43 protein-coding genes and 1 pseudogene (1 of these 44 running past the window's edge) are annotated in these 57,671 nt (G+C 72.2%); 20 read left to right on the top strand and 24 right to left on the bottom strand.

Features of this window, described 5'->3' with window-relative positions; genetic code table 11:
- The 4 genes from IEJ02_RS39425 to IEJ02_RS39440 form a co-directional block, all read left to right on the top strand.
- On the top strand, nucleotides 1–4,410 hold a 4,410-nt coding region (locus IEJ02_RS39425), incomplete at its 5' end, for an SDR family NAD(P)-dependent oxidoreductase (protein WP_191069188.1).
- A gap of 123 nt (nucleotides 4,411–4,533) precedes the next feature.
- A complete protein-coding gene (locus IEJ02_RS39430) occupies nucleotides 4,534–5,382 on the top strand; it encodes an SAM-dependent methyltransferase (protein ID WP_191069189.1) in 849 nt (282 codons plus the stop codon).
- Nucleotides 5,383–5,566: 184 nt separating this feature from the next.
- Nucleotides 5,567–6,409: an aldo/keto reductase gene (locus IEJ02_RS39435; protein WP_191069190.1), complete on the top strand. Its 843-nt coding sequence runs from the start codon at nucleotides 5,567–5,569 to the stop codon at nucleotides 6,407–6,409.
- A 34-nt stretch (nucleotides 6,410–6,443) separates the two neighbouring features.
- The gene (locus tag IEJ02_RS39440; protein ID WP_191069191.1) at nucleotides 6,444–7,145 is read left to right on the top strand and encodes an alpha/beta fold hydrolase; all 702 of its coding nucleotides are present in this window, start codon (nucleotides 6,444–6,446) and stop codon (nucleotides 7,143–7,145) included.
- 72 nt (nucleotides 7,146–7,217) lie between these two features.
- Here the strand turns inward: IEJ02_RS39440 and IEJ02_RS39445 are convergent, their stop codons facing one another.
- The gene (locus IEJ02_RS39445) at nucleotides 7,218–7,913 is read right to left on the bottom strand and encodes a hypothetical protein (protein ID WP_191069192.1); all 696 of its coding nucleotides are present in this window, start codon (nucleotides 7,911–7,913) and stop codon (nucleotides 7,218–7,220) included.
- Nucleotides 7,914–8,441: 528 nt separating this feature from the next.
- Here IEJ02_RS39445 and IEJ02_RS51205 point away from each other — a divergent pair.
- The 9 genes and pseudogenes from IEJ02_RS51205 to IEJ02_RS39485 form a co-directional block, all read left to right on the top strand.
- Nucleotides 8,442–8,984 (top strand): annotated as a pseudogene (locus IEJ02_RS51205) (ATP-binding cassette domain-containing protein); the annotation flags it as partial.
- Nucleotides 8,985–9,203: 219 nt separating this feature from the next.
- On the top strand, nucleotides 9,204–10,055 hold the full coding sequence (locus IEJ02_RS51210) for an ATP-binding cassette domain-containing protein (RefSeq protein ID WP_498067124.1): 852 nt from the start codon (nucleotides 9,204–9,206) through the stop codon (nucleotides 10,053–10,055).
- 429 nt (nucleotides 10,056–10,484) lie between these two features.
- The gene (locus IEJ02_RS39455; RefSeq protein ID WP_191069194.1) at nucleotides 10,485–17,870 is read left to right on the top strand and encodes a type I polyketide synthase; all 7,386 of its coding nucleotides are present in this window, start codon (nucleotides 10,485–10,487) and stop codon (nucleotides 17,868–17,870) included.
- On the top strand, nucleotides 17,867–22,447 hold the full coding sequence (locus IEJ02_RS39460; protein WP_191069195.1) for a type I polyketide synthase: 4,581 nt from the start codon (nucleotides 17,867–17,869) through the stop codon (nucleotides 22,445–22,447). Before IEJ02_RS39455 ends, IEJ02_RS39460 begins: the two co-directional genes overlap by 4 nt.
- On the top strand, nucleotides 22,444–22,818 hold the full coding sequence (locus tag IEJ02_RS39465; protein WP_370467191.1) for an acyl carrier protein: 375 nt from the start codon (nucleotides 22,444–22,446) through the stop codon (nucleotides 22,816–22,818). Before IEJ02_RS39460 ends, IEJ02_RS39465 begins: the two co-directional genes overlap by 4 nt.
- A gap of 3 nt (nucleotides 22,819–22,821) precedes the next feature.
- The gene (locus IEJ02_RS39470) at nucleotides 22,822–23,718 is read left to right on the top strand and encodes an alpha/beta fold hydrolase (RefSeq protein ID WP_370467192.1); all 897 of its coding nucleotides are present in this window, start codon (nucleotides 22,822–22,824) and stop codon (nucleotides 23,716–23,718) included.
- Nucleotides 23,718–25,070 (top strand): glycosyltransferase, encoded by a 1,353-nt coding sequence (locus IEJ02_RS39475; RefSeq protein WP_191069196.1) that lies wholly within the window; start codon nucleotides 23,718–23,720, stop codon nucleotides 25,068–25,070. The genes IEJ02_RS39470 and IEJ02_RS39475 overlap by 1 nt, the downstream gene beginning before the upstream one ends.
- Nucleotides 25,067–26,188 (top strand): class I SAM-dependent methyltransferase, encoded by a 1,122-nt coding sequence (locus IEJ02_RS39480; RefSeq protein WP_191069197.1) that lies wholly within the window; start codon nucleotides 25,067–25,069, stop codon nucleotides 26,186–26,188. The genes IEJ02_RS39475 and IEJ02_RS39480 overlap by 4 nt, the downstream gene beginning before the upstream one ends.
- Before the next feature lie 42 nt (nucleotides 26,189–26,230).
- Nucleotides 26,231–26,590, top strand: coding sequence for a TIGR03943 family putative permease subunit (locus IEJ02_RS39485; RefSeq protein WP_370467193.1), 360 nt, complete (start codon nucleotides 26,231–26,233; stop codon nucleotides 26,588–26,590).
- Between the two features lie 22 nt (nucleotides 26,591–26,612).
- On the opposite strand, the gene IEJ02_RS39490 is transcribed toward IEJ02_RS39485, so the two are convergent.
- From IEJ02_RS39490 to IEJ02_RS39565, 16 genes are all read right to left on the bottom strand, one after another.
- The gene (locus tag IEJ02_RS39490) at nucleotides 26,613–26,810 is read right to left on the bottom strand and encodes a hypothetical protein (RefSeq protein ID WP_191069198.1); all 198 of its coding nucleotides are present in this window, start codon (nucleotides 26,808–26,810) and stop codon (nucleotides 26,613–26,615) included.
- Nucleotides 26,810–27,898 (bottom strand): hypothetical protein, encoded by a 1,089-nt coding sequence (locus IEJ02_RS39495; protein WP_191069199.1) that lies wholly within the window; start codon nucleotides 27,896–27,898, stop codon nucleotides 26,810–26,812. The genes IEJ02_RS39490 and IEJ02_RS39495 overlap by 1 nt, the downstream gene beginning before the upstream one ends.
- A gap of 6 nt (nucleotides 27,899–27,904) precedes the next feature.
- Nucleotides 27,905–28,945: a hypothetical protein gene (locus IEJ02_RS39500; RefSeq protein ID WP_191069200.1), complete on the bottom strand. Its 1,041-nt coding sequence runs from the start codon at nucleotides 28,943–28,945 to the stop codon at nucleotides 27,905–27,907.
- A 58-nt stretch (nucleotides 28,946–29,003) separates the two neighbouring features.
- The gene (locus IEJ02_RS39505) at nucleotides 29,004–29,915 is read right to left on the bottom strand and encodes a phage distal tail protein (protein ID WP_191069201.1); all 912 of its coding nucleotides are present in this window, start codon (nucleotides 29,913–29,915) and stop codon (nucleotides 29,004–29,006) included.
- Between the two features lies 1 nt (nucleotide 29,916).
- Entirely contained in the window at nucleotides 29,917–31,074 is a 1,158-nt protein-coding gene (locus IEJ02_RS39510; RefSeq protein ID WP_191069202.1) for a phage tail family protein, read from the bottom strand.
- A 14-nt stretch (nucleotides 31,075–31,088) separates the two neighbouring features.
- Nucleotides 31,089–31,697, bottom strand: a complete 609-nt coding sequence (locus IEJ02_RS39515; protein WP_191069203.1) for a hypothetical protein — start codon at nucleotides 31,695–31,697, stop codon at nucleotides 31,089–31,091.
- Between the two features lie 15 nt (nucleotides 31,698–31,712).
- Complete coding sequence (locus tag IEJ02_RS39520) at nucleotides 31,713–32,102, bottom strand: hypothetical protein (protein WP_191069204.1); 390 nt, start codon at nucleotides 32,100–32,102, stop codon at nucleotides 31,713–31,715.
- Between the two features lie 14 nt (nucleotides 32,103–32,116).
- Nucleotides 32,117–32,407 carry a hypothetical protein gene (locus tag IEJ02_RS39525; protein WP_137976392.1) on the bottom strand — a complete coding sequence of 97 codons (291 nt, stop codon included), beginning with the start codon at nucleotides 32,405–32,407 and terminating at the stop codon, nucleotides 32,117–32,119.
- 39 nt (nucleotides 32,408–32,446) lie between these two features.
- Nucleotides 32,447–33,022: a phage tail tube protein gene (locus IEJ02_RS39530; protein WP_137976391.1), complete on the bottom strand. Its 576-nt coding sequence runs from the start codon at nucleotides 33,020–33,022 to the stop codon at nucleotides 32,447–32,449.
- A gap of 54 nt (nucleotides 33,023–33,076) precedes the next feature.
- Entirely contained in the window at nucleotides 33,077–33,484 is a 408-nt protein-coding gene (locus IEJ02_RS39535) for a hypothetical protein (RefSeq protein WP_137976390.1), read from the bottom strand.
- Nucleotides 33,485–33,648: 164 nt separating this feature from the next.
- Nucleotides 33,649–33,846: a helix-turn-helix domain-containing protein gene (locus IEJ02_RS39540; protein ID WP_037953897.1), complete on the bottom strand. Its 198-nt coding sequence runs from the start codon at nucleotides 33,844–33,846 to the stop codon at nucleotides 33,649–33,651.
- A complete protein-coding gene (locus tag IEJ02_RS39545; RefSeq protein ID WP_223865205.1) occupies nucleotides 33,843–34,511 on the bottom strand; it encodes a hypothetical protein in 669 nt (222 codons plus the stop codon). The genes IEJ02_RS39540 and IEJ02_RS39545 overlap by 4 nt, the downstream gene beginning before the upstream one ends.
- 159 nt (nucleotides 34,512–34,670) lie before the next feature.
- Nucleotides 34,671–35,465 carry an SDR family NAD(P)-dependent oxidoreductase gene (locus IEJ02_RS39550; RefSeq protein ID WP_191069205.1) on the bottom strand — a complete coding sequence of 265 codons (795 nt, stop codon included), beginning with the start codon at nucleotides 35,463–35,465 and terminating at the stop codon, nucleotides 34,671–34,673.
- 113 nt (nucleotides 35,466–35,578) lie between these two features.
- Complete coding sequence (locus tag IEJ02_RS39555) at nucleotides 35,579–38,098, bottom strand: beta-glucosidase family protein (protein WP_191069206.1); 2,520 nt, start codon at nucleotides 38,096–38,098, stop codon at nucleotides 35,579–35,581.
- Between the two features lie 257 nt (nucleotides 38,099–38,355).
- Nucleotides 38,356–39,498 (bottom strand): amidase domain-containing protein, encoded by a 1,143-nt coding sequence (locus tag IEJ02_RS39560; RefSeq protein WP_191069207.1) that lies wholly within the window; start codon nucleotides 39,496–39,498, stop codon nucleotides 38,356–38,358.
- Between the two features lie 131 nt (nucleotides 39,499–39,629).
- Nucleotides 39,630–40,853 (bottom strand): cytochrome P450, encoded by a 1,224-nt coding sequence (locus IEJ02_RS39565; RefSeq protein WP_191069208.1) that lies wholly within the window; start codon nucleotides 40,851–40,853, stop codon nucleotides 39,630–39,632.
- 173 nt (nucleotides 40,854–41,026) lie between these two features.
- On the opposite strand from IEJ02_RS39565, the gene IEJ02_RS39570 reads away from it, so the two are divergent.
- Entirely contained in the window at nucleotides 41,027–41,635 is a 609-nt protein-coding gene (locus IEJ02_RS39570; protein WP_191069209.1) for a TetR/AcrR family transcriptional regulator, read from the top strand.
- A 72-nt stretch (nucleotides 41,636–41,707) separates the two neighbouring features.
- Here the strand turns inward: IEJ02_RS39570 and IEJ02_RS39575 are convergent, their stop codons facing one another.
- Complete coding sequence (locus IEJ02_RS39575) at nucleotides 41,708–42,181, bottom strand: hypothetical protein (RefSeq protein ID WP_191069210.1); 474 nt, start codon at nucleotides 42,179–42,181, stop codon at nucleotides 41,708–41,710.
- A 245-nt stretch (nucleotides 42,182–42,426) separates the two neighbouring features.
- Here IEJ02_RS39575 and IEJ02_RS39580 point away from each other — a divergent pair, with 245 nt between their 5' ends.
- Complete coding sequence (locus IEJ02_RS39580; protein ID WP_191069211.1) at nucleotides 42,427–44,112, top strand: helix-turn-helix domain-containing protein; 1,686 nt, start codon at nucleotides 42,427–42,429, stop codon at nucleotides 44,110–44,112.
- A gap of 178 nt (nucleotides 44,113–44,290) precedes the next feature.
- Here the strand turns inward: IEJ02_RS39580 and IEJ02_RS39585 are convergent, their stop codons facing one another.
- A complete protein-coding gene (locus tag IEJ02_RS39585; protein ID WP_191069212.1) occupies nucleotides 44,291–45,286 on the bottom strand; it encodes a DMT family transporter in 996 nt (331 codons plus the stop codon).
- A 222-nt stretch (nucleotides 45,287–45,508) separates the two neighbouring features.
- On the opposite strand from IEJ02_RS39585, the gene IEJ02_RS39590 reads away from it, so the two are divergent.
- From IEJ02_RS39590 to IEJ02_RS39610, 5 genes are all read left to right on the top strand, one after another.
- Complete coding sequence (locus IEJ02_RS39590; protein ID WP_137976383.1) at nucleotides 45,509–46,528, top strand: glutathione S-transferase family protein; 1,020 nt, start codon at nucleotides 45,509–45,511, stop codon at nucleotides 46,526–46,528.
- Between the two features lie 462 nt (nucleotides 46,529–46,990).
- A complete protein-coding gene (locus IEJ02_RS39595) occupies nucleotides 46,991–47,209 on the top strand; it encodes a type A2 lantipeptide (protein WP_137976382.1) in 219 nt (72 codons plus the stop codon).
- Between the two features lie 107 nt (nucleotides 47,210–47,316).
- Nucleotides 47,317–48,123: an HlyD family efflux transporter periplasmic adaptor subunit gene (locus tag IEJ02_RS39600; RefSeq protein WP_191069213.1), complete on the top strand. Its 807-nt coding sequence runs from the start codon at nucleotides 47,317–47,319 to the stop codon at nucleotides 48,121–48,123.
- The gene (locus tag IEJ02_RS39605) at nucleotides 48,120–50,402 is read left to right on the top strand and encodes an NHLP family bacteriocin export ABC transporter peptidase/permease/ATPase subunit (RefSeq protein WP_317986033.1); all 2,283 of its coding nucleotides are present in this window, start codon (nucleotides 48,120–48,122) and stop codon (nucleotides 50,400–50,402) included. Before IEJ02_RS39600 ends, IEJ02_RS39605 begins: the two co-directional genes overlap by 4 nt.
- A 1-nt stretch (nucleotide 50,403) precedes the next feature.
- Complete coding sequence (locus IEJ02_RS39610) at nucleotides 50,404–53,277, top strand: NHLP bacteriocin export ABC transporter permease/ATPase subunit (protein ID WP_191069214.1); 2,874 nt, start codon at nucleotides 50,404–50,406, stop codon at nucleotides 53,275–53,277.
- A gap of 27 nt (nucleotides 53,278–53,304) precedes the next feature.
- On the opposite strand, the gene add is transcribed toward IEJ02_RS39610, so the two are convergent.
- The 5 genes from add to IEJ02_RS39635 form a co-directional block, all read right to left on the bottom strand.
- On the bottom strand, nucleotides 53,305–54,312 hold the full coding sequence (add, locus tag IEJ02_RS39615) for an adenosine deaminase (RefSeq protein ID WP_191069215.1): 1,008 nt from the start codon (nucleotides 54,310–54,312) through the stop codon (nucleotides 53,305–53,307).
- Nucleotides 54,312–55,154 carry an ABC transporter permease gene (locus tag IEJ02_RS39620; protein WP_191069216.1) on the bottom strand — a complete coding sequence of 281 codons (843 nt, stop codon included), beginning with the start codon at nucleotides 55,152–55,154 and terminating at the stop codon, nucleotides 54,312–54,314. The genes add and IEJ02_RS39620 overlap by 1 nt, the downstream gene beginning before the upstream one ends.
- Entirely contained in the window at nucleotides 55,154–56,026 is an 873-nt protein-coding gene (locus tag IEJ02_RS39625) for an ABC transporter ATP-binding protein (protein WP_317986034.1), read from the bottom strand. Before IEJ02_RS39625 ends, IEJ02_RS39620 begins: the two co-directional genes overlap by 1 nt.
- A 23-nt stretch (nucleotides 56,027–56,049) precedes the next feature.
- Nucleotides 56,050–57,069, bottom strand: a complete 1,020-nt coding sequence (locus IEJ02_RS39630) for an ABC transporter substrate-binding protein (RefSeq protein ID WP_191069217.1) — start codon at nucleotides 57,067–57,069, stop codon at nucleotides 56,050–56,052.
- 134 nt (nucleotides 57,070–57,203) lie between these two features.
- Nucleotides 57,204–57,671, bottom strand: partial view of an aldehyde dehydrogenase family protein gene (locus IEJ02_RS39635; RefSeq protein ID WP_191069218.1) — the end only. It continues 972 nt past the right edge of the window; the window shows 468 of its 1,440 coding nt (coding positions 973–1,440); the start codon falls outside the window, past its right edge; the stop codon is at nucleotides 57,204–57,206.

Below are 57,671 nucleotides of genomic sequence, written 5' to 3' on the forward strand. Positions count from 1 at the left end.
GAGCGGCTGTCGGTGGCGGCGGTGAACGGGCCCTCGGTGGTCGTGGTCTCCGGCGACGCGGACGCGCTGGACGAGCTGCTGGCGGCGTGCGAGGCGGACGGGATCCGGGCGCGTCGTATCCCCGTGGACTACGCCTCGCACTGCGCCCATGTGGAGGACATCGAGGAGGAGTTGTCGCGGGAGCTGGCGGATATCGCTCCCCGGGCTTCCTCGGTTCCGTTCTACTCCACGGTCACCGCGGGTGTGCTGGACACCACGGGGCTGGACGCGGGGTACTGGTACCGGAATCTGCGTCAGACGGTCCGTTTCGAGGAGACCGTCCGCGCCCTGCTGGCCGACGGTTTCCAGGTGTTCATCGAGGCCAGCGCCCATCCGGTGCTCACCATGGGCGTGGAACAGACTGCCGAGGACCACGGCACCCGTGTCACCGCCGTCGGTTCGCTGCGCCGCGACGAAAGTGGTCTCGACCGATTCGCCACCTCCCTCGCCGAGGCATACGTCGGCGGCGCGTCCGTCGACTGGGCGGGGATGTTCGCGGGAACGGGCGCGCGGCGCGTCGATCTGCCGACCTATGCCTTCCAGCGCACCCACTTCTGGCTGGAGTCCGAGGCCATCGACGCCGCCGGTGATGTGGCATCGGTGGGGCTGGACGCGGCCGGACATCCGTTGCTGGGCGCCGCCCTGCCACTGCCCGACTCGGATGGTTTCCTGCTCACCGGTCGGCTCTCGCTCCGCACCCACCCCTGGCTCGCCGACCACGCGGTGGCGGATGTCACGCTGCTGCCCGGCACGGCCTTCGTGGAGTTGCTGATGCGGGCGGGTGACGCGGTCGGCTGCGACCAGGTGGACGAACTGACCCTGGGAGCACCGCTGGTGCTGCCCGAGCAGGGCACGGTCCGGCTGCAGGTCGCCGTCGGCGGTCCCGACGAGGCGGGTCGGCGCTCGGTCGGTGTGTACGCACAGACGGAGGACAGCCCCTGGACGCAGCACGCCACCGGCGTCCTCGGCAGCGGCACCTCGGCGGCTGCCGGTCACCCCACCGGCCCGGAGGCATGGCCACCGGCCGGTGCGGAGGCGGTGGATGTCGGCGGGCTCTACGAACGGTTCGCACGGACCGGGCTCGGCTACGGGCCGTCCTTCCAGGGGCTGCGCGCCGTCTGGCGCAAGGGCGACGAGGTCTTCGCGGAGGTCCGCCTGGCCGAGGAGGCGCGGCAGGACGCCGAGCGCTTCGGCCTCCACCCGGCCCTGCTGGACGCCGCGTTGCACGCGATGGCGTTCGGCGGCTTCGTCCGCCTCCCCGAGCCCGATGGCGACGTCCGCCGGGACGAGGGGTCCGGCACCGGACGGGTCCGGCTTCCCTTCGCCTGGAGCGGAGTGGCGCTGCATGCCACCGGCGCGTCCGCGCTGCGGGTGCGGCTGGCCCCGGCAGGGGCGGACGCGGTGTCGCTGACCGCGCTCGACGAGTCGGGGCAGCCGGTGGCCTCGGTGGCTTCCCTCGTCACCCGCGCGGTCGCCCGCGACCAGCTCGGTGCGGCGCATGGTGCCTTCCACGAATCGCTTTTCCACCTGGAGTGGACGGCACCCGGGGTGGTGTCCCCATCGTCCGGCTCCGCCGGCCGCTGGGCCGTGCTCGCCGAAGGCGACACGGGGCTGTCGGCGGCGCTGAAGTCGGCGGGCACGGCCGGTGCCCTCGCCGAGACGCATGCGGATCTGTCCGCTCTGGGAGAGGCCATCGAGGCGGGGCGAACGGCGCCGGATCTGGTGTTCGCCTCCCTGTCCTCCCTCTCTCCGGTCCCGTCCCCCACGCCCCACACACTCGCCACGCGCGACGAAACGGACCCGGCGGCACGCGAATTGCCGTCTGCCGAGACGGTCCGCGCCACGGCGCACCGGGCGCTCGCGCTGGTGCAGTCGTGGCTGGCCGATGAGCGGTTCGGACGGTCCCGGCTGGTGCTGGTCACCCGTAGGGCGGTCGGTGTCCGGCCCGGGGAGCCGCTCGCCGATCCGGCCTGCGCCGCAGTGTGGGGGCTGGTGAGGTCGGCGCAGTCGGAGAACCCCGACCGGTTCCTGCTGCTCGACCTGGACGACCAGGAGGCGTCCTTCGCCGCCCTGCCGCAGGCCCTGTCCGGCGACGAGCCGCAGCTGGCGGTGCGCGGCGGCGCGGTGCTGGTGCCACGGCTCGCCCGGGTCCCGGCGGCCCGCGGGACCTCGTCCTCGTCCTCGTCCTCGTCCACGTCCACGTCCGCGTCGGCAGGGGAGCGGGACGGCGAGGCCGGTGCCACCTCACTGTGGGACCCGGAGGGAACGGTCCTCATCACCGGTGCCACGGGGGTACTGGGGTCCCTGGTGGCCCGTCACCTGGTGGCCGAGCACGGCGTACGCCATCTGCTGCTGACCAGCCGCCGGGGCCGGGAGGCGACCGGCGCCGCCGGGCTGGTGGACGAGCTGACCGCGTCGGGGGCCTCGGTGTCCCTGGCCGCCTGCGACACGGCCGACCGCGCCGCGCTGGCGCGGCTGCTGGCCTCCGTACCGGCCGAGCATCCGCTGACCGGGGTGGTGCACGCGGCCGGTGTCCTCGATGACGGGGTGATCGGGTCGCTGACCGCGGAGCGCGTCGATACGGTGTTGCGGCCCAAGGCCGATGCCGCCCTCAACCTCCATGAGCTGACGGAGGACCTGCCGCTGTCCGCGTTCGTGCTGTTCTCCTCGGCGGCGGGCGTGTTCGGTGGCAGTGGCCAGGCCAACTACGCCGCGGCCAACGCGTTCCTGGACGCGCTGGCGCAGCTGCGCAGGGCGCGGGGGCTGCCGGCGGTCTCCCTGGCCTGGGGGCTGTGGGCCGAACGCAGCGCCATGACGGGGCACATGGACGACAGCGACGTCGAACGGCTCAACCGGGCGGGAGTGACCGCACTGTCGTCAGAGGAGGGCCTGGCGCTCTTCGAGGCGGCGACGGCGCGAGCGCAGGCCCCGGCCGGGGACTACGGGCCGGGCGAGGGCACCGATGCGAGCGGCGGCCCGCGGTCGGAAAGCACCAACGGCGCACACCCGCTCCTCGTACCCATGCGGCTCGACATCGCCGCCCTACGAGTGCAGGCCGCCTCCCTCGGCGTCCCGCATCTGCTGCGCGGGCTGGTCCGGGTCCCGGCCCGCCGTACCGCCCGCAACGCCGCATCCGGCTCCGCCACCGGCGCCGGGGGAGTGGAGCCGATCGGGCAGCGTCTGCAGGGGCTGTCGGCCAGGGAGCAGACCCAGGTCCTGACCGAGCTGGTGCGCACACATGCCGCCACCGTGCTCGGCCATGACTCACCGGACCTGGTGGAGGACGACCACGCCTTCCTCGAGCTGGGCATCACCTCGCTCACCGCGGTGGAGATCCGCAACCGGCTCAACCTCGCCACCGGTCTCAACCTGCCCGCCACGCTGCTCTTCGACCACACCACACCTGCGGCGCTGGCCGCCCATCTGCGGGCCCACTTGGTCCCCGGCGCCTCGGACTCCGCGCCCCGAGGCGAGGCGCCCGCCGCCGGAGCGCCGCATCAGGCCACGACCGCCGGTGCGGCCACGACCGCCGGTGCGGCCAAAGCCGCGACCGGCTCGACGATCGAGGCGCTGTACCGGCAGGCATGCGCCGATGAACAGTACGTGGCGGGCACCCAGTTGCTCATGGCCGCGGCCCGGCTGCGCCCGTCGTTCCGTACGGCGGCGGAGCTGACCACCCCGCCCAAGCTGGTGCGGCTCTCCAAGGGCAGTACGGCGCCGGGGCTGGTGTGCTTCCCGTCGCTGGTCGCCATCTCCGGACCCCGTGAGTACGCCCGCTTCGCGGCCGGGTTCCGGGGCCGCCGCGATGTCTCCGTGCTGCCCGAGCCCGGCTTCGGCAAGGGGGAACTGCTTCCGGCGAGCGTCGACGCCGTCGTGGAGATGCAGGCGGAGGCGGTGCTGCGCTGTGTCGGGGAGAAGCCGTTCGTGCTCGTCGGACGCTCGTCCGGCGGCTGGATCGCCCAGGCGGTCGCCGGGTGGCTGGAGGCACGTGGCAACGCGCCCGCGGCGGTCGTTCTGCTGGACACCTATCTGCCGCGCAGCGAGGCGCTGCCGTGGATCCAGACGAATCTGTCCGGCAAGATGTTCGACCGGGAAAAGATGTTCGGCGTGGTGGACGAGGGCAGGCTGACCGCGATGGGGGGCTATCTGCGCCTCTTCTCCGACTGGGGGCCGACGCCGATCGACGCGCCGATTCTCACGGTGAAAGCGGAGGAATCCTTTCCGGGATCCGGGGAGGGGAACGACGAAGAATCGGCATGGGGCGCCACGCTCACCCGTATCGACGTTCCCGGCGACCACTTCACCATGATGGAGGATTTCGCCGGCGTGGCCGCCGAAGCGGTTCTCAACTGGCTTGCGGAGAACGTGTGATTCGCATTGCCTGACATCCTGATAGGCTCGCGTTCATTCGAAGCGCGGAAGAAAAAACGGGGAAGGCGCTCGCGGATTTCTGATGTCGCCGAAGACCTTTCCATTACTGCGGGAGGAAACATCATGACGTCGTCCAATGTCAGCGCGGTCGGTGAGCGGGTCGGTGAGTTCTACGACCAGCTGGTGGGCATGTTCGACGCCTCGCTGTACGGCCCGAACATCCACGTCGGCTACTGGAACAGCCAGGAGGACAGCACCACCCTGGAGGACGCCGCCGACCGGCTCACCGACATGATGATCGCGCGGCTGCGCATCGGCGCCGGCTCCCGGGTCCTGGACATCGGCTGCGGCTTCGGCGGGCCCGCGATCAGGCTCGCGCAGAAGACGGGTGCCGAGGTGGTGGGCATCAGCGTCAGCCGTAAGCAGGTCGAGAAGGCCAATGAGCTGGCCGAGGCCGCCGGGGTGAGCGGCAAGGTCACCTTCCAGTACGGCGACGCGATGGACCTGGCCTTCGACGACGGCTCCTTCGACGCCGTCTGGATGCTGGAATCCGTGATGCAGATGCCCGACCGGACGGCGGCGCTCACGGAGGCCGCCCGCGTACTGCGCCCGGGCGGGCGGCTGGCGCTCACCGACAACTACGAGCGCGAGGAGATATCCGAGGAGCGGCGGCCGGTCATCGAGAACATTCTCCAGCGGTACCTCACCCAGCCGCCCGCGTCTTTCGAGACGTACCCGGCGATGCTGCGCCGGGCCGGGCTGCGCTGTACGGAGCTGCTCGACGTCAGCGAAAGCACCACCAAGCAGTCGGTCCGGCGGCTCGGTGAGGCCATGGCCCAGAACATGGAGCAGCTGGCGTCCAAGGTCGATCCGGAGGTCTTCAACAAGTTGAAGCCCGCGGAGGGCGAGAACATGGAAATGCCCGAGCTGGGTTATCTGATCGCCACCGCGCGGCGCCCCGAAACCGCGTAAGTTCTCGGCGCCGGAATTTCCCGGTGCTCTTCAGGGAGTCATTCAGGGGCGGGCCGGCACATTCGGCCCGCCCCTCGGCGTGGAGGGGCCCGACCGACCGCCGGGGCCAGGCGGTGCGGGCATCGCATCGCGCGTGGCGTCGCCTACCGTGGGAGGCAGCCGGAGAACCAGGGAGGCGGGCAAGATGACCAGCGCACCGGACACCGTCCCGCTGCCCTCGGGGGAGCGGATCCCGCTGCTCGGCCAGGGCACCTGGCGCATCGGTGACCACCCACGGCGCCGCGCCGATGAGATCGCGGCGCTGCGGCGTGGGCTCGACCTCGGCATGACCGTCGTGGACACGGCCGAGATGTACGGCAACGGCGCCTCCGAGGAACGTGTCGGAGAGGCGATCGCCGGTCGCCGCGACGAGGTGTTCCTGGTCAGCAAGGTGCTCCCCGGCCACGCCGACCGCAGTGGCACCATCGCGGCCTGCGAGGCCAGCCTGCGGCGGCTCGGCACGGACCGGCTGGACCTGTATCTGCTGCACTGGCGGGGGCGGATCCCACTGGAGGAGACCCTCGAAGCCTTCAGCGAACTCACCGAGAGCGGCAAGATCCGGCACTGGGGTGTGAGCAACTTCGATGCCTCTGACATGACGGACCTCGTCTCCATCCCCGGTGGCGACGGTGTCGCCACCAACCAGGTGCTCTACAACCTCACCCGGCGCGGTGTCGAGTACGACCTCATGCCCTGGTGCCACCGGCGCGACATCCCGCTGATGGCCTATTCGCCCATCGAGCAGGGACGCCTGCCGCGCACCGGCGCGCTGCGGGAGGTCGCAGGGGCCCATGGCGCGACGCCCGCGCAGGTCATGCTGGCGTGGGTGCTGAGGCAGGGGGTGATGGCGATCCCCAAGGCCGGGCGGGTCGAGCATGTCGAGGAGAACCGCGCCGCGCTGGACCTCGAGCTCACCCCGGAGGACCTGGCCACGCTGGACCGCGCCTTCCCACCGCCCACGGGGCCCGTACCCCTCGACGTCCTGTGAGCCCGTTGTCAGACCCCCGCGCTACCTTGCCACCATGACGGAATTCGTACTGGTGGCGGGTGCGTGGCTGGGGTCGTGGGCATGGGACGAGGTGGTGCCGGAGCTACGGGCGGCCGGACACGGCGCCCATGCCCTCACGCTGTCCGGACTCGCCGATCAGCAGGGTGTGGCGGCCGGGCAGCAGACCCACGTCCAGGACATCGTCGGCGAGATCGAGCGCCTCGATCTGCGCGATGTGGTCCTGGTGGGGCACAGCTATGCGGGCATCCCGGTCGGCCAGGCCGCCGAGCGCATCGGCGACCGGCTGGCCCATGCGGTGTTCGTGGACTCCAACGTCCCGGTGGATGGTGAGTCGTTCCTGTCGGCCTGGCCGAGCGGCCGGGCCATGGTGGAGGCGTCGATGGCCGCGAACGACGGCTTCTGGGCGCCCCTGACCGAGGCCGACTACGAGGGCCAGGGGCTCACCGACGAGCAGATCGCGCGGATCGTGGCCGGTGCCACGCCGCATCCGGGCGCCACACTGTCCGAGCCTGCCGTGCTGGCGCGCCCGCTGGGTGGGCTTCCGGCCACGTACATCAAGTGTCTGCTCGACGGCGATGAGCCGATGGACGATGTGGCCGAGCTGCTGAAGAGCGAGCACTGGCGGCTGGTCGAGATGGACACCGGCCACTGGCCGATGTTCTCCCAGCCGCGTGAGCTCGCCCGGATACTGCTCGGGTGCGCTGGGGCGCCGTGACCCCGCACCACGCTTGACGCGTGATGGCACACGGCGGTGGCCACGCCGTGTGCCATCGCACCGCCGGTGCGGTCACTCGCAGCCGTACCGCCAGTTCCACCCCACGAAGGTGTGCCGCAGCTCCACATCGAAGCGGCAGCTCGCCGTCCCGTCCGCCTTCAAGTGCACGTACGAGTGGTGGGTGTTGTCGTACCAGCCGCCGGTCGGGTCGAAGACACCCTTGTACGCGAAGTCGGCGTGCGCCTCGGAATTGACCTCGGCGCAATCCGCGACGCAGTCGTCCTTCGCGGTCTGCGAGGTGAGCGACCAACCGGCGTCCCACGGCTCGCGGTTCCACTCCTGGGTGGCCGTGGTGCCGCCCGTGGTGATGCGCCCGTTGGCCGTGTCCCATGAGGAGGCGGTGTACAGGCCCGTCATCCGGATGTTGCAGCAGTCGTACATCTCGTTCCAGCCACGTAGTTGATGGCCGGCGGCGGTGGCCGTGGCGCTGCTGCCCGCAGCGGTCGAGGCGGTCGCGGCGCCGGCCGAGCGGGCCGACGCCGGGCCGCGCTGGACGGAGACCCGCTCCGGCTTGCAGTCCGCGCCAATGGTGATCTGCCCCGAAACGGCCTGGCCGGGCGCCGGAGCGGGGAGCTCGCCGGTCAGCCGGACACCGTCACAGGACTTCGGCGCCGGGTCGGACTCCTGCGCCGTCGCCACCGTCGTGCCGCCCAGGAGCGCCACCAGGGAGACGGCCGACACGGCCGCGATGCTTAACCGGCTGTTCACTTCTCACGCCCCTTGATCCGATGATCCGATGCGACCCGAAACGGGCGGCGCACCTCGGTGCGGGTGCGCCGCCAGGTCACGCGGTGATCGTAACGGCGGTCGTACGCGGTAGCGGGGGAGTGGGAAAGGTTGGCAGGAAGGTGGCAGCGCGGCCCCCGCCCGGCCGCGGCCACGACATCACACCCCACGGCTGGGGTACACTGCCCGGGTCCTGTTGTCTCCGATAGAGGTGGACGTTGCGTATCTGAGGTTCGCGATCATCGCGCGGTACGGCACAAGCCGTAACCCGTCACGCCGTAGCCGGCCTTCTTGCCGCCCGTGACCCCGCGTGGATGCGACCTCGGTGCATACGCCGTCCCTCACCCTTCGGAGGGCCGCACCCGATTTCCCGGCTTGGTCGCCGCGTGGTGCTCGCATACGTAGCCCCTTGTTCACAGCGCTTACGAATGCGAGAACACCATGGCAGCATCCCCCACCCCCAGCGCCTCCGTGACCTGCTCGGCCGTGTCCTTCCAGTGGCCGGACGGCATGCCCGTCTTCGACGGGCTCTCGCTCGGCATCGGACGCGGCCGCACCGGCCTCGTGGGCACCAACGGCAGTGGCAAGTCCACGTTGCTGCGGCTGGTCGCCGGCCGGTTGCGCCCCACCCAGGGGTCGGTGACCGTCGGCGGCAGCCTCGCCTACCTTCCGCAGGACATCACGCTCGACACCACCCTCCGCGTGGACCAGGCCCTGGGCATCGCCGAGCGGCGCGCCGCCCTGCGCGCCATCGAGGCCGGGGACGTCGACGAGGCCCACTTCGAGACGATCGGCGACGACTGGGACGTCGAGGAGCGGGCCCTGGCGACACTGGGCCAACTCGGGCTCGGCGATGTCGAACTGGACCGCACCGTCGGCCATCTGTCCGGCGGGGAGACCGTACTGCTGCGCCTGGCCGCCCTGCTCCTGGAGCGTCCCGACGTCCTGCTGCTCGACGAACCCACCAACAACCTCGACCTGTTCGCGCGGCGCCGGCTCTACGACGCCGTGGACTCCTGGCGCTCCGGTGTGCTGGTCGTGGTCAGCCACGACCGTGAGCTGCTGGAGCGGGTGGACCGCATCGCCGAACTGCGGGCCGGGGCGGTGACCTGGTACGGCGGCGGCTGGTCCGCCTACCAGGAGGCGCTGGCCACCCAGCAGGAGGCGGCAGCGCGCATGCTGCGGGCCGCCGAGGCGGATGTGCGGCGGCAAAAGCGCGAACTGGAGGAGACCCACATCAAACTGGCACGCCGTCAGCGGAACAGCAAGAAGATGGACATCGAGCGGCGGGCCCCGAGAATCGTCGCCGGTGCCCGCAAGCGGGCCGCGCAGGAGTCGGCCGGCAAGCTCCGCGATCTGCACGAGGACCGCCTCCACGAGGCGCGCGAGCGGCGTGAGGAGGCCGCGGACGCGGTCCGCGACGACGCCGAGATCCGGGTGAGCCTGCCGCACACCGCCGTACCCGCGGGCCGCACCGTGCTCAGCCTGAGTGAACTGCGCCCCCGGTACGGCGCGTTGCGCGATGCCACCCTCCATGTGCACGGGCCCGAACGCATCGCGCTGGTCGGGCGCAACGGGGCCGGTAAGACCACACTGCTGCGCACCCTCACCGGCGGGCTCGCCCCGCTGTCCGGCGAGGCCAGGACGTACGTACCGCTGCGGTTCCTCCCCCAGCGGCTGGACGTGCTGGACGACGAGCTGAGCGTGGCGGCCAACGTGGCGCGCCGGGCGCCCGGTGTCACCGACAACCACATCCGCGCCCAGCTCGCGCGCTTCCTCTTCAAGGGCGCGCGTGCGGAGCAGCCGGCGGGCACCCTCTCCGGTGGCGAACGCTTCCGGGCCGCCCTCGCGGCCACCATGCTCGCCGCACCGGCCCCGCAGTTGCTGCTGCTCGACGAGCCGACCAACAACCTCGACCTGGCCAGTGCGCGACAGCTGACGAGCGCGCTGGACTCCTACCAGGGCGCACTCGTGGTCGCCAGCCACGATCTGCCGTTCCTGGAGTCGATCGGCATCACCCGGTGGCTGCTGGTCGGCGAGGAGTTGCGGGACATCGCCGCCGACGAGGTCCGGGAGGTGCTCGAGACGACATCCGGGGCAAGGGAAGTGACGGAAACGGGCTGAGACCGAGCCCGTCGGCGCTCTCCCCGAGGGCGGGGTGCACCCGCTTGGCCTCCAGGCCGGGCACCCCGCCGCTCCGTTCCGGATTCGAAATTCGCGACAGCGAAATGAAGATCCAGCGTTCGCGCACGTTAAGGCGCATTCAAGGTTGGCTCATGCGTCCTGGCCTACCTTCGAAAACGATCTCGTTCACATGAAATATATGAATGTTTAACAGGGGGAGAGAAGGTGGCGGCGCGGCCCGTGTCCTCGCGTCTGGCGAGATTCAGCCCGTCGCGGCGAGAGCGTGAACGACTGCTTGTTGACTCTTCAGTAATGACGTGGCTAATTTCAGTCGGCGCCGTTTCGTGAGATTGCCACGCCATATGTTCGACGTGAGTTGCCCGAATTATCTCCATTTCCTGCCGCGCTAGCGATTTTTTTGGAGAAAACATGTCAACCGCCGTGGACGCAGGCGATCTTGTCATCGGCATCACTCCGTTCGGGGAACCGGACGCGAGACTCGCCGCGGCGGTCGGCCGCGCGGGCGGTCTCGGCGTCCTCGACCTGGGAACGGCGGGCCGCGAAGCCCTCCAGGCGTGGGAGGACATCCGCGAGTGGGCGGCCGGTGGCCGGTACGGCGTGCGGGTCGCGGCGGGTTGCCGCCTCACCCCCGCGGACCTACTGGACGCCCGGTCCACCGGCACCCCCACGGGCGGCTCGCACGGTGACGCGCCCGGTCCGCATGCGGTGGTGCTCGGCGCGGACTCGCCCTGGCCGGTGGAGGCCGTTGCCGACCGCTGCCGCGTGCTGGTCGAGGTGACAGACCTTGACGGGGCCCTCGATGCCATCCGCGCCGGTGCGCACGGGCTGATCGCCCGGGGGAGCGAGAGCGGCGGCCGCATCGGTCCGCTGGGCACCTTCGTCCTGCTCCAGCGGCTCCTCGCCGACCCCCGGGTGCCCATACCGGTGTGGGCCTGCGGCGGCATCGGCCCGCGTACCGCCGCCGCGTCCGTGCTCGGCGGCGCGGCCGGGGTCGTCCTCGACACCCAGCTGGCCCTGCTCGCCGAATCCCGGCTCCCGGAGGACCGTGCCGCGGCCATCCGCTCCATGGACGGCTCCGAGACCACCGTCCTCGACGGACACCGGATCCTGCGGCGCCGGGGGCGCGCCCCGCACATCGGGCCAGACCTGACGGTTGGTCAGGAGGGCTTCCTGGCCGCGCGGTTCGCCGAGCGGTGGCGGGACGCCGGCCGGACGGTCCGGGGCATCGCGGACGCCGTCCGGGAGGCCGCACACGAGGCCGTACGGACCGGCTCCGCCATCGTATCGGCGCTGCGCCCCGGCGCCCCGCTGAGCACCCGCCTCGGCACCCGGCTGCCGCTCGCACAGGGCCCGATGACCCGGGTCAGCGACCAGGGCGCGTTCGCCTCCGCCGTCGCCGCCGGGGGAGCGCTGCCGTTCATCGCGCTCGCCCTGGCCGGACGCGAGCAGGCGCGCACCATGCTGGAGGAGGCCGCGGCGGCGCTGGAGGGACGCCCCTGGGGCGTCGGTGTCCTCGGCTTCGCACCCGAGGAGATCAGGAACGCCCAGCTCGAGGCCGTACGGGAGATCCGTCCCAGCCACGCGATCATCGCGGGCGGACGGCCGTCCCAGGCCAAGGCGCTGGAGCGGGACGGCATCGCCACCTATCTGCACGTGCCCTCGCCGGGGCTGCTGCGCCAGTTCCTCCAGGCCGGTGCCCGGCGGTTCGTCTTCGAGGGCTCCGAATGCGGCGGCCACGTGGGGCCGCGCAACAGCTTCCCGCTGTGGGAGGCCCAGATCGCCGTCATCGAGGACTTCCTCGACGAGGCCGCACACCACCCGCGTCACACGGCGGGTACGGACGGCGCCGACGCGACCGATGGCCTCGACCGCACCGATGGCACCGACGGCGGGGGCATCGAGATCTTCTTCGCCGGGGGAGTGCACGACGAACGCTCCGCCGCGATGGTGGCCGCGCTCGCCGCCCCGCTCACCCGGCGCGGCGTCGCCGTCGGATCGCTGATGGGCACCGCGTACCTGTTCACCGAGGAGGCGGTGGCACACGGCGCCGTACAGCCGCTCTTCCAGCGCCAGGTGGTGGCCGCCGTGCACACCGTGCTGCTGGAGACCGCCCCCGGCCATGCCACACGCTGCGTGCCCAGCCCCTTCACCGAGAGCTTCGACACCGTGAAGGAGCGGCTGCGCCACGAGGGCCTGCCGGACCGGGAGGTCTGGGAGCGGCTGGAGCGGCTGAACGTGGGACGGCTGAGGATCGCCAGCAAGGGCGTGGACCGCGGACCCGACGGCGCGTTGACCCCGGTGGACGAGGAAGGCCAGCTCAGCGGCGGGATGTTCATGGCCGGGCAGGTGGCCGTGATGCGCTCGGCCACCACCACGATCGCCACACTGCACCATGCGGTGGGCCCCGGCGCCGCCGACTTCCTCACCGCACGCGCGGAGGCCGTGTGCGAGCACCTGGGCGTGGCCACGGCCCCGGCAGCGGCCGAGGCACCCGAGCCGCTGGACGTGGCCGTCGTCGGCATGGCGTGCATGTTTCCGCAGGCACCCGACCTCGCCTCGTACTGGGCCAATGTGGTGGGCGGTGTGGACACCGTCACCGAGGTGCCCGCCGAGCGCTGGGATCCCGCAGTCCACTACACCGGCGGCAAGGACGGCGCCTCCGCCTCCCAATGGGGCGGCTTTCTGCCCCCCATCCCCTTCGACCCGCTGCGCTACGGCATCCCCCCGGCCTCGCTCGGCAGCATCGAACCCGTACAGCTGCTGGCCCTGGAGGCCGCCCGCCGGGCCCTGGACGACGCCGGATACGGCGACCCGTGTGACGGCGGCCGGACCTTCGACCGCTCCCGCACCTCCGTGGTGTTCGGCGCCGAGGCGGGCAGTGATCTGTCCAACGCCCAGACGCTGCGCGCCGTCCTGCCGTCCTACGTCCACGAGGTGCCGCAGGCCCTGGCGGACCAGCTGCCCCGGCTCACCGAGGACTCCTTCCCCGGCATGCTCGCCAACGTCATCTCCGGGCGGATCGCCAACCGGCTCGACCTCGGCGGCGCCAACTACACCGTGGACGCGGCCTGCGCGTCATCGCTGGCCGCCGTGGACGTGGCCTGCAAGGAGCTGACCGCGGGCACCAGCGACCTCGTGCTGTGCGGCGGCGCCGACCTGCACAACGGCATCAACGACTACGTGCTCTTCTCCTCCGTGCACGCCCTCTCGCCGACGGGCCGCTCCCGGACCTTCGACAGCTCGGCCGACGGGATCGCGCTCGGCGAGGGTGTCGCGTGTGTCGTCCTCAAACGGCTGGCCGACGCCGAACGGGACGGCGACCGCGTCTACGCCGTCGTCAAGGGCGTCGGCTCCTCCAGCGACGGCCGCTCGCTCGGGCTGACCGCCCCGCGCCCCGAGGGCCAGCGGGCCGCGCTGGAGCGCGCCTACGCCAATGCCCGCGTCTCGCCCGCCGACGTCGGCCTGATCGAGGCGCACGGCACCGGTACGGCCGTCGGCGACCGCACCGAACTCACCGTCCTGGGCGAGGTGTTCACCGAGGCCGGGGCCGAACCCGGGGCGTGTGCGCTGGGCTCGGTGAAGTCGCAGATCGGGCACACCAAATGCGCCGCGGGTCTCGCCGGGCTGGTGAAGGCCGCGATGGCGCTGCACACGGGAATCACACCGCCGACCCTGCATCTGACCCGGCCCAACGAGGCATGGGACGCGGACCGCAGCCCCTTCGCCTTCCACACCCGGGCCCGGCCATGGGCCGCCGCGCCGGCCGAGCGGGTGGCCGGGGTCAGCGCGTTCGGCTTCGGCGGGACCAACTTCCACGTGGTGCTCGCCGCACACGGCCGCGGGGCGCCACCCGCGCAGGGGCTGGACGCCTGGCCCGCCGAGCTGTTCCTCTTCCGCGGAGCCGACCGGGCGGCGGCGCTGCGGGTGGTCCAGGAGACACTCGACCAGCTCATGGCCAATGACGCGGCGGGTCGGCCGTGGCGGCTGCGCGACCTGGCGCTGACCGCCTCCCGGCGCGCCGACGCCGGCCGGGAACCGGTCCGGGTGGCCGTCGTGGCCTCGGACCTGGACGACCTGGCCGCACGATTACGCCAGGTGCTCGCGGGCGATCCGCCGGGCCAGGGCCCGCGCGGACCGGATGGGCTGTATACGGCCCCGGACGCGCCCGAGAAGAGGGAGGAGAGCGGGGAGGCCGAGCAGAACGGGGACAGTGGGGAGGCCGAGGGCGGGGCGGGGCGCGGCAAGGTCGCGTTTCTCTTCCCCGGGCAGGGCAGCCAGCGACCCGGGATGTTCGCCGACGCCTTCATCACCTTCCCCGAGCTCCAGCGCCATCTGCGCCACGGACGCGACTACGCCGACGCGCTGTATCCCCCCGCCGCCTTCGACGGGGCCGGGGAGTCGGCGCGGCGCACCGCGATCACCGACACCCGGGTGGCCCAGCCCGCACTGGGCATCGTCGGGCTCGCCGCGTACACCCTGCTGACCTCGGCCGGGGTACGGCCCGACATGGCGGCCGGACACAGCTACGGCGAGCTGGTCGCGCTGTGCGCCGCGGGCGCGCTCGACCCCCGTACGCTGCCGCAGCTGAGCGCCGAGCGGGCGGCCGCCATCCTCGGCGCCGCCGAGGCCGACGGGGAGGAGCCCGGCACGATGGCGGCCGTGACCGCCGCCCCCGACGAGATCGAGCCGGTGCTGCGCGCGGCCGGGCTCGACGGGCGTGTGGTGGCCGCCAACCACAACGCGCCACGGCAGACCGCGATCTCCGGGCCCCAGCGGGACGTCGAGGAGGCGGTGCGGCTGCTGCGGGAGGCCGGGCACTCGGTCAAACGGATCCCGGTGGCCTGCGCCTTCCACAGCCCGCTGGTGGCCGGGGCCGGTGCGCGATTCGCGGAGGCGCTGGCCCGACATCCGGTACGGGCGGCCGAGTTCCCCGTCTGGGCGAACCGCACCGCTGCCCCGCACGGCGCGGAACCGGATGCCATCCGCGCCGAACTCGCCGCCCAGATCGGCGCGCCGGTCCGCTTCGTGGCGCAGATCGAGGCCATGTACGAGGCGGGCGCACGGATCTTCGTGGAGGCCGGTCCGGGGACGGTGCTCACCCGGCTGGTGGGGGAGATCCTCGATGGCCGTCCGCATCTCGCCCTCGCCTGCGAGGGACGGCGGTCCGGCGCCGCCGGGCCGCGTGGGTTTCTCGACACCCTCGCCCGGCTGGCCGTCGCGGGCGTTCCGGTGCGCACGGCCTGGCTGTTCCACGGCCGGGACGCGGTGGCGGCGGGATCCGCCCCGCCACCGAAGCGGCCCGGCTGGACGGTCGACGGACACCTCATCCGCACCACGGACGGTGAGCTCCTGCCCGGTGCGCTGGCACCGGCCCGACGTGTCATGGAGGCTACGGTGAGCCAGACGGATAGGACGGGGGGCGGCGAGTACGGCGACAGAGACGCCCTGATCTCGGAGTTCCTGAGAACCAGCCGGGAGATGATCGCCGCCCAGCGCGATGTGCTCCTTACGTACTTCGGTGGCGCGCCGGGCGAACGGCGCGCGGCGCCACCGTCCCCGGTGGCCCCGGCCACGGCCCTGCCCTCCGAACTCGTCCCGGTGGCCACCGCGTCGGAGGCACCGACCCCGGAGGCACCGTCCCCGGTCGCCGACGTGGCTCCTGCCCCGCCCGCGCCCGCCACCGGGCCCGATGTGCTGCGTGCGGTCTCCGAGATCATCAGCGAACGCACCGGCTACCCGGTCGACATGATCGAACCGGACCTCGACCTCGAGGCAGATCTCAGCATCGACTCCATCAAACGCGCCGAGATCGCGGGCGAGTTGGCGCGGCGCCTCGGTGTCGCGGGCGCGGACACCGCCACCCTGGGCGATGAGGAGCTGGAGGAGCTGGCCAAGGCCCGCACCACGGCCGCCGTCACCGACTGGCTCACCGCCCGTCTCGCGCCCGCCCCCGCGGGCATCGCGACCGCCGGGCCGCCCGACGAACCGAGGCCGGCGCCCGTGCGGGTGGCGGAGCCCATGCCTGTGGCCGTGCCCGGCGTGGCGCCCAAGCGGATGCGGCTGGTGCCCGTGCCCCTCGGCGCACCGGACGAGGGCGCCGCCGCGCCGCCCGCCCTGACCGGTCGGCGCTTCGCCCTGCTCGGCGGGGACGGCGACGGGGTGGCCGAGGCGGTGGCCTCCCGTCTCGGCGAGCGCGGTGCCGAGGCCGTCATCCTCCCCGCCGGTCATCAGCTCACCGAGGACGACGGCCGGGTGGACGGTGTGCTGCTGCTCGATCCGCTGGCGGCCTCCGGCGCGCCGGTGCTGCCCGAGGCGTTCACGGTCCTCCAGTCGGCGCTGCGGCGCGCCCCGCAGTGGCTGCTGGCGCTCCGCCGCACCGACCCGCTCGCCGCGCGCACGGCGGGGCTGCGTGGCGTGTTCCGCACGGTGGCCAGGGAGTACCCGGACACGGTCACCCGACTGGTGGAGTTCCCCGCCGAGCCGACCGGACTGACCGACGCGGTCGGCTCCGCCGATGTGGCCGGGTCCGTTGACGTGGGCACGTCCGCCGAGGCGGTCGGGTCCGTTGACGTGGTCGGGTCCGCTGAGGTGGTCGGGTCCGCTGAGGTGGTCGGGTCCGCTGAGGTGGTCGGGTCCGTTGATGTGGTCGGGTCTGCCAACGTGGCCAGGTCTGCCGATGTGGTCGGGTCTGCCGAGGCGACCGGGTCCGCCGACGCGGGCGGATCCACTCGCGCGGCCGGCTCCGCCCGCGCGGCCATGTCCGCCCACGCCCTGGCCGACGGGCTGCTCGATGAGCTGCTTGCCCCGGACCGTACGCCCGTCGTTCTGCGCACCGCGGAAGGTCGGCGTCACCGGCTGGACCTCGTGGAGGCCCCGTTGGGCGCGCTCGCCGGTTCGGGGGCCGGGCCCGCCGGGGACGGCGCTGCGGAGGCCGCCGCGCTCGGGCTGGATCGGGACGCGGTGGTGGTCCTGGTCGGTGGGGCGCGGGGCATCACCGCGCGGTTCGCCGCCACCCTCGCGTCCGCCGCCCGCTGCCGGATCGAGCTGCTCGCCCGTACGCCGGAGCCCGTCGGCTCCGAGGATCCGGCCACCGCCGGGGCCCGCGACGAGACCGCCCTGCGCGCGGCGCTCGCGGCCCGTGGCGGGCTCGGGCCCGCCGAGATCCAGCGGGAGGTCGCCCGGATCCTGGCGCGGCGCGAAGTCGCCTCCACCGTCGAGGAGTTGACCGCGCTCGGCGCCCGTGTCCGCTATCGCTCGGTGGATGTCCGCGACGCCGAGGCGGTGCTCCAGGCGGTGAAGCAGATCCACGCCGACCACGGACGGCTGGACGGTGTGGTCTACGGGGCCGGTGTGATCGAGGACCGGCTGATCGCGGAGAAGTCCGCCGAGTCCTTCCAGCGGGTGTACGGCACCAAGGTGGAGGGGGCCCGGACGCTGCTGGACGCGCTGGCCGAACTGCCCGAACCCCCGGCGTTCGCCGTGTTGTTCGGCAGTATCGCCGCCGTCCTCGGCAACCGTGGCCAGGTGGATTACGCGGCGGCCAACGACGCGCTGGAAACCCTCGGCGCGCGGTGGCGGGATCGCACCGGCCGCCGGGCGCTGACCGTGCACTGGGGTCCCTGGGCACCGGCCGGAGCCCACGGCGGGATGGTCACACCCGAACTCGGCCGCGAATACGCCCGGCGCGGCATCTCGCTCATCGACCCCGAGGAGGGCACGCTGGCGCTGCTGCGCGAGCTGGCCTGGGGCGAGGAGTCCACGGGGTCCGTCGTCTACACCGCCTCGGGCTGGTGAGCGTGACGGACGAGCAGCCGCACCGGCAGCCGCCGGTGGCCATCGTCGGGATGTCCGTGCTGCTGCCCGGCTCGCCCGACCTGGACACGTACTGGCGCAACCTGGTCGATGGCGTGGACGCGATCAGCGAGGTCCCGGCCGGGCGGTGGGACGCCGGTTTCTACGCCCCGGACGGCGGTGGCGACACGCCGGGGGCGCCCGACCGGGTGTACTGCCGCCGGGGCGGGTTCGTCGACGAGTTCGCCCGGGTCGAGGCCGCCCGGTTCGGGATCATGCCGAACTCGGTGTCCGGCACCGAACCCGACCAGCTGATCGCCCTGGGTGTCGCGGCGGCGGCCATCGCCGACGCGGGCGGCGAGGACCGGCTGCCCGACCGGCAGCGGGTGGGCGTGGTGCTGGGCCGGGGTGGCTACCTCACCCCCGGGCTGGTCCGGCTCGACCAGCGGGTGCGCACCGCCCACCAGCTCGTACGGACCCTCGGCGAGCTGCTGCCCGACCTCGGGCCCGGCCAACTCGACCGGGTACGGGAGGCGTTCACCGAACGGCTCGGCCCCGACCGGCCCGAGGCGGCCATCGGCCTGGTGCCCAACCTCGCCGCCTCGCGCATCGCCAACCGGCTCGATCTGCGCGGCCCCGCGTACACCGTGGACGCGGCCTGCGCCTCCTCGCTCGTCGCCGTCGACCAGGCGGTGGGGGAGCTGGCCTCGGGCCGGTGCGATGTGATGCTCGCGGGCGGGGTGCACCACTGCCACGACATCACCCTGTGGAGCGTCTTCTCCCAGCTGCGCGCGCTGTCGCCGAGCCAGCGCATCCGGCCCTTCCACCGCGCGGCCGACGGCCTGCTGATCGGCGAGGGCACCGGTGTGGTCGTCCTCAAACGGCTCGCCGACGCACTCCGCGACGGCGACCGCGTCTACGCGGTGATCCGCGGCACCGGCGTGGCCTCCGACGGCCGCGCCACCGGCCTGGTCAACCCCGACCCGGGCGGGCAGACCCGCGCCGTACGGCAGGCGTGGCGGGCCGCGGGCCTCGATCCGCGCGAGCCGGGCGCCCTCGGGCTGCTGGAGGCACACGGCACTGCGACGCCCGCCGGGGACGCGGCCGAACTCGCCACGCTGGCCGAGGTGTTCGGCCCCGGTGACATGCCGGGGGAGAAGGCCGCCATCGGCTCGGTGAAGTCGATGATCGGCCACACCATGCCCGCCGCCGGTGTCGCGGGCCTGGTGAAGGCCGCCCTCGCGGTCCACCACGGCCGGCTGCTGCCCACCCTGCACTGCGACGACCCCCACCCGGCGCTCGCGGCCACCCGCTTCTCGGTGCTCGACGCGGCCGAGCCCTGGGACGCTCACGTACGGCGCGCCGCCGTCAACGCCTTCGGCTTCGGCGGGATCAACGCCCATGTGGTGCTGGAGCAGCCCCCGCCGGTGCCGGGGACGCGGCGCGCCACGACCCTCGTCATCGAACCGGAGCGGGTGCTGGCGCTGGCGGCGGACACCCCGGAGCGGTTGGCCGAGCTGCTGTCGGCGGACGATACGACCGTCCGGACGACGGTGACGGGGCGGGACGCCCGTACCGCCCGTACCCGGCTGGGCATCGTCGACCCCACCGCCAAACGGCTCGCGCTCGCCCGGCGCATGGTGGCCAAGGGCCGCCCGTGGCGGGGCCGTAACGACATCTGGTTCACGTCCGCGCCACTGCTCGGCGCGGGCGCGGCGCCGAGGGGGAAGCTCGCCTTCGTCTTCCCCGGTCTCGAAGCCGAGTTCGTCCCCCGTGTGGACGGTGTCGCGGAGTACTTCGGGCTCTCCCGGCCCGCCGGGGACCGCTTCGGCGAGGCGGCGCGCGTGGGCGACATCGGTCGCCATGGCGTCGGTGTGTTCGGCGTCGGTCGGCTGCTGGACGCGGCGCTGCGGCGGATGGGGGTCGTGCCGGACGCGGTGGCCGGGCACAGCGTGGGGGAGTGGACCGCGCTGGTCGTGGGGGGCCTCTACGCGGGCCAGGAGGTCGACGCCTTCCTCGACTCCTTCGACCCGGACGCGCTGCGGGTGCCCGGCCTGGCCTTCGCCGTCCTCGGCGCGGGTGCGCGGCGGGTGTCCGACGCGCTCACCGAGCGGGCGGACGGCCGGATCGTGCTCTCGCACGACAACGCGCCCAGCCAGTCGATGGTGTGCGGGCCGCGTGGCGACGTCGAGGAGTTCGTCCGGGCCATGCGCGCCGAGGGCGTGATCGCGCAGCTCCTGCCCTTCCAGTCCGGCTTCCACACCCCGATGCTGGCGCCCTACCTCGATCCCATCCGAGCCGTGACGGAACGCTTCGAGCTGCTCCTGCCACCCAGGACCCCCGTCTGGTCCGGGACGACCGCCGCACCGTATCCGGCGACCGAGGCGGAGGTGCGCGCACTGTTCATCCGCCATCTGCTGGAGCCGGTGCGCTTCCGGCTGCTGACGGAAGCCCTGTACGAGGCGGGGTTCCGCGCGTTCGTCCAGGTCGGTACGGGGCAGTTGGGGTCGCTCATCGGGGACACGCTGCAGGGGCGTGACCACCTGGTGGTGGCCGCCAACTCGCCCCACCGGGACGGGGTGTCCCAACTTCGGCGGGTGGCCACGGCGCTGTGGGCGGAGGGGGTGGAGGTGGATCCCGCGCTGCGGAGCGAGGCTGAAGCCTCGCGGGCGAAACCAGCGCTTCCCGCGGTGCGGCTGGACCTGAGCGGTTCGCTGATCTCGCTCGGCGCGGCGAGGTTGAGCGAGCTGCGCACGGTGGTGGGCAAGCGTTCCTCCCCCGGCTACCGCCGGGAGGTGCCCCCCGGGCGGAACGGGTGGGCACCACCCCACCCGCACCCGGCAACGGCGAGCACACCCCAGGGCGCGTCCCCGCACCCGCGCGCCCTTTGGGCTGCCGAACTCGACGCCCTGCTCAGCGAGACCGCCGCCACCGCGACAGCGGTCATCGCGGCAAGCCGCCCACCGACCCCGCACACCCATGAGCTACAGGTCTCCACCGAGACCATGCCCTACCTCCGCGACCACTGCTTCTTCCCCCAACGCCCCGACTGGCCGGATGAGTTGGACCGCTGGCCCGTGGTCCCGGCCACCACGATCGTCCAGCACCTCATGGACACGGCGGAACGCACGGCGGGCAACAACCCCGTGGCCGTCGCCGTACACGGCGCCCGCTTCGACCAGTGGGTGACGGCGTCGCCACCCACCACCGTCCAGGTCACCGCGACCCCCGCCTCGGCGACTCACCACACCGTCGCCTTCGGCCGCAGCGCCCGCGCCACCGTGGAAGTGGCCGCCCGCCACCCCGGCACCCGCCCCACGCCCTGGAGCGTCGACCCCGCCACCGAGCGCACACCCGACCACACCGCACGGCTCATCTACACCGAGCGCTGGATGTTCCACGGACCGGCCTTCCAAGGGCTCACCGAACTCAGCGCGATCGGCGCATCGCACATTCGCGGCACGATCACCACACCCCCCGCGCCCGGGGCCCTGCTGGACAACGTCGGACAGCTCCTCGGCTACTGGATCATGGCGACCCGCACCGAACGGACCGTGGTGTTCCCGGTCGGCATGCGTCTGATGCGCTTCTTCGGCCCGCATCCGGCCCCCGGCACACCGGTGGAGTGCCTGATCAGGATCACCTCGCTGACCGATACCACGCTCGAGGCCGACGCACAGCTGCTGATCGACGGCGAGGTGTGGGCGGAGCTGTCCGGCTGGCGGGACCGCCGGTTCGACAACCACCCCGAAACCCGGCCCGTGGAGCGCTTCCCGCAGCGCAACACGCTGTCCCGGCCCCAGCCGGGCGGCTGGGTGCTGCTCCATGAGCGCTGGCCCGATCTGGCCTCCCGCGACCTGATCATGCGTAACCACCTGGGCAGCGACGAGCGCACCGCCTATGAACGCCAGCCGCCACGCGGCCGCAGACAGTGGCTGCTGGGCAGGATCGCGGCCAAGGACGCCGTGCGCCGGTGGCTCTGGGACCAGGGCGAAGGGCCGGTCTTCCCCGCCGAGATCGGGATCCGCGAGGACGCCCAGGGGCGCCCGTACGCCGTCGGCGTGCACGGCCGGATCCTGCCCGAACTGGCGCTCTCGCTGGCGCACCGGGCCGAGACCGGGGTCGCCCTGGTGGTGCCGCGCCACGCGAACGGCGCCGCGGGCCCCGGTATCGCCCTCGAAGAGGTCGCCGACCACGATGACGTGGCCGTCGCCCTCGCCCGTCCGGAGCGGGAACTCCTCGCGGCGGTGACGTCCCGGAGCGGGGGATCACACGCCCGCTGGGCCAGCGCCTTCCGGGCCGCGAAGGAGGCGGTCGCCACGGCGGAGGGGACCGGGCTCCGCGACCGGCCACGGGACCTGACCATCGCCGAGGTACGGCCCGGTGCGGACCACCCCGACGCGCCACCGGCCCGGCTCATCGTGGACGTGGCGGCCACCGTCCCCGGGCAGCCCCCGCGCCGCTACGAAGTCCACACCATCACCATCGCCAACCCACCCGGACTGCCGGACCGGGACTACGCCGTGGCCTGGACGACCGGCCCGGACCACCTTGAACAGGACGAGGAGAGCGATCAGTGACCACCGTCAATCAGACCGCCCCGTCACCTGCCGCCGACGCACCGGCCGAGGCACCGGCCGAGGCATCGGTCAGCGCACCGGCCGACGCACCGGCCGTGCTCGCGGAGATATCCGGGATGCTCCGGACGATGCTCGACGAATACGGCCTCGACGATATCGAGGTGACCATGGAGACCCGCTTCACCGAGGATCTGGAGCTGGAGAGCATCGACCTGGTGACGCTGGCCGGCAGCCTGGAGGCGCGGTACGGCAGACAGGTCAACTTCGCCGAGTTCGTGGCCGACCTCGAGCTCGACGAGATCATCGACCTCACCGTGGGGCAGCTCGTCGAGTATGTCGTCCGGTGCCTCAGAGCCGCCCGGGAGCGCTGACCCATGGCGATGATCGACACCGAACACGCCACCGACCACGACGGCCCGCATACCGGGACGGACGGCGTCCGACTGCATGTCCAGCGGCTGTCCCCGCCCGACGGCCGTCCGCCCATCGCCACCGCCGTACTCATCCACGGTCTGCTCACCGACTCCCTCGCCAGCTGGTACTTCACGGTGGCCCCGGACCTCGCAGCCGCCGGACTGGAGGTGGTGATGTACGACCAGCGGGGACACGGCCGCAGCGAGCGCCCCGGCTCCGGCTACCGGCTGGACACCTTCGTCACCGATCTGGCGCGGCTGCTCGACCGGCTGGACATCACCGGTCCGGTCCATCTCGTGGGCAACTGCTTCGGCGGCACGGTGGCGTTCGCCTACGCCATGCGCCATCCGGAGCGGGTGGCCGGTATCGCGGTGATCGAGGCGAAACCCGCCACCGAGAGCTGGCTGACCGAGATCAGTGGGATCCTGCGGCGTGTCGAGGAGGAGCTGGTCGTCCATGAGGCCGAGTCGCTGGCCTGGGTGAGCGCCCACCGGGGCGCCCACACCGCGCGGCTCGCCAAGTCGGCCGCCCGCCTGGTCCGTACGACCACCATCGCCGAGGACGTACCGGCGAGCCGGGTGGTGAGCGAGGAGCAGGTCCGCGCGATGCGCTGCCCGGTGCTGGCCGTCTACGGCGCCGATTCCGAACTCGCGGGGCAGCAGCGGTGGTTGGAGGCGGTGCTGCCCGGCACCCGGACCGTCGTCCTGCCGGGGCAGGGCCACTCGGTCCTCGCCGAGGCGCCCACCCGCGTCCGCGAACTGCTGCTGTCCTGGATCGACGAGCGCGAACCTGAACACGGGCGCCATGCGGCCACCGGCGCCCCGGCGGCGGGGGCGCCCCTGGAGGCCGATGCCTGATGAGTGAACCGAGCAGGGATCCGGAAGCCTCACCCCGCACACCCCGCCGCTTTCTCTTCGTCGTGCCGCCGCTCGTCGGCCACGTCAACCCCACCGTCGGCGTCGCGGCCGAACTCACCGCCCGGGGGCACCGAGTGGCCTGGGCCGGGATGCCCGAGGTCGTCGAGCGGCTGACCGGGCGGGGGACGACGGTCTACCGCTGCGCCGGGCCGGTGCTCGGCGAGGGCGGGGCGGGCCGGCCACCGGACGTACGCGGTCCGGCGGCGCTGAAGTTCCTGTGGGAGCGGTTCCTGGTGCCGCTCGCCGAGGCCATGGCTCCGGGCGTGGCCAAGGCCATCGAGGCGTTCCGCCCCGATGTGGTGATCGCCGACCAGCAGACCGTGGCGGGCGCGTTGGTGGCCGAACGGCTGGGGGTGCGCTGGGCCACATCCGCCACCACCTCGGCGGAGTTCACCGGCGCGCTGGACGGGATGCCCAAGATCGACGCCTGGCTGGATGGGCTGTTGCACGAGGTGCGGGGCCGGATCGGCGACCCGGAGGGCACGGCCGACCCCCGGTTCGCACCGGATCTCGTCCTCGCCTTCACCACCGAGGAACTGGCCGGACGACCGGCCCGGGCGGGCGACCGCATCCACTATGTGGGGCCGTCGATCGCCGAGCGACCGGCCACGACGGACTTCCCCTGGGAGTGGCTGGACCCCGCGCGCCCCGCGGTCCTCATCACGCTCGGCACCGCGAACACCGACGCCGGGGCGCGCTTCCTCACCGAGTGCCTGGAGGCCGTACGGGCCCGGGCCGGCCGCCTCCAGACGGTCGTCGTCGACCCCGACGACGTACTCGCTCGGGCCGCCCGGGCCACCCGGAGCAGGCCCGCGACCCCGGACGGCAACGACGTCCTGGTGTGCCGCTACGTCCCCCAACTCCCCCTGCTGCGACGGGTGAACGCGGTCGTGTGCCACGCCGGTCACAACACGGTCTGCGAAACCCTCTGGCACGGCGTACCGCTCGTCGTGGCGCCCATCCGGGACGACCAGCCGGTGGTGGCCGCCCAGGTGGTGGACGCGGGCGCGGGCATCCGGGTGCGCTTCGGCAGGGCGCGGGCGGCTGCCATCGGCGAGGCGCTCGACGCCGTACTGCACGAACCGCGCTACCGCGCCGCGGCCGAGCGCGTGGGCGCGTCCTTCCGCGCGGCGGGCGGCGCCACCGCGGCCGCCGCCCACCTGGAGCGGCTGGCCACAACGGGCGCCACCCACGCCCCCGCGAGCGCCGCCACCCCTGCCACAGCGGGCGCCACCCGTCCCACCGCGAGCGCCGCCACCCACGCCACCGCGAACCCGGAAGGGGACCGATGAGCCGCGAGAGTGCCGTACCCCGCACACCGGAGAAGCCGTCCCGCGCCGAGACCGTCGCCGCGCTGCGCCCCCGCTACCAGGCCGATCTGGCGCGGGGCACCGAGCGGTTCTTCGAACCCCGCCGCACGGACTGCCCGTGGTGCGGCTCCACGCGGCTGGCGCGGCGGCTGCGCACCAAGGACCGGTACCAGAGCAAACCCGGCCACTTCCGGCTCGACAGATGCCGGGACTGCCGCCATGTCTTCCAGAATCCACGGCTGAACGACGACGGCCTGGAGTTCTACTACCGCGACTTCTACGACGGGATGGGGGAGATCGAACTCGGGAACGTCTTCTCCGGGCGGGACAAGGTGTACCGGCGGCGCGCAATGTTCCAGGAGCTCTCCGCCGAGCCGCCGAAGACCTGGCTCGATGTCGGCACCGGACACGGCCACTTCCCCGAGGTGGCCCGTACCGTCTTCCCCGGCACCCGCTTCGACGGACTGGACTTCACCGCCGGTGTCGAACTGGCCGAGCGTACGGGCCGCATCGACCGGGCCATCCGCGGCAGCTTCCCCGAGCTGGCCGAGGAGCGGCTGGCCGGGAGCTACGACGTGGTGAGCATGTTCCACTACCTGGAACACAGCACGGACCCCCGCGCCGAACTCCGCGCCGCCCGCCGGGCCCTGCGGCCCGGCGGCCATCTGCTGATCGAGGTGCCCGACCCGGAGTGCTGGTTCGGCCGGCTCCTCGGCCGGTTCTGGCTCCCCTGGCTCCAGCCCCAGCATCTGCACTTCGTTCCGGTGGCCAACCTCCGCGAGGAACTGTCGGCACTGGGCTTCACCGTGACCGACGAACAGCACCGCGGGCCGTCGGACACCGTCGACCTGCTCGGCGCCGTCTGGCTGGCGCTCAACGCGATCGCCCCGCCCGATGACGCCCCCTCCCTGGCCAGGCCGCCCGGCCGGCTCCGATGGCTGCTGCGCTGCGCGATCCTGCTGGCGGGCGTGCCCGCCCTCGTGGTCGCGACCACCCTCGACCGCGTGCTGCTCAAACCGCTGGCGGGGCTCGGCAAGATGTCCAACGCCTATCGGGTGGTGGCCCGGTGTGATGCCCCCGCCCGTCCCGGCCCCCGTTAAGGTGGCCCCCGGGTCCCGCTCCGGGGCCCGGGGGGAGGGGTGATGCACGGCGATGTCGAGGCCGAGGGGGCCGGAGGGCCGCGCACGCCCGGAGGGTTACGTCCGCCCGGAGGGCTGCGCACGGCCGCGCGCTTCGTCACCCCCGGGCGCCACGGCACCTGGTACGTCAGCCGCCTCGTCATCAGCTGCTGCGCCGCCGACGCCCAGGTGCGCAAGGTGCGGGTGCACGGGGCCCCGGCGCCGCCCGCCGACGCCTGGGTGACCGTCACCGGCACCTGGCATCCCACCGGAAAGGTGGGCACGGAGGGCGCGAGCCCCGCCCTGGACGCCACCGCCGTCCGCCGTGTCCCCGCGCCCAAGGACCCCTACCACGACATGGTGACCGGCCCGGGCGGCGGTTGAGCCACCCCGGCGGGGCCGGACGTCAGGGGCCCGTCGCCGTGCCGTCGGGCCGCGGCGGCTCCTCCCCGGACGTCTCCTGGGCCTGCGACGGTGGCGGTTCGGTGGCCGCCAGGGCCGTCCGCATCCCGCCGGGCTTGCTGTTGACGTAGGTGGTGAGCCGGTGCACCTGACGTTCCAGGGCCCTGATCCGGTCCACGATGTCCTCGGGCAGGTTCGCCATCAGTCGGCCTCCTCCAGATACAGGTCGGCGGTCTCCGGACGTCCCCGCTCCGGGGCGGTGACCTTGATGCCGACGACGCGGTAGCGGGCGTCCAGCCCCTCGGAGAACCACACGTCCTTGATGCGCAGCCGCACGGTCGCGCCGAGCAGCGCGGGCGTGGTGCCCGAGCCGAGGCGGATCCGCACCGAGGGGATGACCACCGTGCCGCGCAGGGCGGCGAGTTCGGACCGGGCGAACGCGTCGAGCGTCGCCTTGTCGGTGACATTGCTGTGGTCGGACGAGGTGTCCAGGCGGGGGAACCCGGCCGCGAGGAGGTCCCCGGCCACCTGTTCCCCGGACATCACCGGGCCACCCGCCCCGCCCTCCGGGGTGCCGCCCCTGGCCCGCGCGGTCGTCCCGCCGCGCGTGGCATCGCGGGGGAAGGAGTACGACAGCACATCGCCCGGCAGGTCCAGCATCACCGGCTGGCTGCCCACCCGGATCGTCGGAGAGCCCAGCTGGAGCAGTTTCACCCGCCGCCCGGTCACCGGGTCCCGGTACACCGCGATCCGGTGCTCGAAACCCGGCTCCATCGCCGCGAGTTGCCCGATGGCCTCCTCCACCAGGGTCTCGTCACCGTCGCTGTAGGCCACCGTACGGGTCGCGGTGGGGGCCGTCGGCTCGTACTCCACGCCGATGTGGCCGCCCTCGGACCCCTGCATGTAGTCCCACAGCCGGCGGACGATCTCCAGATGGTCGAGCGCGGTGAAGCTCAGGTTCGCGCGGATGTAGCGACGGCCCGCGTAGGAGTCGAAGGTGGCCGCCTGGAGCCCGACCGTGGTCAGGCCCCGGTCGTCCGTGGCCGGAGTCAGCGTCCAGACGATGCCACCCCAGCAGACCTCGTCCCCCCGCTCCAGATAGACGGCGGTGCGCCCCTCCACCAGCTCCCGGATCCGCCGGGCCATCCGGGCGTCGGGCACCGGAATGGTCGCGGTGAGCGAACCGGGCTTGCCGAGGTAGTCGTCGTACTCCACCTCCCGCAGGGGCAGTACGTCGATGGCCTGGTCGGTGCGCAGATCGGTGAAGACGGCGCGGTAGCGGGCGTCCACGGCGCCTCACGCCACCGGGTCCACGCGGACGAAGCGGTTGTCGAAGTGCACCCGCGTCCCCGCGATCGAGGAGCGGTACGCGGCGGTCGCCGTGTAGACGGCGCCTGGGGTGAGGCTCCCCACCGGGAAGCACGTGGAGATGGAGGCCCGTCCGGCACCGTCGAGGATCGCCGCGCGGTCGTCGGACGGAGCGAGCACCTCGGTGCCGCTCTGTGTCCTGAGCCGGAACGAGATGTAGGCGATGGCGCCTCCGTCGGCGGCCGTGAAGGCGCCGAAGGTGAGGGACACCCAGCGGGAAGCCGGGGCGGTGAAGGTGGCGGTGAGCGTGGCGACGGTGTCGGTGAGCATCTCCTGGTAGGTGGCGGAGGTGGTGGCACCCCAGTCCGCGGTGTGCCGGAGCACGGCGTCGGGAATGAGCTTCGCCCACTGGGCGCCGTCCCAGCGCTCCAGTCGGCCGTCCACGTCGCGGTACTGCCCGGCGTACGCCCCGTTGTGCGGCGCGCCGCCCGCCGTGGGGACGATGCCACCCAGCGCGGCCGTGTAGCGACGGCGGTCGGTGATGGCGGAGGCCCAGGTGATGCCCTTGGCGGCGGAGGTCCCGGCGGGAACGGCGACCTCGTAGAGGAGTTCGGCGTTCTTGGGCACGGCCGGGGCGGTGGGCGAGCTCGCCGCCGTCCCCTGGAGGACCTCCAGCGCCGCACCGTACCGGCCCGAGCCGTCGTAATCGGTGTCGTAGACCCGTACGACGACCGCGTCCACCCGCGGCAGACTGGCGTGGCCGTCGGCGAAGGTCAGCAGGGTGTCGGTGTCCACGGTCACGGGATAGCCGCCCTGCGCCCCGGTGGAGGTGCCGGGTATCCACACCTGGCCGGGGGAGAGCTTGGCCTGCATGCTGGTGGCGGCGGTGCCGGTGAGGCGCAGCCCGCCGAACACACACCCCGCCCGGGTCAGCAGCGGTCCGGCGGACGCCATGCCGAGGCCGACGGCCAGCCGGGTGTCCTCACGGGTCTGTCCATTGGGCAGATGCCAGGCGGAACGAACGGTCATGAAACGGCTCCTGGATACGGGAAGAGGTCGAATTCGGGCCGGTGGGCGGTTCAGCCGGTCACCACTCGGCGCCGCGCCAGGCGACGGTGACGTCCGCCGTCCCATCGGACGCGGACTCGGCCCGGAACGACAGCTGAGAGGTGCCGGGTGGCAGGGTGAACGACTCCTCGGGGGCGCTGCCCGGTGTCGCGGTGTGCCGGCGGGAGGCGGTGTCGTTGAACACCACGGTGCCTTCGGCGGTGTCCACGACGAGCCGGTCGTCGGAGGCCAGGGTGATGGCGTACTCCAGCCAGTCGCCGGTGGTGCGGTTGGCCAGCCGTGGCGTGGTACACGGACCGGTGAAGGTGATCACGGGGTGGGCGGGGGCGCTGCCGGTGTTCTCCACGTTCAGATCGCCGGTGGACTCCGGAGTGCCCCAGGTCAGCGGCCAGCCGAGTGGCCAGGACAGCCCGGGCTCGGGCCGGGGGAGACCGACGGTCTCCCGCCGCCCCACCGCCTCGTAACGGCGTGGATCGCTCGCCTTCCACTGCAGCGTCATCTTCGCCAGGCGGCTCGCGGCGAACTGCCGGTCGGTGGGGACCACGCGCTGGGTGACCCGGGCCCGTACGGCCAGCGTCTCGCCGTGCAGGCGCACGGCCAGCCACTCCTCCTCGTCGCGTACGGCGGTGGCGGCGCGCAGGGCGCGCAGCGCGTCGCGCAGGCCTTCCGGCCCGGCGTCCGGATCGGGTGCGAACCACACCTGCGCGGTGACCGTACGGGCCTGCGCCCACTGCGAACCCGGCCAGCCGCCGTGCCCCACCGGGCGGTCCGCGTCGGAGGTGTCCAGGGCGGGCAACTCCTCCCAGCCGGTGAGCCCTTCGGCGGCGATCCAGTAGTCGGTGCCGGGGCCCATGAGAAGCCCGGCCCACTGCACCTGCCCGTCGGTTGTGATCAGCGGCCCCGGCTCGGTGGCGGTGGTCTCGTCCGTCATGTCACCCCCTCGCCTTCATCAGGAACATCAGATCCTCGGCGGTCTGCCGGGCGCTGGCGCCCGGGGCTTCGTGGTAGTGCTCGATGACGAATCCGCCGCCCGGCCTGCCGGATCCCGCCAGGGCCGGCGTGGGCCCGGTGCGGGCGAGCAGGGTGCTCAGCCGGTTCAGCGGCAGCACCGCCTCGGCCTGGCCGCCCTCGGCGAGCAGCGCGAGCGTGCCGCCGGGACGGGGCAGCACGATGCCGCCCTGGGCGAGCGTGGGGATGGTGGGGATGTTCACCCCGAACGACTGGCCGCCGATCCCCGGCACCCATGAGGGCACCGAGACCTTGACCCGGTTCAGCGCCCCGATCGCCCGGTTGACCAGCCCGATCACCCCGTTGAGCGGCCCGCGCACGGCCCCGAGCACGGCGCTGAACGCACCCCGGACGATGTCCGCCAGCCCGTTGAAGGCGCGCTGGATGCCGTTACGGGCGGAGCGGAAGGCGCCCGGGATCCGCTCCGAGAAGAAGGACAGCAGGGGCCGGACCACGGCCATGATGGCGTGGATGACCGTGGTGATGATGGTCTTGTAGATGGTGAAGTAGGTCTTCACCACGGTCCAGATGACCTTCAGCACGACCGTGAACGCCGTCTTGATGCCGTTCCAGGTCGTCTGCACCACTTGTTTCGCCACGCGCATCGTGGTGCCGATGACCTGGCCGATGATCCTGAAGGCGGCCTGGACGATGCGCTGGACCGTCTTGGACTGCATCGCCATGTCGACGAGCTTCATGATCAGCGGCATCAGCAGCGCCATGATGGCCCCGAAGACGTTCGACTTCATGGCGGTGTTCAGGCCCTTCTGGGCCGTGGTCACCCCCTGCAGCCCCGTCCTCATCCGCCCCATCAGCCCGCCCCCGGTCGCCGCGCTACGCCCCGCGGTGGTCATGGAACGGCCGCTCTTGGCCACGCTGCGTTCGGCGGCGTTGGCCTCTCGCTGCAGGGTGCGCATGGAGTTGGCCGATTTGTCGATGTCGCCCTTGACGCGGCCCACAGCGGAGCCCGCCTGCGTCGCGGTACGGGCGAACTTGGAGACGCTGGTATCGGTCTGGCCTACGGTGCTGCGCAGGCCGCGGAAGCCGGAGACGGATCGGTTGAGCGCTTGCACCAATGACATGGACGGCCTCCTCCTCAGCCGAGAGCCCTGACGAGACCGCTCAGGCGTCGCTCCAGCTCGTTGATGGCCCGGCTCGCCTCATTGATGTCCTGCACGTTCGACACCCGGCTGGGTGGCATGGGGCCGCGGGCGTTGCTCGCGGCCGTGCGCTGCCGCCGGTGGGCGGCCTCCGCCTTCTGTAGTGCGTCCTTGCCCCTTCGCAGGGCTTGCTGGCTGTCCCGCTCGGCCTTTTCGGCGATCTCACGGACGGCTCTGATGCTGCTCTTGACGGACTCGGCGGCCTCGGCCTTTTCGGCGATCTGACGGACGGCCTGGATGCTGCTCTTGAGGGATTCGGCATCCAGACCCTTCGCCTTGTCGCGCATTTCCTGCACGTCGAACAGCGTCTTCTCGAAGTTGAACAGTTTGAATCCGGCGGAGGCACCGGTGACTTCGGCTGAGCCCCACTTGGCGGCCCCAGTGATACCGGTGACCTCCGCCTTCAGGGCGTTGGCCTCCGAGTTCAAGCCGGTGATCGCCTGTTTCACCCAGGCGTGCTCGACGTTCCACTCCTTGAGCTTCTTGTCCAGTGTCTGTCGCAGGTCCTGCACCGTACCGAGCAGGTCCCGCACGATGTCCGCCATCATCCCTCCAACAGGTCACCCGAAGAACCGCGCCAACTCCGCCGCCGTCGGCGCGTGGCCGGCGGTGGCTGGGTCGGCGGGCGGGCCGTCGGACATATCGGTTGCCCCTGGGCGGGGTACCGGCACCGGCGCCTCCGGCGGGTCCGCGTACTCGTCGCGGTTGGCCGACGCGAACATCCAGTTGGCGATCGCCAAGTGGTCCACGACCGCCGCCAGCAGGTGGTCCGTCAGCCCCCACTCCGCGGCCTCGCCCTCCCGCGCCCGTACGAACGCCGAGTCCGGCGGAAGGTGGCGCACCAGGACCGCCAGGCGCCGCGAGGACAGCGCCTCGCGGTGCCAGTCGAGCAGGTCGACGCCGTAGTACCGCAGCAGATCGGCCTCCAGCGCCTCGGCGTGCTCCTCCACGAGCGCGCCGAGGCTCAGCCTTCCCCCACGCCGAGCCCGGTGTCCTGGCCGTACGCCTCGAGTATGGCGGCGATGTCCTGCACGCTCACCTCGTGTTCGCACAGCCGCTGGTAGCTCTGCTCGCCCATGAGGAGGGCGAGCAGCCCGTCCAGGTCGTTGTCCTTCAGCTCGGCCAGCGCGTGCGCCGAGCGGCGGGGGATCTCGGTGGGCAGGGAGAACGTCTCCCCGTCCACCTCGAAGTCCCAGGTCAGGCCCAGCGCCTCCAGGCGCTGGGCGCGGGCGGCGTTGACGTTGAACGCGGCCATGGCGCGGCTCCTTCGCGATCGACGTGGCGGGGGAGGGGATCAGGATCCGGCGAACGCCGGGTCGTTCATCAGCCAGGTGGCCAGCGGGGTGTCGTTGTCCACGGCCAGCGCCGTGAAGGTGACCCCGAGCCGGACCGCGGCCGTGCGGGTGAGCTGGAGTTCCTCGGTCTCGGTGACCTGGCCACGGCGGAGCACGAACCGGTACTTGATGACATCGCCGTCGGCGAACTCCACGCCCAGCATCCGCTCGTCCTTCTTCGGCTCGGCGGCGAGTTCGTAGCGGTACACCTTCGAACCGGCCGCCGTCTCCGCCACCGCGTCGCCGCCGAAGAAGAACGGCAGGGTGTCCTCGTTCAGCTGGAGCAGCTGGAACTTCACGGTGAGGTCGCGGTCGGAGTAGACGAAGCGGGCCGGGCTGACCGACTGCCAGGTGTCCACCGGGTCGATCTTGTCCTTCTTGTTGAACTTGATGCCGTCGGTGGTGGTGTACCCGAGGTCCTTCCAGCCCGCCGCCCACGCCGTGGAGACATCGGGCGGGACGGTGGTGCCGAGCGGGGCGGTCAGGATGCGGCCGGTCCCCGCGACACGGATCTCATTGGGGTTCATTCCGGGCATGCGATTGCTCCTTGTGGCGTGGTGATGAGGGCGAGCGGTCGGCGGTGACGTGGCCTACGCCGGGCGGATGGAGAGCCGGACCGTGGACAGGTAGCGGCTGGCCGCGGCGTGCAGGTAGTCGGGCAGCCACCGGGGGCCGTCCACCTCGGAGACATCGGTGACACAGGCGGTGCCGAACGTGGTGCCGCGCACCGTGAACAGCGCCGTACGGGCGGCCGTGGCGACGGTGTGGGCCGTGGGTTTGTCCGGGCCGTACACCTCGAGGTCGACCAGCGGCTGGTCCAGGTGGATGTCCTCCACCCAGACGCCGCCGGCCCGGGAGACCAGTACGGCCTTCTGGGTCCCGTCGAAGTCCGGCGGGGTCCGGTTGTCCACGAGTACCCCGGTCAGCTCGGGGCGGTTCTTCAGATGCTCGACGACGAGGCGTTCGACGTCGGGAAAGATCACCAAGGGCTCGGTCATGCGCGCACTCCTTGCTGTGGTCAGGGCTGCGCACAGCGAAAAGCGGCGGGGCCGTGGCCCCTTCAGGGGCACAGCTCCGCCGCTGGCACCAAGTGTGATGCACTGGATGCCCATTGACAACCACTTGTCGTCACTTATGCCTAGATGACCATGGGCCCCGCAGGTCACGTACGTCGTCGTGTGGCCCGCTCGGCCGCGAACACATCCTCCAGCCGATAGAGGAACGCCTTGCCCTGCCGCCCCGCGGGCCGCAGATGCTTCAGCTGCACCCACTTGCGGATGGTGGCGGGGGTGACCCCCACCTCCACGGCGGCCACGGCGGCGGTCAGCAGCGGATACTCGGGCGCCTGCGTGGTCCTCATCGGCTCACCGCCACGACGGGGGAACCTCCGTCCAGGGCTGCGGTGATCTGCTCCAGGGCGAGCGCGCCGCCGGCCGCCAGCTCCGCCCACTCGCCCTCCGGCCAGGAGTGCCGGTGTGCCCGGTCCGCGTGGCAGCCGCACGCGGTGTGCGGGCAGCGGCAGCCGGGGTTGATGCACAGCACCGCCCGGCGCAGCGGAAAGGCCCGCAGCGAGACCGAAGCGCACAGCGGGCACCGGCCGCGCAGCCGGACCACGGGCTCGGCGTCCCCGAGCACGCCCGCGCAGCGCCGCGCCATTCCGCTGACCTCGTCCAGCAGATGGCGCATCAGCACCGGGTCGGCCTCGACCCGTTCCAGCAGCCCCGCGAGACGGGCCAGTCTGACCTCGACCGTTCCCCTGCTCGCGGGCGGCAGCCCGAGCCGGTCGTGCACGGCCTCCTCCAGCTCCACGACGCCGTCGGTGATGTCGCGTACGGTGTCGGAGACCCTCAGGCGCAGCGGTTCCAAGGGCCCGCGGCGGTCGGTGCCTCCCCGCTGCCGGCCGAGGCCGGGGCGGTGCGGGGAGGGGGTCAACTCCGCCTGGAGCTCGGGGAATTGCCGTACCAGGACGGTGATCCAGTGACTCGCCCTGATGCGGTCGGGATGCGCAAGTGCGTCATTGCTCAACAGAACCCCCCAGGTCGTCTGCTTCCTCGCTTCCTAGGAACCCCGGTCCACGCGGAACGGTTCCCACCGGAAGGGCGCGCGGAAGCGGGAATCAGGGCGCGCGGAAGCGGAATCAGAGGGGGCGCCGAAACAGGCGTCAGGAAGGCGCCGTGGCGAGCGTCAGGGGAGGATCGAGTCGACGTAGCCGCCGTCGACGCGCACGGCTCCGCCGGTGGTGGCCGAGGCGAAGGAGGAGCTCAGATAGACCGCCATGTGGGCGATCTCCTCGGGCTCGATCAGCCGCTGGAGCAGCGACTGCGGCCGGTGCTTGGCCATGAACTCCCGCTGGGCCTCGTCCCAGGGCAGCTCCGGGTCCACCAGTTCGTAGACGAAGTCCTCGACCCCGCCGGTGTGGGTCGGCCCGGCGATCAGCGAGTTGACCGTGACCCCGGTACCGGCGGCGTCCTTGGCGAAGCCACGGGTGACGGCGAGCAGCGCGGTCTTCGACATCCCGTAGTGGATCATCTCGGCGGGGATGACGACGGCGGAGTCACTGGCGACGTTCAGGATCCGGCCCCAGGAGCGGTCCTTCATCCCGGGCAGGAAGCCGCGGATCATCCGGACGGCGGCTAGCACGTTCACCTCGAAATAGCGCCGCCACTCATCGTCGCTGATCTCCAGCGGCGGAGTGGCCCCGAAGATGCCGAGGTTGTTGACCAGGATATCGGCGTCCGGCACGGCACGGATGACCTGGCGGGCGCCGTCCTCGGAGGTGATGTCGCCGGGGGCGGAGACGAACGAGCCGCCCTCCGTGTCCTCCTCCAGCTTCTGGATGGCGGCCTCGACGGACTCCTCCCTGCGCCCGTTCACGGCGACACGGGCACCCGCCCGCGCCAGCCCGGCGGCGATGGCGAATCCGATGCCCTGCGTGGAGCCGGTGACCAGGGCGGTCTTACCGGAAAGGTCGATCTGCACGGCGCTCCTTCGTCGATACCTTATTGCTTGCGTGCGCCTTTAGTTGCACACGCGCCATACTAGCGTAGCCCGATGCGACGACGGCCGTGGCCGCTCACGACCCATGGCGGACCTCAGGCCCCATGGCGGACCTCGATACGTCCCCGCAGCCTCGGATCGCGCGAGGAGGAGCCCACCTCCACGGTCCGGCGCCCGGTGCCCAGTACCCACTCATGGCGTTCGGAGTCCCATGCGGACAGCGCCCGCGCGGCCACCCGCACCGTCACCTTCCGCGCCTGGCCGGGCCGCAGACGGACCCGCCGGAAGCCCGCCAGAACCCGCTCGGCCTGGTCGAGCGGCAGATCGGGCGAGGGCCCCACATACACCTGGGCCACCTCCGCCCCGGCCCGCCGCCCGGTGTTGCGCACGGTGAAGACCGCCTCCAGACCGCTTCCGCGCCACCGTAGCCGCAGCCCCGCATAGGCGAAGGTGGTGTACGACAGGCCGTGGCCGAAGGGGAAGAGGGGCCGCACGCCCTCGGCGTCGTACCACCGATAGCCGACGTGGATGCCCTCGGAGTACTCCTCGCGGCCGTTCACCCCGGGGTAGCGCCGGGGGTCTCCGGCCATCGGATGGCGGTCGTCGGAGACGGGGAAGGACTGGGTGAGCCTGCCGCCGGGGTTGGCGTCGCCGAAGAGCAGGGCGGTGGTGGCGGCAGCGCCCTCCTGACCGGGGTAGTACATCTGGAGGACGGCGCCGGTGCGCCTCAGCCAGGGCATCGAGGCGCACGAGGAGGTGTTGAGGACGACGGTGGTGCGCGGATTTGCCCGGGCGACGGCGTCGATCAGCGCGTTCTGGTGGCCGGGGAGGGCGATGGTGATCCGGTCCCTGCCCTCGGTGGCGTCCTCGTACGCGAAGAGCACCACGCTGTGCGCGGCCCGGGCGGCGCGCACGGCCTCGGCCACATCGGCGGCGCGGGTGGCGGAGGTGGTGCGGCGCAGCCGGAAGGTCAGCCCCTTCCCGCCACCCTTGGCGGTGACCTTCAGCCGGTGCTTCCCCGCCGTCAGCTCGACGGCCGCCCGGCGCACGGCGAGGCCGTCCGGGGCGGCGCTGACGAAGCCACCGGTGAAGTACTCGCCCAGGCCGGGCCGGAACGGGAACAGCTCCTCGCCGTCCAGCAGCACCCTCGGGCGGCCGGTGGGCGGGCCGCTGAAGTGCAGGACGAACGTCCACTCATCGGCCTCGGCCACGGTGAGGGTGGACTCGTACGTCCAGCTCTTCCCCGCCGCCACCTTCCGCTTCTCCAGCCCGGCGGCCGGGGAGAGCGCGGAGGCGGGGATCTCCTTGCCGAACACGTCCTCGCCCAGGGCGTAGTCCACCCGGGCCCTCTTCCCCGCGCGCTCCCGGATCGCCTCCAGCGGGCTCGCGGCGTGGTCGGGGACCACATGGGCGCTGCCGCCGCCACTGACGAAGGGGATGGAGCCGGTGGGCCCGACCACGGCGATCGAGCGGGCGGCGGACCCGGTCAGCGGCAGGGTGCCGCGCTCATTGCGCAGCAGGATGCCGCCCGCCGTGGCGACCTTCAGCGCGGTGCGCGCCCCGGCCCCGGGGTCCCGGCCGGGCCGGGGCGGGGCGCCGCCGTCCAGCAGGCCGAAGCGGTCCATGACGGTCAGGACGCGGCCGACCGCGCGGTCCACCTCGGCCTCCGGTACGGTCCCGTCGGCCACCGCCTCGCGCAGGGCGTCGCCGAAGTACTTTCCGTCCGGCATCTCCATGTCGAGCCCGGCGCCGAGGGCCGCCGCGGTGCTGTGGGCGGCGTGCCAGTCGGTCATCACCCAGCCGTCGAAGCCCCAGTCCTCGCGCAGCACGCCGGTCAGCAGCGGCCCGCTCTCACCGGCGAAGACCCCGTTGACCTTGTTGTAGGCGCCCATGACCGCCCCCGCGCCCGCCCGTACCGCCGCTTCGAAGCCGGGCAGCTCCATCTCCCGCATCGTCCGCTCGTCGACGATGACGTCGATCGACTCCCGCTCGTACTCCTGGTTGTTCATGGCGAAGTGCTTGACGGTGGCGATCAGGCCCTCGCCCTGGATGCCGCGCACCTCCTCGGCCACCAGCTCGGAGGCGAGCAGCGGGTCCTCGCCGAAGGTCTCGAAGTTGCGCCCGGCGTACGGGGTGCGGATGAGATTGACCATGGGGGAGAGCAGCACGTCCTGGCCCAGCGCACGGCCGTCGCGCCCGAGGGTGCGCCCGTACTCCCGCGCCAGGGCCGGGTCGAAGGCGGAGGCGAGCAGCACCGGCGCGGGCAGCGCGGTGGCATGCCGGGTGACCCGTACCCCGGCGGGCCCGTCCGCGAGCCGGAGTGGCGGAATGCCGAGCCGGGGGACACCGGGGGTGTACCCCGCCTGCCCGAGGCCGTGAGGATCCTTCGCGCCGTGCAGCAGCGCAAGCTTCTCCTCGAGCGTCATCCGGCCGACGAGGGAGTCCACCCGGGAGCCGGGCTCGGGGGCGAGCCCGGTGGCGGTTCCGGTGGCGGTTCCGGGGCCGGAAGCGGGCTCGGCGGCGGCCACCGGCCATCCGCCCCCACCGGTGGCGGCGACGGCCATCGCCCCTCCCAGGAAGGACAGGGCGGAACGGCGTGACAGGGCGCCCGGCATGGCGTCACTCCATCTCTCGCGGCTCGAAGACGTGTGTGTACGCAGGCGTGCTGACGTGGCTGAGGTGTCCGTCGGGTGAACACCGTGCGGACATCACATCACGGGGTCGGCCGCTCGTCGGGGTACGCCGGGTTTCGGGATCGAGGTGTCGCCGGTCAGCGCGTGCCCTGGGTGGACAGATCCGCGGTGAGACGCGGTGGACCCCGCCCGGGGGGCGGGGTCCACTGTCACGGGGACACGGGTGGGCGCTGGGCGCCTCAGGTGCGGTAGGCGTAGTAGAGCGAGTTCGGGTACGAGGCGATGATGCTGGCCACGGACTTCCGGTAGGTGTTCACCGAGTGGTAGGTCAGGTACGGCACACCACTGGAGCTCCGGTAGGTGACGATCATGGTGTGGTCCTTGGATCCGTCCTTGTCGAAGTCCATCTGCATGACGTCACCGACGCCCATGTAGTAGACGTTCGCCAGGTTGGTGGCCCGCTTGGCGTCCAGGGTGAACCAGGACCACTCGTTGGTGCCCACCCAGGACGTCGACTGGTACGAGGTGTCGTACCACCAGCTGCGGTAGTCCTCGGCGTCGCCGGACTTGTTGGCCCAGCCGCCCGCCTTCAGGGACTGGCTCACGAAGTTGGTGCAGTCCCCGCCGGCCTCGTTGAACTTCCGGTAGGCGGGGTTGTAGTTCTGCCAGTACTTCTCCGCGTACGAGGCCATCGCCGCGTAGTCGTAGCTTCCGGCGGGCTTCGTCTGCGGCTGGGACGGCTTGGAGATGGCGGCGGGCGTCGCCTCGGGCAGGGCCGTCGTCCTGGCCGTCGCCACCCGCGCCGTGGCGGGCTCGTTGACCGCCAGCGGGCCGTCGTCGGTCGAGGTGAGGCCGGTCAGCTGCCACTTCCCGTCCGCCGTGGCGGCGAAGCTCAGCCGGTGGTGTGCCTGGAAGCCGGTGGTCGCGGGCTCGTCGCCGCGTATCTTCTTGTAGGTCAGCGTCGTGGTCTCGGTGGCCTGGACCGTGGCGTGCCCGGCCTCGACCCGTATCCGGTCCACCGCCACCCGGGTGTCGGCGGAGGTGTACGCCTCGCCCAGGGCCGCGAGCCGCGCCTTGCGGGTGCGCAGTGTGGACAGCGCGGTGTCCTCGGTCCGGGTCTGCCCGGCCGACAGGCGGACGTTCTTCTCGGCGAGCGGGGCCGCGCGCCGCACCGACTGCTCGTTGTTGTCCAGCAGAGCCGCCGTGCGCTGGGTCAGCACCGCGTCGGCCAGCCGTCCGAAGGACCGCGCGGTCGCGGTGTCCACGGTGCCGGCCGCCGCCGGGCTCTCCGCCGCGCTCGCGGCGGAGACGGGCAGGACCACGGCGGACAGGGCCGCCGTCAGCACGGCCCCCACGGCGGATCTGAAGGTCGTTGACTTCACGTGTATTTTCCCTCCACACCCCCGGACCGGACGGGCCGGGGTCACCGAATCATCACATGAACTCCGCGTGTGTGGAGCCCATGTGACGATTTCGGTCGTGCGGAGGCCGGGCCCGGTCCGGCCCGGCGCCGTCACCAGGTGACGGGCAGTTCGTGGGCTCCGTAGATGACCATGTCGCTGCGCATCCGGACCTCCTCCGGGGGCACGGCGAGCCGCAGCCCCGGGAACCGGCGGAGCAGTCCGCGGTAGCCCGCCACCAGCTCGATCCTGGCCAGATGCTGCCCCAGACACTGATGGATGCCGTAGCCGAAGGCGAGGTGGCTGCTGCGGGGCCGTCCGACGTCGAGCGTGTCGGGGTCGTCCACCAGCGCCGGGTCCCGGTTCGCCGCCGGGACCGAGACGGCCACGGACTGGCCCGCCGTGATGGTGACACCGCCGACGACGACGTCCTCCAGCGCGATACGGACCGGGAAGGCGTTGACGATGCTCAGGTAGCGCAGCAGCTCCTCGACGGCCTGGGGGAGGAGCGACTCGTCGGCCCGCAGCCGCTCCAGCTGCCCGGGGTTGCGCAGCAGGGCGAAGGTGCCGAGGCTGAGCATGTTGGTGGTGGTCTCGTGGCCGGCGATCAGCAGCAGCCCCGCGATGCCGCCGATCTCCTCGTCGTCGAGCTCGTCGACGGCGGTCAGCAGGGAGATCAGATCGTCGCGCGGGTCCTTGCGCTTGGCCTCGACCAGGGTGCGCAGGAAGGTGTCGAGCTCGGTCTTCCCGGCGACGAACTCCTCATCGGTGCGGTCCTGGCGGAGCAGCCGCGCGGCGACGGACTGGAAGAGCTCCCGCTCCTCGTACGGCACGCCGAGCATCTCGCAGATCACCAGCGAGGGGATGGGCAGGGCGAAGTGCCGCACCAGATCTGCCGGTTTGCCCGCCGCCTCCAGCGCGTCCAGCTGGTCGGCCACGATGTCCTCGATGCGGGCCTCCAGCTCCCGCATCCGCCGCACCGTGAAGTACCGCGTGAGCTGGCCCCGGTAGTGGCCGTGCTGCGGCGCGTCCATGGCCAGGAACGACCCCGCCCCGCTGCTCCGGTCCCTGCGGACCGACTCGGGGACCGGCCGCATCGCGTCGTCACCACGCCAGCGCTCGGCGCTGAACCGGGGATCCCGCAGCACCTCCCGCGCCTCGTGATACCCGGTCACCAGCCAGCCGACGCTGCCGCCGGCGAACCGCAGCGGGCTGATCGGCGGCCCGGTGAGCAGCGCGCGGGCCGGGTTGATGTAGTCGTCCCGCTCTTTTGGATACGAAGGGAGGTCGTGGAGATCTCGCAGGTCGTCATGGGTGGCGGGCATCGGAGCGTTCACGATGGCTCTCCTTCGTGATCCTCGAACCGTCCCGGGGCGAACGTCCCGGAGCCGTCGGTCGCAGCTTCGATAGGGAACGCTACCGATAGGGTTCCCTATTGAACAGGGGGACAGATCGGCTACCGTACGGATCTGGCCAGGTTTCCGAACAGTTGGTGGAGAGGGGCACACCGATGCCGCCGCAGCGGTCAAAGACCGTGGAAGCGCTGATCGTCGGGGCGGAGCGGGCGTTCGCCGAACGCGGCTTCCACGGGGCGTCGATCGGCTACATCTGCCAGTGCGCGGGCAGGACCACCGGGGCCTTCTACTCCAACTACGACAGCAAGCTGAAACTCTTCCTCGATGTCTTCCGGCGGCACAGCGACCGCACCGCCGACTACATCGGGGAGCGGATCGACGAGATGGACACCGGGCGGGACCTGGCCCCCCAGCTCGCCCGGACCTTCGCCGAGATCTTCAACGGTGAGCGCCTGGACACCCGCTGGGTCTTCATCCACCTCGAATTCCGGCTGATGGCGCTCCGGGACGGCGACGCCGCCGTCGCGCTGGTGGACCACGAGAAGCGGTTCAGCCGCCGCATCGGCGCCATGCTGGACGGGCTCTTCGACCGGGCCGGCCACCGGCCCGCCCTGCGGGGCACCGAACTGGCCGCGCTGCTCGGCGCGATGACGCGGGGCGTCAAGCTGGACCGGGGTATCTACGCCGCGGGCGGCGTCGACGACCCGCTCTCCACCGAGCAGGTGGCGAGGGTGCTGGAGGGCCTGTTCCGCTCGGTGGCCTGAAGCCCGGTCCCGAGTCGTTCGGCGTGGTGCTTCGTCAAGCGGCTGAACGCTGATGCGTCCTGAGCCTGGGGGTCAGCCCGCCCTGCGGAAGCTGTCGACGGGGCCGCCGAAGCCGCCCTCGGGGCCCTTCCAGTTGATCGCCAGGGCGTCGTCGCCCTTCATCCCGACGGTGCCCTGGCCCCGCCCTCCATCGCTGCCACCCTTGCACGACAGGGTCAGGGACGGCTCGTCCTCGCCGCCCTTGAGCGTGCCCGTGCAGTCGAGCTTCGGGCCCTTCGCCGTGACCTTGCCGTCCGCGATGGTGAGGGTCTCCAGGTCGTCGGCGGACTTCGCCGCCACGATGGACTTCCAGGAGCCCGCCGAGCGCTCCATGATCGTGCCCCGGGCCGACGGACCCGAGCTCGGCGACTGCTGGGCGGACTGAGCGGCCTTGGTGGCGCCGCCGCTCGGCTTCGATTCCTTCTTCCCGTCGTCGCCGCCTCCGCAGCCGCTGACGACAAGGCCGACAATGGCCGAAGTGACCGCCATGTGCACTGCCTTGCGCACGTGAACTCCTTTCCCCGTACAAACTGAGCACGTCAACCTAACAGGCCACGCCGCGGCCCCATGAAGGGCCCTGGCCTGCGCGGACACACCCCCGATGCGGCAGGCCCGCCCCGTGAGACCGGCTTGATACGTACGGCACTGGCCCGCGAGGTCCCGTGTACGGGGCCAATAAAGTACGTCGATGCGCGGACCGCCGATCGGTCCGCGCGGGATGACGCGGTACGGGGTGAGGAGGAGCTACGGCTGTGGAGGCACGGGCGCACACCGGCCGGCTGGACGAGCTGCTGCACGAGGTGCGGCGACAGATGAGCCGAGGTTCCGGGGCGGACCCGCGGCCGGTACTCGACTGGCTGGGCCGGCAGATCGACGCCGATGTCGCGCTGGTCGGCGGCGCGGGCGCGGTCGAGACCTCCACCGCGCGCTTCCCCCGGCAGATCCTGCCCTCACTCGAACCGACGCTGGCACGGCTGTCCGGCGGGCAGATGGCCGCGGCGGCCACCGAGAGCGGCGCCCTTCAGGTGCGCCTTGAGGCGCTCGGCCCGCACGCGCCACGCCCGGTGCTGGTGGTGGCGGGCGCCTCGGCGCCCAGCCGCGAAGCGGCGTCGCTGGTCTCGCACGCCGGGAGTCTCATCGCGCTCCTGGACCGGGCGCGGGGCGCGGACACCACCTTCCGCGGCTACCAGTACAAGGCGCGGCAGCTGCGGTTCGCCGTCTTCAGCGCCCTGCTGGCGGGAGATCTCACCCTGGCCCGCCGGATGACCACCGGCGCCGTCCCCGCGCTGCTGGACGCCGAACGGCTGCGCGTCTATCTGCTGCACTGCCCGCCGGAGGACCGGGACCGGCTGGCGCAGACCTACCAGGACGGCTCGGGCTATCACGGCACCGGCCTGATGGTGCACTGCCCGGCCTTCAAGGAGCACCTCATCTGTCTCGTCGCGGACGGGTCCGCCGACGGATCCGGCGATGGGTTCGCCGACGAGGCCGGTGGCCGGTTCGACGCCGAGCCCGACGCCGACCCCCACGACCGCGCCGACGACCCCGAGACCGCTCACGGCCAGGGCGCGGTGCTGCGCCGCCTGGTGCGGGACAACTCGCACTACGCGCTGGGCATCAGCAGCCCGTATCCGCTCGGCGCGACCGCCGAGGCGTACGGTCAGGCCCTGCACGCCCTGGCCGCGGCGCGCCATACGCCCGAGCGGGTGGCCGCGTACCTCGGCCGGACACCGCTGATGCCCCTGCTGCCCCACCCGGAGGCGGACACCTGGGCGCGCGCCCTGCTGCGGCCACTGGAATCCACTCCGAGAGCCACCCTGGACATCACCCGGCTCGCCGTCACCTTCCCCCGGTCGGCGGTGGCCCGGTTGCTGGACATCAGCCGCAACACCGTGTCCCACCACCTCAGCCGGGTGGAGGCCACCCTCGGCCTGGACCTGGGCGACGTACGCACCCGGGCCGCCCTCGACCTGGCCTTCGGCCTGACCGGAGGGCAGCCGGACGGCGGCTTCTGCGCCGAGGGCGGCTCGGGCCCCCAGGGCGGCTCGGGCCCCGAGGGCGGCTTCGGCCCTGGTGGCGGCTTCGCCTCTGGTGGCGGCTTCGCCTCCGGTGGTGGCTTCGGCGCCGAGCACGGGCGGCCGGTGCCCACCCTGGAGGAGCTGTTCCGCACCGGGCCCGCCCACGCCTGGGCGCGGGAGTTCCTCCGCCCGCTCCGGGACACCCGCGGCCGCGATCTGCACACCACCCTGCGCGCCTGGATCGACGCGAACACCGACGCCCAGCGAACCGCCCGCCATCTCGGTCTCAGCCGGAACACCGTCAGGGCCCATCTGCGGGCCGCCGAACACCTGCTCGGCCGGGATCTGCTCACCACCGGCTCCGGGATCCACGACCTGGTGCACGCCCTGCACATCACCGGGCTCCACCCGGCGGTCTGACTGCGCACCGTGCACATGTCGCGGGCGGGCGATGCGCACCGTGCACCGTTGCCCGCCCGCATGATCGGCTTTAGCGTCACTTTTGCCGCACCGCGCGGAAACGGAGCCCGGCCTCCCAGCGTGGCGGGCGGTCTGTATCACCACGAGGGGAGTGATGCAGACCGGTGCCGTACGGCGCTCACAGCTCCGAGGGCTCCCTCCCCGCGGTGGGCGCGGTTCGCGCTCGGGGACGTGCCGGTACACGTCCCCGAGTGACGGCGAGCACCGCGCCCGACAGCAGCACCAGGGCGCCCAGGGCCTGCAGACCGCCGAAGGACTCGCCCAGGAAGACCATGGCGCACACGGTGTTGACCACCGGGACCATGAACATCATCAAGGACGCGGACGCGGGGCCCACCGCCCCCACTCCCCGGTAGTACAGGAGATTGGCCACGGCGGCCGGGCCGATGGCGAGGAACACCACGTTCAGCCAGAGGCCGGCCGGCAGCCCGTCCCAGCGCACCTCGCCCAGGTCGGGCGCGGCGAGCACCCCCAGCAGCACCGCCCCCGCACACGTCGCGTACGTCGTGGCGCGCAGCGGGTCGATCCCGGCCAGCACCCGGGGCCCGATGAGCGTGTACGCGGCCCAGCACACCGCGCTGAGCAGATACAGCAGATCGCCCGTGAGCCGGGTGGCGCCGCCGTGTGCGCTGCCGCCCGCGCCGAAGAAGAACACCACCGCCCCGGCGAGCCCGAGGGCGAGCCCCGCCAGCCGCCCCCCGGAGGCCCGCTCACGGCCGGTGACCAGGAGGAAGGCGCTGGTCAGAACCGGGCTGAGCACGGGGATGACGATGCCCGCGTCGAGCGAGGGCGCCAGCGAAAGCCCCCAGAAGAAGAAGCCGTTGTAGGCGAAGACCCCCAGGACGCCCGCGAACGCCGCGCGCCGCCCGCCGCCCCGCGCGGAAGCCGGGGTGGCCGCGGCCGGGGTGGCCGCGGCCGGGGTGGCCGCCGGCTTGCCGAAGACCGCCACCGCCGCCAGCAGGGCGACCGCCCCGCCACCGAAGCGCAGCAGCGCCGCCACGGTGTGCGGCAGCTGGGCCACCACCGACTTGGAGCTGGAGAAGGCGCTGCCCCACAGCAGCATGGTGACCGTGAGCAGGAGGTACGGGCTCTTCCATCCCTTGTCTTCAGGCATGCCCCGACCCTGGCCCGTGGCCTCGCCCCCGGTCTTGAACGCTGGAGCGCCGCCCCGGCGCCACCCGTTCCGCATCGCCACCCGGTCCGTTCCGTGAGGAATACCCCTTCCCGGGATGTGGAACCGGGTAGGTGTCACCCGTGGCACCAGAGCCTCGGCGGCCGACCCGTGACCCGGACCGTCCACGACGGTTCCCGCTTCGGAAGGTGGTAGGTGGTCCCGTTGAACACCGCTGATCAGGAGACACCCCGCGAGCGCGAGGAGTTCCGCCGCTCCGCGCCGCACTTCGCCGACCGGATCACCGCCGACGGCCGGGACGGCTGGCCGGTGGAGGCCGGGCGCTATCGGCTGGTGGTCAGCCGGGCCTGCCCCTGGGCGAGCCGCGCGCTGGTCTCACGGCGGCTGCTCGGCCTGGAGCCGGCCCTGTCGCTGGCCATCACCGACCCCATCCAGGACGAGCGCAGCTGGCGCTTCACCCTGGACCCGGGGGACCGGGACCCGGTGCTGGGTATCGGGTTCCTCAGCGAGGCGTACGACGCCCGCGAGACGGGATATCCGGGCGGCGTGAGCGTGCCCGCGGTGGTGGACGTGCCCAGTGGCCAACTGGTCACCAACGACTACCACCGGATCACCCTGGACCTCGCCACCGAGTGGACCGCCCTCCACCGCGAGGGCGCCCCGGACCTGTACCCCGAGGAGCACCGCGACGAGATCGACGACGTGGCGGAGGGCATCTACCGCGATGTGAACAACGGCGTGTACCGCGCGGGCTTCGCCGAGCACCAGCACACCTACGAGGACGCGTACCGGCGGCTCTTCGCCCGCCTCGACGAGCTGTCCGAGCGGCTGGCCACGCGGCGCTATCTGGTCGGCGACACCATCACCGAGGCCGACATCCGGCTGTTCACCACGCTGGTCCGGTTCGACGCCGTGTACCACGGCCACTTCAAGTGCAACCGCAACAAGCTCAGCGAGGACCCGGTGCTGTGGGGGTACGTCCGTGATCTCTTCCAGACGCCGGGTTTCGGGGACACCGTCGACTTCGACCACATCAAGCGCCACTACTACCAGGTGCACACCAACATCAACCCCCGCCGCATCGTTCCGCTCGGTCCCGATCTCTCCGGGTGGCTGACGCCGCATCACCGTGAGGAGCTGGGCGGGAGCCCGTTCGGCGACGGCACGGCGCCCGGACCGGTGCCGGACGGCGAGGAGGTGCCGCAGGAGGGCCGGGTGGCTTGAAGTCGCACATGTCGCATTCCCGTGCCGCCCGGCGCCGCATGTCGCTTCGTTCGCCCGGTCTTCAAGTGATCGGCACACCTGTTACACAGATGCCATGTGTACGCCCCGGCCCGTGTGCCACCTCGGCCCCAGTCGTGGCGGTCGGGTCCGACATGACGCGCGTCACCTCGCAGAAGGGGCGCGGTGCCGGGTGAGTTCGGTGACCTTTCTGTGAGGGAACGGCGACGATGAGGTGCGCGCTTGTGCCCGTCGTGTGATCGGAAAGTGGCGGAATGCCCGGTTCCGGACCGTGGCTGATTCGCAGCGTGGCGAGCCCCGTGATTACATCCCAATCCGCGCTCGGCATCCACGGATCCCCGGTTCCTCCCGGAGCCCCGTGACCATGCCACGGGAGCCGATTCCCCTCGGCTGCCACGCGCTGGTGCAAGCTCAACGAGACAGTCACCCAAGGGAGACGCAACAATGAACAACGCGCCCAAGGTCGCGACCCAGGAGATCTCCGACGCCGAGCTGGACAACGTGGCCGGCGGGATCGGCAACCCGGTGGGCGACGTCCTCGGCACCGTCGACACCGTCACCGGCCCGGTGACCGGCGCCGTCGGCACCGCCACCGGCACGGTTGACGGTCTCACCGGCCTGAACACCACCGGCATCGTCGGTGGGGTCGTCGGCAGCCTCTGAGGCTGACACACCGCCTTCCCTGTGCCCCGGGCCTGCCTGGTCCGGGGCACTCGGCGGTCCACGGCGCCCTTTTGGATCACTCCCTTCGCGGTTGAGGAAACACTCTCGTGCAGTTCCGCCAGCAGGCACTCTCCAAGGCGCAGTCGGCAGAGGACATCGACCTGCCGGTGCGCTACGCCCGCCCCCAGGGATGGCTGGCGCTGGCGGTCACGGTGGTGGTCATGGCCGGGGCCGCCGTATGGGCCGTCACGGGCACCGTGTCCAACACCCTCGACGCCACCGGGATCCTCACCCACGGGCAGGGCAGCTATGTGCTGCAGAGCCCGATCGCGGGCCAGGTGACCTCCGTCCTCGCACAGGAGGGCAGCACCCTCCCGGCGGGCGCGCCCCTGCTGAAGGTCCGCACCACCCGTGGTACCACCGTCGTGCGCACCATCGCCGCCGGCCGGCTCACCACCCTCTCCGCCTCGATCGGCTCCGTGCTGAACACCGGCGCGAACGTGGCCTCCGTGGAGCGGGTCCGCCACTCCGACGACCCTCTGGTCGCGACCCTGTACGTCCCCGCGAACCGGGCGGCCTCGGTGCGGGTGGGCGCCTCGGTCGACCTCAGTGTGCAGTCCGCGCCGACGCAGACCTACGGTGTGCTCCGCGGCGAGGTGCGGGCCGTGGGCCGGACCGCCCAGTCCAGCCAGCAGATCGGCTCCTACCTCGGCAGTGAGCAACTCGGCGAGGAGTTCTCCAAGCAGGGCCCGCCGGTCGCCGTCCAGGTGCGCCTCGACCGCGAGCGCGGCACCCGCTCCGGCTACCGCTGGTCGTCCCCCGAGGGTCCGCCGTTCGCCCTCGGCTCCATGACCCTGACCGACGGCACCGTCCACCTGGACGCCCAGCACCCCATCGATTGGCTGCTCCCGTGACCGCGACGAACGAGGCCGGACCGCCCCGGCCCGCACCCGCCGGAAGCAGCGGGGCACGCCGCCCCCAGCCGGCCCGCGGACGGCGGCGCGCCCCGCGTGGCGGCGCCGGGCCGAGGAAGCCCCGGCGCCGTACCGTACGCACCCCCACCGTCCTCCAGATGGAGGCCCTGGAGTGCGGTGCGGCGTCGCTCGCCATGGTGCTCGGACACTACGGGCGCCATGTGCCGCTGGAGGAGCTGCGGATCGCCTGCGGTGTCTCCCGGGACGGCTCGCGCGCCAGCAATCTGCTCAAGGCCGCACGGAGCTACGGTCTGCGCGCCAAGGGCATGCAGATGGAGCCCGAGGCCCTGGTGGAGGTCCAGGCCCCGGCCATCCTGTTCTGGGAGTTCAACCACTACGTCGTCTACGACGGCATGGGGCGGCGGTTCGGCAAGCGCGGCGTGCACATCAACGACCCCGACAAGGGGCGCCGCTTCGTCCCCATCGAGGAGTTCGACACCAGCTTCACCGGTGTGGTCCTGGTCTTCGAACCCGAGGAGTCCTTCCGCCGGGGCGGGCGCCGCCCGGGGGTGCTGGGCGCCCTGCCCCCGCGCATGCGCGGCACCACCGGCACCCTGCTCGCGTCGCTGCTGGCCAGCCTGTTGCTGGTGGCGGTGGGGGCCGCGGTCCCGGCGCTCAGCCGCACCTTCATCGACACCTTCCTGATCGCCGGCCAGGACTCGACGCTTCAGCCGCTGTTCGCGTCGATGGCCGTGGCGGTGTTCCTCACCGCCGTGCTCACCGGTGTGCAGCAGGCGAACCTGCTGCGCGGGCGCATCATCTCCTCCACCCTCAGCAGCGCGCGGTTCCTACGCCATCTGCTGCGGCTGCCCGTCACCTTCTTCGCCCAGCGCAGCCCGGCCGACCTGGTCCAGCGGCTGCGCTCCAACGACACCGTCGCCGAGACGCTCGCCCGCGATCTGGCCGCCGCGGCCGTCGACGGGGTCGTCGTGGTGCTCTACGCCGTGCTGCTGTGGACCTACGACCCCCAACTCACCGTCATCGGCGTCGGGTTGGCGCTGCTGAACGTGGTGGCGATACGGGTGGTGGTGCGGCTGCGGGCCACCAGGACCCAGAAGCTGCGGGCCGACACCGCGCGGCTGACCACCACCTCGTACACCGGTCTCCAGCTCATCGAGACGGTGAAGGCCACCGGCGGCGAGGCGGGCTACTTCCGCCGCTGGGCCGGTCAGCACGCCGTCACCCTGGAGGAGCAGCAGCGCCTCGGCGTGCCGAGCTCCGTACTGGCCGTGGTCGCCCCCACCCTCGCCACGTTCAACAGCGCCCTCATCCTCTGGATCGGCGGGCTGCGGGCCGTCGAGGGCCACATCTCCATCGGCCTGCTGGTGGCCTTCCAGGCGCTGGTGACCCGCTTCACCGCGCCCATCACCCGGCTCAACTCGGTGGCCGGGCGCATCCAGGACTTCTCCGCCGACGTGGCCCGGCTCAAGGACGTGGAGAACTTCCCGGTGGACTCGCTCTACACCCGCGACGAGCCGCGCGAGGACACCCGCCGGCTGACCGGGCAGGTGACCCTGGAGAACATCACCTTCGGCTACAACCCGCTGGACGAGCCGCTGCTGCGCGACTTCTCGCTGTCCGTCGGCCCCGGCCGGCAGGTGGCGCTGGTCGGCGCCTCCGGCAGCGGCAAGTCCACCGTCTCCCGGCTCGTCTCCGGCCTCTACACCCCCTGGGAGGGGGTCATCCGCATCGACGGACAGCGGCTGGAGGACATCCCCCGCGGCGCCCTGGCCGCCTCCGTCTCCTTCGTCGACCAGGAGATCTTCCTGTTCGAGGGGACCGTGCGGGACAACGTGGCGCTGTGGGACCCGTCGATCCCGGACGAGGCGGTGGTCGAGGCCCTGCGGGACGCCGCACTCTACGACGATGTGATCGCACGGCGCCCGGAGGGGATCCACTGCCGGGTGGAGCAGGACGGCCGCAACTTCTCCGGCGGCCAGCGGCAGCGGCTGGAGATCGCCCGCGCCCTGGTGCGCCGCCCCAGCGTGCTGGTGCTGGACGAGGTCACCAGCGCCCTGGACGCGCGGACCGAGCAGCTCGTCATGGACAACCTGCGCCGTCGCGGCTGTGCGTGTGTGGTGATCGCCCACCGGCTCAGCACCGTGCGGGACAGCGACGAGATCCTCGTCCTGAACCGCGGCACGGTCGTCGAACGCGGGCGGCACGAGGACCTCGCCGCCGCTTCAGGCCCGTACGCCGAGCTGATGAAGGAGCACTGACATGGCGTCCGTTCACCCGGCCGCGGCGGTGGCCACGGACGGCGGCGACGCGGTGGTCCAGGCGCTGGGCGCCCTCGGCACGCCCGTCGACTGCGCCGGGCTGCGCAGCCTCCCGCTGGAGGGCCCGCAGGTGCTCTGGCTCGTCGTCGGCGGCGCCCTCGACCTGTTCGCGGTGGACGCCGCCGAGGAGGGGCAGTGGCACTTCCTCGGCCGCCTGGAGACCGGCGCGGCGCTCCCCGGCCCGGTCGAGGGGCCGCGCCACACCCTGCTGGGCCGCCCCTCGCAGGACTGCCTGGTGCGCCGCATCCCGCTGCGCGAGCTGTACCGGCCGGAAGGCTTTGACGCGTACGGCACGGCTCAAGCCGGCGATCCGTACGCCATGTACGGGGGCGGCGGATTCCAGGACACCCCGCCCACCCCGCTGGAGCACGCCGTGGCGCTCGGGGTGAGCCGCAGCCTCGGCGTCCTCTTCCAGGCCCCCCTGGACGGCGGGGCCGCGCCCGAGGCGGAGGCGGCCGACGAGGACCTGCTCTGGCTTCCGGTGCCGCCCGGCAGTGTGGCTTACGGCGCCGAGTACAGCGCGCAGGCCGCCGGTGACCTGCTGATCGACGGCGCGCTGTGGCAGCGGATGGTCAACCAGCAGTACCGCCTCGGCACCGCCGTGGACCGCTGGATCGAGACCATGGAGCGGGCCCACGCGGACCGTACGGCGGCCGGTATCCGGGCCGGCGAGGCCGTGCGCACCCGCGCCGACCAGGCGCTGATCGCCTCCATCGGAGGGCCGCGACGGGACCGGCGGCCGTCGGAGGAGAGCACCGACGACGCCGTGCACGCGGTGTGCCGCGCCGTGGCGGAGGCCGCCGGGATCACCCTGCCCGAGCCGCCCAGGGGCCACGCCACCGACGACCGTACGGACCCGGTGGAGCGCATCGCCGCCCACGCCCGGATCCGCACCCGCGCCGTCCGTCTCGAGGGCCAGTGGTGGCGGGAGGACGCCGGACCGCTGGTGGGCTACCGCGCCAAGTCCGGGGCCCCGGTGGCGCTGCTGTGGCGGCGCGGCCGGTACGAGGCGGTCAACCCCGCCTCCGGCCTGCGGATCCGGGTGGGCGGCGGCAACGCGGAGGAGTTCGAGCCGCGGGGCGTGATGTTCTACCGCCCGCTGCCCGACCGGCCGATGACGGTGTGGCGGCTGATGCGCTTCAGCGTGCGCGGCGCCGCCGGGGACGTCCGCAACCTCCTCATCGGCGGGCTGGTGACGGTGGCGCTCGGCGCCCTGGTGCCGCTCGCCACCGGCCAGGTGCTGGGCGGCTTCGTGCCCCGCGCCGAGAAGAGCCCCATCGTCCAGATCTCCCTGGCCCTGATCGTCGCCGGCGTCGTGGCGGCCGCCTTCATGCTGCTGCAGAACCTGACCCTGCTGCGGCTCGAGGGGCGGCTGGAGTCCACCCTCCAGCCCGCGGTGTGGGACCGGCTGCTGCGGCTGCCCACCACCTTCTTCGCCCAGCGCTCCACCGGCGAACTGGCCAGCGCGGCCCTGGGCATCAGCACCATGCGCCGGGTGATGTCCGGGATCGCCCCGACGATCCTCCAGGCCGGCACCGTGGGCGTGATGAACCTCGCCCTGCTGCTGTACTACAGCGCCTCACTGGCGCTCGCGGTGGTCGCCGTACTGCTGGTGGTCTCCGGGGTCTTCCTCGGGATGGGGCTGTGGCAGGTGCGCTGGCAGCGACGGCTGGTGGAGAGCGAGAACAAGCTCAACAACCAGGCGTTCCAGACCCTGCGCGGCCTGCCCAAGCTGCGGGTCGCCGCGGCCGAGAACTTCGCCTACGCGGCCTGGGCCCGTGGCTTCGCCCACTCCCGCGATCTGCACCAGCGCACCGGGCGCATCAAGAACCTCACCCAGGTGCTGGACTCCGTCTACCTCCCGCTGGTCTCCCTCGCCGTGTTCATGCTGCTGGCCGGTCCGGCGCGGGGGAGCATGTCGGCGGGCGCCTTCCTGACCTTCAACACCTCGGTGACCATGCTGCTCACCTCCCTCACGCAGCTCACCAACTCCCTGGTCTCGGTGGTGGCCGTCCTGCCCATGTTCGAGCAGGTCAAGCCGATCCTGGACGAGCCGCCCGAGGTGCGCGGCGGCAGCGCCCAGCCGGGGCGGCTCTCCGGTGACCTCCGGGCCCGCGACCTCACCTTCCGCTACGGCGACGACGGGCCGCTGGTGCTCGACAATGTCTCGCTGGAGATCCGGCCGGGCGAGTTCGTGGCCGTCGTCGGCCCGAGCGGCTGCGGCAAGTCGACCCTGCTGCGGTTGCTCATCGGCTTCGAACGGCCGGTGTCCGGCAGTGTGCTCTACGACGGCCAGGACCTCGCCGCCCTCGACCAGGCGGCCGTGCGCCGCCAGTGCGGGGTGGTCCTCCAGAACGCCCAGCCGCTCGGCGGTACGATCCTCGACTGCATCCGCGGCGCCGAGCCGTACACCCCCGAGGAGGCCATGGAGGCCGCCGAACTGGCGGGACTGGCCGAGGACATCCGGCAGATGCCCATGGGGCTCCAGACCATGATCTCCGGCAGCGGCGCCATCTCCGGCGGCCAGCGGCAGCGGCTGATGATCGCCCAGGCCCTCATCCGCCGTCCGCGCATCCTCTTCTTCGACGAGGCCACCAGCGCCCTGGACAACGAGACCCAGCGCATCGTCATCGAAAGCACCCGCCGGCTCAACGCCAGCCGGCTGGTGATCGCACACCGGCTGTCGACCGTCATGGACGCCGACCGGGTGCTGGTCATGGAGGACGGCCGGATCGTGGAGCAGGGCGCCCCGGCCGAGCTGATGGCCATCCCGGGCGGCAAGCTGCACGAGCTGGTGCGGCGTCAGACGCTCTAGGTGTGCTGTCCGGACAGCACACCTAGGTCATCCCGGCGGTCGACCGTGGTGGGCCGCCCAGGCGTCGATCCGGTCCCGCATCCGGGCCGCGAGATCCGGCCCGGCGGCCGCGAAGCGGAGCGAGTCCGCGGCGATCCGGGCGAGGTCGGTGGCGCTCAGGCCGTAGCGGCTGTGCGCCGTGGCGTACTCGTCGAGGATGCCGATGCCGTACAGATACGGCGCGTCGCTGTTCAGCGTCACCGGGACGCCCGCGCGGACCAGGGCCGGCAGTGGATGGGCCGTGGCCGACTCGACCGCCTTCAGCATGACGTTGCCGGTGAGGGCGAGGTCCAGGCAGATGCGCCGCTCGGCCAGCTCACGGACGAGGCCGGGATCCTCGACGGCGCGTACGCCGTGGCACACCCGATCCGGAGTGAGGAGGTCCACGGTGTTGCGCACGCTCGAGGCGGGGCCGCTCTCCCCGGCGTGCGGGACCACCGCGAGCCCTCCCTCGCGCGCGATGCGGAACGCCCCGGCGAAGTCGTCGGCGGGGTGGCCCGCCTCGTTTCCGGTCAGGCCCATCGCCACGATGCCGCGGTCGCGGTGGCGGACCGCGAGCGCGGCCACCTCGGCCGCGTCCACCGGGCTCCGGTCGCGCCCGACCCCCAGGATCATGCCGCCGTCGCCGCGCCCCGCGGCCAGGCCGTCCAGCGCGGCCTCCACCAGGGCCTCGGGCGGGCCCAGCCGGCCCTGGTAGAGATGCGGGCCCAGATGGAGCTCCGTCCAGACGACGCCGGCGTCCGGGGCCGCGTCGAAGACCTCCCCGACCACTCGGCGCAGATCGTCGAGCGAACCCACCAGCGCGCGGCAGCTCTCATAGGCGCGGTTGAACTCCGGCCAGGTCGGATACGCGTCGCTCAGCGGCGGCAACGGCAGTCCGTACCGCTCGGCGAACTCCCGCGCGGTGTCCGGACGCATCGCGGCCTCGGTGTGCAGATGCAGTTCGGCCTTCGGCAGGGCCCGGAAGTCGGCCGCGATCAATGGTCTGCGTTCCATCAGGGAGCCTTGGCCTCCCAGCGCACCGTCAGCCGCTCCGCCGTGCCGACCAGCGCGTAGAAGACGATCGCGATGGCGGAGGCGATGACCATCACGGCGTACAGCTGCGGGGTGTTGAAGTTGTAGGTGGTCTGGATGATGAGATAGCCGAGTCCCTGCTGGGAGCCGATCCACTCGGCCACGATCGCCCCGATCACACAGTTGCCGGTGGCGATCTTCAGTGAGGAGAAGAGATAGGGCAGCGAGGCGTACATCCGCACCTTGAACAGGACCTCCCACGGGGAGGCGGACAGCACTCGCAGCAGCTCCAGCGACTGCTTGTCCACCGCCTGGAGCCCGCGCACCATGTTGACCAGCGTGGGGAAGAAGGAGATCAGCGCGCCGATGGCCACCTTCGGGGCATAGCCGTTGCCCATCATGATGACGAGGACGGGCGCGATGGCCACGATGGGGATGGTGCGGATGAACAGCGCGACGGGCATCAGGGCCCGCTCCACCGGCCGGTAGTGGACGAAGACGACGGCCAGCAGCACCGCCACCGCGTTGCCCACCGCGAAGCCCAGGGCGGATTCGACGATGGTCGGCCAGGCGTTGTCCATCAGCAGGGCCGAGTCGTCGTTGAGGGAGCCCCAGATGTCCGAGGGCATCGGCAGCACGTACTGGGGCACCGAGAAGACGCGACAGCCGAGCTCCCACAGAGCGACCAGGACGAGCGCCGCGGACACCGGCAGCAGCGCGCGGAGCGGACGGGCGCCGCCACGGACGGAACCTCGCCCGCGCCCGGCGGACTTCACATCGGGGTCCTCGGCCGCCGACGGCGTCGAGGTGGTGGCGGTCGACATCAGCAGTCCTCCAGCAGGCGGCGAAGGCGGGCGGCGAGCGTGGTGAACTCGGGGGTCTCGCGGACGTCGAGGGTGCGCGGATACGGCAGGTCCACCGGGACCAGCTCGCGGACCCGCCCCGGATGGGCGGAGAGCACCAGGACCCGCTGCGACATGAACACGGCTTCGGCGATGCTGTGGGTGACGAAGAGGATGGTGGTCCCGGTCGACTCCCAGATGCGCAGCAGCTCCTCGTTGAGCCGGTCGCGGGTGATCTCGTCCAGGGCGCCGAAGGGCTCGTCCATCAGCAGCACTCGCGGTCGGCACACCAGCGCGCGGGCGATCGAGACGCGCTGGCGCATTCCGCCGGACAGTTCATGCGGATAGGCGTTCTCCCGCCCCGCGAGACCCACCAGCGCCAGCAGTTCCTCGGGGGACGGGGAGTCCGCCGCGTCCGGTACGGCTTTGGTGCCGCCGCCGACCTGGAGCGGCAGCCGGACGTTCTCCACCGCGGTGCGCCAGGGGAGCAGCGCCGAGTCCTGGAAGACGAACCCCAGTCGGCGGGAGGTGCGCGCTTGGTGGGCCGAGGTGCCGAGCACCGCGACGGTGCCCGCGGTGGGGGAGAGCAGATCCGCCACCACGCGCAGCAGCGTGGACTTGCCGCATCCGGACGGTCCCAGGAGCGAGACGAAGCCGCCGTTCTCGACGGCGAGGCTGATGTCGCGCAGGGCGGTCACCTCCCCGCGTTCGGTGGCGAAGGTGACCGTGATGTTCTCCAGTTCGACGCTGTTCCGGGGTTCGGCCCCGTCCGGCGTTGTCGTCGTGGAGTCCGCGGACTCCACGGAGTCCGCCGCGGTCGCTGATCCAGTTGCCATGGCTGTCTTGGCTGTCACGGGAGTTCCTCCCTCGGAGGTGGTCAGCCGAGCTTGGGTCGGGATGCCGCCGTGGCCCGCAGAACGTCGGTCGTCATGACCTTGTCCACGGTCGGCGGCTTGGACGTGAACTGCTTGAGCTGTGTGTACTGGCTGATCTGCCGCTGCCAGAGGTCCCTGCTCATGGCGCCCCATCCGTCCTTGGCGGTGGCTTCGGTGAAGATGAGCTTCATCAGCACCTCGCTGGCCTTGAACTGGGATTCCTTCTTCAGTCCTGGATACTTCTTCACCAGCAGATCGACGGCCTCGTCGAGATGCCCATGGGCGTATTCATAGCCACGGGCGGTCGCCTCCACGAATCCCTGGAGCATTTTCGGACGCTTCTCTATCGTCGAGTCGGTGGCGAAATATACATTGCCGTAGAGATGCACGCCCGAGTCCCACACCCGTAGCGTTTCGTATTCGTCCAGGATGGAGAACGCCTCGAGGTTGGTGATCCAGCCCGCCATGGCATCGACCTTTCCGCGCTTGAGCGGAGTGAAGTCGGATCCGACCACCTGGACCTTGACCTTGGATTTATCGATGTTGTTCGCCGCCAGCACCGCGTAGAGAATCACATCGCCGCCCGCCTGTATGCCGACGGTCTTGCCGATGAAGTCCTCCGGCTTTCTGACCGGATTGCCGGGCAGGGAGATGTAGGCCAGCGGATGCTGCTGCACGCCCACGGCGAACGCGCGCACCGGCTGCCCCTGGGAGCGCGCCATCATGACGGCGGGGCTGGACGCGTTCTGGCCGAAGGTCGCGGCGCCGCCGGAGACCAGCGTCACACCGTTCACATTGGGGCCGCCGGGCTGGAAGGTGAGCTTGACCCCGGCCTCCTTGTACCAGCCCTTCGCTTCGGCGACGACCTCGCCGAGAACGCCGTTGTCACCCGTCCAGGCGATCTGGTACTTCGCGGTGCCGCCCGCTCCGCCGGGCCCACCGCCGCAGGCCGTGACGAATCCGCCCACGGCGAGACCGCCGCCGACCGCGAGGAATCTCCGTCGGGATACCTTGTCGCTCATGACTACCTCAATTCCGGAGGCGGAAACAACGAAGCGGAACTGCTGCTTCCTATGGCTTCCTTCACTACATCAGCATTTCTTCGGGTCGGCAATGGAGGAACGTTCTCGAACGGCATTGTTTACGGCGGTGAAACTCACCACCCGAGATAGACGGATTTCGACCAGGTGAAGAACTCCACGGCGGTCGGACCCTGTTCCCGGAAGGTATTGGTGGAGGAGTCCTTGACCCCGCCGAACGGGACGTTCAAATCGAGCCCGGTCGTGGGACGGTTGACCTTGACGACCCCTGCCCGCACCCGTGCCACGAAACGCTGTGCGGCCGCCAGATCCCGGGTGCAGATACTTGCCGCGAGGCCGTACGCCGAATCGTTGACCAGACTGATCGCCTCGTCCAGGCCCTCGGCCGGGAGCACCGCCACCACCGGGCCGAAGATCTCGTCCCGGGCCGAGGAATGGCCGGGGCCGACCCCCGCGAGCACCGTCGGTGCCAGGAACAGCCCGTCCGGGGCCTCTCCGCCCGCCACGACGGTGGCGCCCTCGGCCCGCGCCCGCTCCACCGCCGCCACATCCGTCTCCAGTTGAGAGGCGCTGACCACGGGGCC

This window comes from Streptomyces sp. 5-10 (assembly GCF_014712245.1).
GTDB classification, from domain to species: Bacteria; Actinomycetota; Actinomycetes; order Streptomycetales; family Streptomycetaceae; genus Streptomyces; species Streptomyces violaceusniger.

Coding starts and splice junctions, on each gene's coding strand:
- IEJ02_RS39430 (WP_191069189.1), top strand. CDS start 4,534: ATGACGTCGTCCAATGTCAGCGCGGTCGGTGAGCGGGTCGGTGAGTTC.
- IEJ02_RS39435 (WP_191069190.1), top strand. CDS start 5,567: ATGACCAGCGCACCGGACACCGTCCCGCTGCCCTCGGGGGAGCGGATC.
- IEJ02_RS39440 (WP_191069191.1), top strand. CDS start 6,444: ATGACGGAATTCGTACTGGTGGCGGGTGCGTGGCTGGGGTCGTGGGCA.
- IEJ02_RS51210 (WP_498067124.1), top strand. CDS start 9,204: ATGGACATCGAGCGGCGGGCCCCGAGAATCGTCGCCGGTGCCCGCAAG.
- IEJ02_RS39455 (WP_191069194.1), top strand. CDS start 10,485: ATGTCAACCGCCGTGGACGCAGGCGATCTTGTCATCGGCATCACTCCG.
- IEJ02_RS39470 (WP_370467192.1), top strand. CDS start 22,822: ATGGCGATGATCGACACCGAACACGCCACCGACCACGACGGCCCGCAT.
- IEJ02_RS39475 (WP_191069196.1), top strand. CDS start 23,718: ATGAGTGAACCGAGCAGGGATCCGGAAGCCTCACCCCGCACACCCCGC.
- IEJ02_RS39480 (WP_191069197.1), top strand. CDS start 25,067: ATGAGCCGCGAGAGTGCCGTACCCCGCACACCGGAGAAGCCGTCCCGC.
- IEJ02_RS39485 (WP_370467193.1), top strand. CDS start 26,231: ATGCACGGCGATGTCGAGGCCGAGGGGGCCGGAGGGCCGCGCACGCCC.
- IEJ02_RS39490 (WP_191069198.1), bottom strand. CDS start 26,810: ATGGCGAACCTGCCCGAGGACATCGTGGACCGGATCAGGGCCCTGGAA.
- IEJ02_RS39500 (WP_191069200.1), bottom strand. CDS start 28,945: ATGACCGTTCGTTCCGCCTGGCATCTGCCCAATGGACAGACCCGTGAG.
- IEJ02_RS39505 (WP_191069201.1), bottom strand. CDS start 29,915: ATGACGGACGAGACCACCGCCACCGAGCCGGGGCCGCTGATCACAACC.
- IEJ02_RS39510 (WP_191069202.1), bottom strand. CDS start 31,074: ATGTCATTGGTGCAAGCGCTCAACCGATCCGTCTCCGGCTTCCGCGGC.
- IEJ02_RS39515 (WP_191069203.1), bottom strand. CDS start 31,697: ATGGCGGACATCGTGCGGGACCTGCTCGGTACGGTGCAGGACCTGCGA.
- IEJ02_RS39525 (WP_137976392.1), bottom strand. CDS start 32,407: ATGGCCGCGTTCAACGTCAACGCCGCCCGCGCCCAGCGCCTGGAGGCG.
- IEJ02_RS39530 (WP_137976391.1), bottom strand. CDS start 33,022: ATGCCCGGAATGAACCCCAATGAGATCCGTGTCGCGGGGACCGGCCGC.
- IEJ02_RS39535 (WP_137976390.1), bottom strand. CDS start 33,484: ATGACCGAGCCCTTGGTGATCTTTCCCGACGTCGAACGCCTCGTCGTC.
- IEJ02_RS39540 (WP_037953897.1), bottom strand. CDS start 33,846: ATGAGGACCACGCAGGCGCCCGAGTATCCGCTGCTGACCGCCGCCGTG.
- IEJ02_RS39555 (WP_191069206.1), bottom strand. CDS start 38,098: ATGCCGGGCGCCCTGTCACGCCGTTCCGCCCTGTCCTTCCTGGGAGGG.
- IEJ02_RS39570 (WP_191069209.1), top strand. CDS start 41,027: ATGCCGCCGCAGCGGTCAAAGACCGTGGAAGCGCTGATCGTCGGGGCG.
- IEJ02_RS39585 (WP_191069212.1), bottom strand. CDS start 45,286: ATGCCTGAAGACAAGGGATGGAAGAGCCCGTACCTCCTGCTCACGGTC.
- IEJ02_RS39595 (WP_137976382.1), top strand. CDS start 46,991: ATGAACAACGCGCCCAAGGTCGCGACCCAGGAGATCTCCGACGCCGAG.
- IEJ02_RS39610 (WP_191069214.1), top strand. CDS start 50,404: ATGGCGTCCGTTCACCCGGCCGCGGCGGTGGCCACGGACGGCGGCGAC.
- add (WP_191069215.1), bottom strand. CDS start 54,312: ATGGAACGCAGACCATTGATCGCGGCCGACTTCCGGGCCCTGCCGAAG.
- IEJ02_RS39620 (WP_191069216.1), bottom strand. CDS start 55,154: ATGTCGACCGCCACCACCTCGACGCCGTCGGCGGCCGAGGACCCCGAT.
- IEJ02_RS39630 (WP_191069217.1), bottom strand. CDS start 57,069: ATGAGCGACAAGGTATCCCGACGGAGATTCCTCGCGGTCGGCGGCGGT.